Source organism: Rhizobium sp. AC27/96 (assembly GCF_001692325.1).
In the GTDB taxonomy this organism is placed as follows: domain Bacteria; phylum Pseudomonadota; class Alphaproteobacteria; order Rhizobiales; family Rhizobiaceae; genus Rhizobium.
In genome coordinates this window covers 228,305-285,130 of the sequence record NZ_LXKN01000066.1, presented here as the reverse complement: position 1 = coordinate 285,130, position 56,826 = coordinate 228,305, and the positions used below count along the sequence as shown (strand labels likewise).

The window sequence follows — 56,826 nt, the reverse complement described above, 5'->3', positions numbered from 1 at the left end:
GCGGCGCGCTCGCCGATGCCGTGACCTGCAACGCCGTCGTCAAGGCCTTTGGCGCCGAGGATCGGGAAGACAAGCGTCTCGCCCAAGTCATGCGCAAGTGGCGGGATCGCACCGCGCGCACCTGGACGCGGGGCACGGTGAACGGCACCTCGCAAAATGCGCTGCTCAGCCTGTTGCGTGGCTGCGTGCTGGGCCTTGCCCTTTGGCTCTGGGCCAACGGCAAGGCCAATGCGGGCGACATCACCTTCGTCCTGACTGCCTTTTTCATCCTCCAGGGATATCTGCGAGAAATCGGCATGCATATCCGCAACCTGCAGCGCTCGGTCAACGACATGGAAGAGCTCGTCTCCATCCATGCGCAGCCTCTGGGCGTCGAGGATGTGCCCGGCGCACCGGCACTCCATGTGAAGGCCGGCCTGATCGAGTTCGATCGTGTCACCTTTCATTACGGCAACCATCATGACCCGCTCTACAAGGACTTCTCGGTCACAATCAAGCCGGGCGAACGGGTCGGTCTCGTCGGCCATTCCGGCTCAGGAAAGACGACGTTCATCAAGCTGATTCAGCGTCTGCATGACGTCAATCACGGGACTGTCTCGATCGATGGGCAAGATATTTCGAAGGTGGCGCAGACCTCTCTTCGCCGCCAGATCGCGATCGTGCAGCAGGAGCCCATCCTGTTTCACCGCTCGCTGGCGGAGAATATCGCCTATGCGCGGCCAACGGCCACGCATGCGGAGATCAAGAGGGCTGCGCAGCTTGCCAGCGCCCACGACTTCATCGAGGCCCTGCCGAAGGGCTATGCGACGCTTGTCGGAGAACGTGGCATCAAGCTTTCCGGCGGCGAGCGGCAACGCATCGCCATCGCCCGCGCATTCCTGGCCGATGCACCGATCCTGATCCTCGACGAGGCAACTTCAAGCCTCGACTCCGAATCAGAAATGCTGATCCAGCAGGCCATGGAGCGGTTGATGGATGGACGCACGACGCTCGTCGTCGCCCACAGGCTGTCGACCGTGCGTGCGCTCGACCGGCTGCTGGTCTTCGAACATGGACATATCGCCGAGGAAGGCACCCATGCCAGCCTCATTCGTCGCAAGAGCGGGATCTATCGCGGGCTGTTCGAGCGCCAGGCACTGGAGCTGACGAAAGGTATCGCAAGCGAGGGGCTGATCGGCTGATCAGCCCCTCGCTTTAGAATCTGCCATGTCACGCCGATGGCGGCTTGCCGCTTCCTCGGCAATGCTGCGCAGCATTTGCAACCGGCCAGCAAATCGTTGCTTGCCGGTCGCTCTTGCTCCAACCGGCCCTGGATTAAACCCCGGCTATTCTTCTGAGATCGTCGATCGCGCCGGGCGCCGCGGCCAGGACAACAGATCCCTTCGTCAGCCGCTCTCCATCCGTTGGGAAAGGATGATACCAGCCACCTGCTTCCTGCACGAGGCAATAGCCGGCAAGGCAATCCCAGGCGTGCATATAGGGCTCGTAATAGCCGACCAGGCGACCGGCGGCGACATAGGCGAGCATCAGCGCGCCCGATCCATTGCGAACGAAGTTGCCTTCCGCCTCCAGGATCTGCTGAACCATATTGGCCACGAAAGCCGGTGATACATGATTGTTGGCCCCGATGCCGGTGAGGGCATTGCGGATGTTTCGCGTTGCATCGAGCTTGAGGGCCTTGCCGTTGAGAGTGGCACCCTTGCCGAGCGCCGCCACATAGAGCTCATCGTGGCAGGGCGCCGAGATGACGCCGATCACCGGGACGCCCTCGTGCAAGACCGCGATGGAGACGCACCAGTTGGGCATGCCATTGACGAACGGACTTGTGCCGTCGATGGGGTCGACGACCCAAACATAGCCGGAGGTGCCCGTTTCCAAGCCGTATTCCTCTCCGAGAATACCGTCGGCAGGATGGGCCTGGTGAATACGGTCGCGGATCAGGTTTTCGACCTCGCGATCGGCGATCGATACCACATCCTGTAGATCACGCTTGGTCTCGATCACCAGGGTCTCGCGACGCTTGAAATAGTCGAGCGCAAGCTTCCCCGCTTCGAGGGCCATGGTTTCCGCAAGAGCCAGGCGCACGTCGAGGTCGGCAAGCAACGGAGATGTCATGCAAATGTCCTTCATAATTCGATAAGTGAGCGGCATTCAGCCGCCGATGACGGCGATGCCGCGATCCTTGAATACGATCGTGACGTCGGTGTGGGGAGGTAGTGCCGCATCGACCGTCGTGTCGACGACGAAAAGCGAGCCCTGGCCGGTTTGCACTTCATATTCGACATGATCGCCGAGATAGGCGGAATGCGTTATCCGGCCAGTGAAGGGAGCGTCGCCTGTCCTGGGCGTCAGCGTAATGGCATTCGGCCGGACCGCCAGTTGCGCCGGGCCGCGCTTGACAGACCGGCCGGCAACCCGATGACGAAGGCCTTCGATGGCGATCGTCGCGCTATCGCCGTCGATCTCGACGACGTCGCATGGCATGACATTGGCTTCGCCCATGAAGTCGGCGATGAATGCCGATGCGGGAGTGTCGTAAAGCTCGCGTGGGGCCCCTTGCTGGGCGATGCCGCCGTCCTTCATGACGATGATGCGATCTGAAACGGCAAGCGCCTCATCCTGATCGTGGGTCACGTAGACGGCGGTGAAACCGAGACGCTGTTGCAGCTCGCGGATCTCGGTTCGCACACGCCGGCGCAGCCTGGCATCGAGATTGGAGAGCGGTTCGTCGAGAAGCAGGACCTGCGGTTCGACGACAAGCGCGCGGGCGACGGCAACGCGTTGCTGCTGACCACCGGACAATTCGGCAGGCAGGCGCGGGCCCATCCCCGCCAGGCCGACGAGGCTCAGCGCCTCCTCAGCCCTCTGGCGCGCTTCCTTACGCTTTATTCCGGAGGATTCGAGCCCATAGGCAACGTTGTCGAGCGCCGTCATATGCGGAAACAACGCGTAGCTTTGAAAGACCATGGAGACATCGCGCTCATTTGCCGGAAGCATGGTGACATCCTTACCGCCGATGAGGATGCGGCCGGCCGAGGGATGTTCCAGCCCGGCAAGCATGCGAAGCGTCGTCGTCTTGCCGCAGCCGGACGGCCCGAGCAATGTCACCAGCGTTCCCCGCTCGATGGTCAGCGACAGGTCCGGGATTGCGGTGAAGGCGCCAAAGGTCTTGCGGACATTTTCGAATACGACGGAACCGGGAGCTGTCAGGTTCATGCGGTTTTCTCCTGAGAGAGTGATGCGGATGCCGTCGTCGGTGTTGCGATACGGTTCGTGCGTCGCAACCGCCTCTCCCCGACCAGCAGCTGGAAGCCGGCAATGACAATGACCATGACGACGATGAGGGCCGAGGAATAGGCGATCGCGACACCGTATTCGCCATTCTCGACGAGACCGACGATATAGGCCGTAGACATGTTGTACTGGGCGCTGACGAGGAAGATGACTGCGCTGATCGAGGTAATGGCCCGCACGAAGGAATAGACCAGAGCGGCGGTAATGGCCGGACGCAGCAATGGCAAGATCACCTTGCGGATCGTCCGCAGACTGCCGGCACCCAATGTCAAGGAAGCCTCGTCCAGGCTCTTGTCAAGCTGGCTCATGGCCGCAACGCCGCCGCGAACGCCCACGGGCATGTTGCGGAACACGAAGCACGCCACGAGGATCAGGGCGGTTCCCGTCATTTCCAGTGGCGGCAGGTTGAAGGCCATGATGTAGCTGATGCCGATCACCGTGCCGGGGATTGCGAAGCTCATCATCAAAGCAAATTCGAACAGGCCACGGCCGACGAACTTCTGCCTTACGATCAGGTACGCCGTGAGCAAGCCGACGGCGGCGGTCAGCGGCGCTGAGATCAGAGCGATTTCCATCGTCGTCCAGAAGGAGTTCCAGGCAACGCCGCTCCAGGCCAAACTGCCGTCATCTCGAAAGCCGATCGAGAAGGCCTTGACGTAGTGCTCGACGGTCAGCGTGTTGTCGAGACCCCAGGTGCGCACGAAGCCACCGAAGAGGATCATCAGGTAGACGATGACAGTGAATATCATCCAGGGAATGACGAGCGCATGCACCGCGATCGAAAGGCCACGAGGTAGCGCGATATGAGCTCCAGAATCGCCCTTGCCGGTGACGGTCGCGAAACTCTTGCCTTGCAGCCAGAGGCGCTGTGCGAGGAAGGCGCTCAGGGTGAAGACAAGAAGAACCATGGCAAGAACGGCGGCGCGGGATGGATCATTCTGCGCACCGACGACGCTGAAGAAAATCTCGGTCGACAGTACGCCGTGGCTACCGCCCAGCACCATCGGATTGCCGAAATCGGCCATGCTTTCGATGAAGCCGATCAGGAATGCGTTTGCCAGGCCCGGCTTCATCAGCGGCAGCGACACGCGCCAGAAGGTTCGCCAGCGATTGGCGCGCAGCGTCTGCGACGCTTCTTCCATGGAGGGGCTGACGCCTTCGACAACGCCGATCAGAACGAGGAAGGAAATCGGCGTGAAGGAAAGCACCTGGGCAATCCAGATTCCGGTCAGTCCGTAGAGCCAGCGGCTCGGCTCCGTTCCGAAGAGAGAGGCCGCCGCCTCGGTGACGACGCCGGCTCGTCCGAAAAGTAAAGTGAGCGCGAGCCCGACCACGAAGGGCGGTGTAATGATCGGCAGGACCGTCAGGAGACGCAGCCCCTTCTTGAAGGGAAATTGCGTGCGGGTGGCGACGAGAGCGAAGCACAAGCCGAGCAACGTCGATCCACCGGCGGTCAGGATGGCAAGGAAAAGGGTGCGCCAGGCAAGGCCGCAGCGATCTCCGCCAACGACGCAGCTGAGACTCCAGAGCGAAGGGTCCTGGATATTGGCGATGAAGCCGTCGGGATTGAACGATCCGTCAAAGGACTGGAAGGCGCCGACGAACATACTGCCCACGGGATAGAAGACGAAGATCGCGACGAGGACGACCAGCATCGTGATAGCGCTGACGACGAAAGCATCCCCCTTCATCACGCCGCGTTCTGCAAGGCCGAAGGAAAATAGCAGCACGAACATGATGCCGAGCGTGATGACGCCGGCACCCATCGCCGGTTGACCGTCCGCAAGCATGCCGAACACGGCCTCGCTGATCGTCCAACTCCAGCCTGATGCGGTGATGGCAAGCCCCTGCAGCGCCAGGAAGAGAAAACCCAATGCGCCGGCGCACGCCATGAGCGCGCCGCGCTGCATGGGATTCCTGAGAAAGCGCGCGATGCCGCCGAACAGAAAAAGCCCGACGGCAATCGCGAGCCACCATCGGCCGTAGCTGGCAATTTCCAGTATTCCGGGCGCTGTGGAGGGGTCGCCCGGGAAACTGGATAGCCAGCCGAGACCGAAGAAGCCGCCCTCGATGCGATACCATGGGAGTAGTATCACGGCAGCGATACCGACGATAAGCGCGACATCCAGCCGGCGTTTGCTATTGGTCATGGTCGGATCCGCGTCCCGTTCAGCAGAGTTCGAGCAAGCCGCGAACCGGAAACCACAGGATCCCGGCCGCAGCATTGATCGACACAGATGATCAATTGGCCTTTGCGCCGATTTCCTTGTCCCAGCGGGCAAGCAAGGCCTTTCGGACCGTCGGATCACCATATTTCTTGAAGTCGTAGTCGATCAGCTTGATGTCCTCGAACTTCGGCGCTTCCTTCGGAACTGCAGCCGATTTGTTCGAAGGGAGCTGATAGGATTTCGCATCCTTCATGTGCGACTGGGCATCGGCGCTGAGGGCCCAGTCATACCATTTCTTGGCGTTCTCAAGGTTTCTCGCACCCTTGATAATAGACATGGAACCGATCTCGTAGCCGGTGCCCTCACAGGGAGCGACAGCCTTGATGGGAAAGCCTTCGACCGTCTGGGCGACGGCGTCATGCATGAAGACGATGCCGATCGTCGCCTCGCCGCGGGCAGCCGCCTTTACCGGGGCGGAGCCTGATTTGGTATATTGGGAGACATTGGCGTTCAGCTTCGACAGATAGTCGAAGGCCTTGTCCTCGCCCATGATCTGCACGAGCGTCGCAAGGGTATTGTAGGACGTTCCGGATGAATTCGGATTGGCGATCTGGATTTCGCCCTTATAGGACGTGTCGAGCAGGTCCGCCCAGCATTTGGGTTCCTTGAAGCCCTTTTTCTTCAGGATTTCCGTGTTGTAGCCCCAGCCGAGCGCGCCCGCATAAACACCGACGGTACGGAAGTTGGCGCTTTCCGCCTGCTTCTTGGCCCAATCCTGCAGCTGGTCGAACAGCGGAGACTTGTATTCGAGGGTCAGACCTTCAGCTGCCGCCTGCAGATGCGGGTCACCCGTCCCGGCCCACCAGATATCTGTCTTGGGGTTGCGCGCTTCGGCGCGGATCTTGGCATAGGTTTCACCGGCGGAAAGCCGGACCATGTTGACCTTGATGTCGCTCTGCTTCTCAAACAGCCCTTTCATCAGATCGCAAACCTCGGGATCTGCCGAGCAAATCACGTTGAGATCGCCAGCGGCATGTGCCGACCAGGCAACAAAAGACACTCCCGCGGCAAGGGCTGCCGCGGCCAAATTGACCAATCGCATGATGTCCTCCTGCTTTTGCGGCGCCTCCACGCCGAGCGCTTTTTGCAAGCGTGTGCAAATGCTGCATGGCCAATCCCGCCTTGTCAATCGGATTTGTCACAAAAAGTTCACAAATGCGTCTTGATACCCATATTGCACGCGTTTGCAAATTGTGCTGAATTCAATGCGAACAGTGGGAGGCAGCTTGTCGCAACGAGATTTTGTCAGCGCTGATGCGGTGGCGCGGCGAGCGGGCGTTTCGCGCTCGGCCGTCTCCCGCGTCTTCACGCCGGGCGCCAGCGTATCGGATGCCACTCGGCAAAAGGTTCTGCAGGCAGCGGAAGAGCTTGGCTATCAGGTCAATCATCTGGCACGCGGCCTGATGCGCAATGAGAGCGGCATTGTCTGCCTGATCGTTTCCGATGTTGCGACGCCTTATCGCTCGACTTTGTTGCGCGAACTGACCCTGCAGCTCCAGCTTGCCGGCAAGGTGGCAATGCTGATCAACACCGACCGCTCCGACGGCAGCGTCAACAGGGCGCTCGAACAGGCCATCCGATATCGGGCGGATGCATCGGTGATCCTCTCGGGATTGCCGGACAAGTCCATTGCACAGCTCTGTCTGCGAAGTGGGCAGAGGCTTGTCCTCATCAATCGCGACGAGGATCAGTCGGGGCCTCTTCACATCAACCTCGACGAACGGGAGGCTGCCGGACGCGTCGCGACGGCGTTCGTCCGGGCTGGCTGCACCAGGCTCGCCTTTGCGAATTCGGAAGCGGGAACGCCAAGTCTCATGGCGCGAGAGGAAGGCTTCATCGCCGCAGCAAAGGAACATGGGCTGGAGGTTGCCGTCGAGCGATATGGTTCGACCGGATACGAGGCAGGCCGGATCGTGGCGCAGCGCTTGCTGACCAGGAAAGAGCGCCCGGATGCTGTCTTCTGTGCGACGGATCTGTTGGCCTGCGGTCTCATGGACGAGGCTCGCCATCAGTTCCGGCTCTCCATTCCGCAGCAGCTTTGTGTCGTCGGTTTCGACGATATCGAACAGGCATCATGGTCTTCCTATCGGCTGACCACATTCAGCCAGCCGATTGTCGCAATCGCGCGTGAGGCGGTGACTTGGCTGTCGCAAAGTGGGGTCGCGGAGGGGCGCTCGCTGACGTTACAGGCCGATTTGATCTGGCGCGATTCCGTCAGAGGCGGATAGGTACTCTTTTGTGGCAATTAGCCGCGGCCTTTATCTTATTGTTATAAAACACGAAAGTTAGTTTTATGACAGTTTTGTGACAAATTGCCTTGCAAATAGCATGAAGTAGATGAAACATAGTCGGCTAATGAATTTTAGCTGATGATGATATGGCTGCCCGGCTCCATCCGCGCAGCGTAGGCATAGGGAGGATCGCCATGGCGGTTAATTCAAGCCCCGTCGCCCCGGTGGGTCACTCTGCCCGGTCGCGCTACGACACGAAGGGTTTCTTCACGGCTCACATTCACGTTGACAGCACATGCAGCCCTGACAGCAGATGACAAAGAAGACCTACCTCAGACAATTGGCAAGCGAAGCCGACAAGCTCTTCACAGGCCACACAATCGAGCAATATGCCGCAATCTGCTATCGATGGCGCCCGGGCAAGCAGGATGTGGAAGTGCTGCTGATCACATCACGCGAAAGCGGTCGATGGGTTATCCCGAAGGGATGGCCGATGGATCGGAAATTGCCGCACCAGGTCGCCGAGCGTGAAGCCTGGGAGGAGGCTGGCGTCAGTGGAAAAGCCCGCAAGAAAAGCTTCGGCTACTACACCTATCTGAAATCCCTCGACACCGGCGAAACCGTGCCATCCGTGGTGCAGGTTCATCTTCTCGAAGTTGCCGGAATGAGCGCACAATTTCCAGAACATGGCCAGCGTCAGCTAAAATGGCTTCAGCCCAATGAAGCAGCCGCCCTGGTGCGCGAGCCCGAGTTGAAGGGGCTTTTGCGCATGGTCGAGGCCGCAATTGCAAAAGACAGGAAGGCAAAGGATCCGACTGCGAAATAACGCCGCTGTCCAAGAATATAAAGTCTGTTTGCCACCATCGATGAGCCTCCCCTCGCAGAACAATGGCGGGGAAGGACGGAAAGGCGCCGATGCCGTCGTCTGCACGAACTCACAGTGCTCGGAGCAGGTTTTACGGCCGGTATCAGGATGATTTTACCCGGCCAAACCCTGCTCCTGACTGTAACGATGCATTCAATGCCCCATCGATGCCTTCTTGCCGAGCGTTACATTGCGCAGCGTAAGGGCCAGGGGGATAGCCGCGAGAGAAATCAGCGTCAGAACCCAGAAGGCGTCGACGTAGGAGAGAAGCGAGGCCTGGCTCTGCACTTGCTGGTTGATCCAGCCAATCGCCTGCTGTTGAGCCGCCACCAGCGAACTGCCCTGACCAACGAAGTAGTTCGTCACCTGGTTCAGCGTATCCTGATAGGCTCCATTCGAAGGAATGGCATGCTCCACCAATCGGCTTTGATGAAATTGCTCCCGATGGGTGATGATGTTTGAGATCAGCGACACGCCGATCGAACCACCCGTATTGCGCGCCGCATTCAGCAAGGCCGATGCCTGGTCGGTTTTGCTAGGAGGGATGCCGTCATAAGAGGCGGAGGTGATCGGCAGGAAGATGAAGGGCAGACCGATCCCCTGCAGCATGCGAGCCTCGGCAAGATACCAGAAGCCAATGCCGCTATAGACGCTGGTCACACGATACATAGAGAAGGCAACAAAGCCGGCTCCGATCGCAATCAGATATTTCGGCTGCACCTTCGACGACAGGATGCCGACGACAAACATCATGACCAAGGTCACGACACCGCCCGGCGACAGCATCATGCCGGCCCAGGTCGCCGTGTAGCCAAGATTTTGCTGAACCAGCTGCGGCAGATATTGGGTTGTCGCCAACAGCAGCGCGCCCGTCGCCATCATGACTATGAAGCAGGTTCCGAATTGCCGGCTGACCAGCATCCGGATATCGACGGCGGGATTCTTGTGTTTCAGCTCCCACGGGATCATCAGCACAAAGGCCAGGGCGCTGATTGAAGCCGCCATGATGATGAAGTTCGATCCGAACCAGTCGTCCTCAAGACCACGATCCAGCGTCAGCTCCAGCGCACCCAGGAAGGTCGCCACCAAGCCGAAGCCAATCCAGTCGAAACCAATCTTTTCCTTGCGCAGCCGGACGCGTTCCTCGGCGCTGCCTTCAGGCTCCTTGATCAGAATAGCGACGGCCGCAAGCGTCAGTATGCCGACAGGGCCGTTGATCAGGAAACACCAATGCCAGGAGAAATTATCGGAGAGCCAGCCGCCCAATGTCGGTCCGACGACAGGAGCAACAACGACGGCCACCCCGAACAGGGCGAAGCCCTGCCCGCGCTTTTCCGGTGGAAAACTGTCGGCCAGGATGGACTGCGCGACCGGGACCATGCCGCCGCCGCCGATGCCTTGCAATATCCGGGCGAGCAGCAGGAATTGCAGGTTGGGCGCAAAGCCGCACATCACCGAACTGATGGTAAACAATGCCAGGCAGGCAAGGAAAAAGGTCTTGCGCCCGAAAATGCGCACGAGATAGCTCGTCGCCGTCACGATCACCGCGTTGGAGACAAGATAGGTGGTCACCACCCACGACGCTTCATCCTGGCTGACGCCAAGACCGCCGGAAATGTAATTCAGGGCAACGTTTGCGATCGTCGTATCGAGCACTTCCATGAAACTGGCGAGTGCCACGACAATGGCGATGATCCAAGGGGTTGCCGAGGGTTTGGCAACAGCGCTCGTGCTCACAGCAGGTCCCTCAGGCTTTCCAATACGGAAGGGCTTGCATCGGTGCGCACGCTGGGCACGACAGACATGCCCGGGCCAAGCGCGACGTCGCTCGGCACGTCATCAAGCTCGATTTTCACGGGTACGCGCTGCACGATCTTCACGTAGTTGCCGGTGGCGTTTTCGGCTGGAAGCAGGGAGAAAGCCGTTCCCGATCCCGGCTGCACGCTTGCGACATGGCCATAGATCGTGCGTCCGCCATAGGCATCGATCGTCAGAGACACCGGCTGCCCAGGACGCATGTGATCGAGCTGTGTTTCCTTGAAGTTGGCCGTCACCCAGAGCTTGTCCGGCACGAACATGGCAAGGTTCGTTCCCGCCTGCACATACTGGCCATCGCCGGCCGAAAGCTGCACCACCCGACCAGGCTGAGCCGCCGAAATTTTCGTGTAGGAGAGATTGAGCTTGGCCTGATCCAGCTGCGCTTCATCCTGTTTCACGGTTGCCTCGGCGCTGGCGATCTGAGGGCCATAAGCATCGAGCTGGCGCTGCGCTGCGGTCAGCGACGCCTGGTCGGTGTTGAGCGCTGCCTCCTGCTGGTGCAGTTGCGACGTATATTGCTGCGCTTCCTGAAGCGTGCCGGAGCCGCTTTTCATCATCGTCTGGTAGCGACTATCCTGTTGCTGGGCAAAGACGAGATTGGCCTTGGCCTGCTCAATCTGGGCCTTGGCCTGTTCGACATTCGCCTGCTGCACCTGCTTCTGCGCCTGGGTATTTTGCAGATTGGCCTGTGCAGCGGCGACCTGCGCCTGCGCCTGTTCCAGGGAGGTACGGTAATCCCGGTCGTCGATCCGGGCGATCGCATCGCCTGCGGCCACATGCTGGTTATCGGTCACGGCGACCGAAGAAATATAACCTGATACCCTTGAGGTCACGGCATATTGACGGGCAGCGATAAAGGCGTCGTCCGTGTTTTCATAATGCGCGCCGTTATCCCAATATATATAGCCTGCAACCACCGCCACAGCCAGCGCGCTTCCGCCGATCAGAAGCATCCTCAGGCGGCGAGAGGGTTTGTCCGTGGCTTCTTCCGTCTCGGAAGCCTGCCCTGCGCGCCCGGCATCGTCACCGACGTGAGCCTGATCGCCGGTAAGTGGCGCCTCCGCTCGCTCCTGCCGAGCCGCGATGTCGTCTTGCTCAGTATTTGCCGCCGCACCGCCGGTCTTCGGCTCCAATACGATCAGCTTTCCAAAAGTCTCATCCTGATGCGCGCTCATGTTGAACCTCGTTCGTCGCGACACAATAAAAGAAACGAAACGTTTCATTTAATTATTGACGTAGATCCGATCGGAATGCTAGTCAAGAGCCTCGGAGGCAGTGACCCGCATTCACACCAATCAAAAATCGGTGAGGCCCGCTTTGGCGAGAGAAACGACCAAATCCAAGATCATGAAGCTGGAGCTAGACACGCCTCGGCGTGGTCGTCCGCCGCTGGAAAAGGCTGGGGAAGTCGAAGACCGGATCCTGCAGGCAGCACTTCAGGTCTTCATCGCTCGTGGCTACGAAGGCGCCAGCATTGACGAGATCGCCGAAGTTGCCAGAGCCGGGAAGCCGAGCATCTATAACCGCTTCACCAGCAAGGAGCTCCTGTTCAGAGAGGTGGTTTCGCGCTGGGTGCAGAAGTCCAGCGAGATGACGGCGTCCACGACGTCAGGCAGTATTCTGGAACGCTTTCAGACCGCGGGTATCCTGATCGTGCAGCGCGCCATCAAGGACGAGACCATCGGGCTCATGCGTAGCGTGATGGGCGAAGCGACGCGCCATCCGGAGCTGGCGACCACCATTCACTACGCCATGCGCGCGCATGGAACCGCAACGGTGATGAAGCTCGTCGCCGAACTGGCGGAAGCCGAAGAGATCAGATCTCTCCCGGCTTTTACACCGAACAATCTTGCGGAAACGACTCGCCGCTTCATCGATCTGGTGTTGCTGCCGATGATGATGTCCTCGCTTTTCCACGCAGACCTGACGCCGATCAAGACGCAGATGGAGCAGCATGCCCGCGACGCGGCATCCTTTTTCCTGTCCGGGTGCGGCTACAAACCCCTTGGCGCCTAGGGTTTTCGGGCCTGCAGTCTCTGCGGGACAGCCGCGAGCGAGCTGCGAATACGCCGGAGAGAGCCATCACGACAGATAATCTCGGCGAACTGCCTTACAGGCCTTGATCATCGATACACATACATCTAATAAGGCGCCACGATCTTTGGAGTTTAGAATGCAAGTTCTGGTACGTGATAACAATGTTGAGCAAGCACTCCGCTTCTTGAAGAAGAAGCTGCAGCGCGAAGGCGTTTTCCGCGAAGCACGGCTTCGGGAGCGTTTTGAGAAGCCTTCCGAAAAGCGCGCCCGTGAAAAGGCCGAGGGTATCCGGCGTGTCCGCAAGCTCGCTCGCAAGAAGCTTGAGCGGGAAAGCGGCATTTCGGCTCCCAAGAAGGCAAGAGCTTCGGGCCGCTAACGGCGATCGGGCGACGGATTTTCGTATCCCACGGATATGACTTCCTAGCGCCCGAGATAGCCTTTGCCTGCAGGACAGGGAACTGATCTCCATTGTCAAATGGGGAATTGCTCTGTTGCGTCTTGATGATGGCATCAGTGGCGGAGTTTGACTCCAAGCCTTTCGCCGCCCTCGCGATTCGGGCAGCGAAATTTGTTATGATGACCATCACGCGGCCCTCGACACGATAGAGAAGATTCGCGGTGCGCAACGGCCCAGCTTTTTGCTGAAAGAAATCTGACCGCTCTTGAAAAACCTATCGGGACACGCCGCCCTCCAAAGAACAAGCGATCGAATTTCTTCCGGACCACCTCGCCGTGATCCGCGAAAAGATAGGTTCGCTGCTCGGATTTCGGGATTGCATCTCCACTAAATCAAAGCGCTATCGACAGGAAATTGCGTCCGTTGACGCGGTACCAGAGCCTGTCGGCTGAGTTGCCCAAGTAAATTGCGAAGGCGCCGAATCATCTTGGCGCTCCTGCCATCGCAGGCCTTCTGTCAGCGATCGGCTTTGCGTGCCGGCCAGTAATACAGGGCAGTCGCGCCAAGAAGCCCTGAGCTTTTCCTGGAAGCCGCAACTTCCCTATCCCGGAACCAGAAGGAAAGCGACACGACCGGCGTTCCAGGCTTGAGCATACGATCAAGCAAGCCTGCCAGCTTCGGCATCGGCTTGATCATCAGGTAGCACGTCACCGCATGCGCGTCCGAGAGATCGAAGTTGTAGAAACTGCCCCTGTGCAGAAGCACATTGGGCAAGTTCCGGGTGCGAAACCGCGAGATCCAATAGGGAAGCGGCGATATCTCGATGCCCCGGATGTGAGCGCTCGGAAAAGCTCGCGCCAGCGCGATGACGAGCGAGCCCCAGCCGGAGCCAAGCTCATAAACGATCGACTGTTCCGGCAAATCAGCCTGCTTCAACAAGGCGACAACGTCCGCAGTTTCGGCAGCATTCGAGGATAGTGGCGGAACCCCCGTAGAAGCGTGAAATATCAATACCGACAAACAAAGCGCCAAAACGATCAGCAGGGAAATCGCGGAAAGAAGATCGTGTCCGGTCATGGGCAATTCGATATTTGTTATCATCTCGTCGCGGGCAGCTTAATCTGTGGGGAGAGACCCCAGTCAAGCGGAATTGCCAGATACCGTTCCACCAACTCCTGGGAATCGCCGGCATTCTGAGGACCCCGCCTGCCGGCATGAGAAAGCCGTCGTGAGGGTCTCGATAAGATTTTTTCTCATTCGATGGAATAAGCCGCCACCTCCGCTGTCTACTCCAATGCAACAACAAGGAAAGACAGATGACGATAAGGTTCCCCCGAAAACCCGTAGCCATCCTTGCCGCCGTCATCCTGGCAACAGCAGGAGCCTGCACGGCCTTGGCCCAGGATCCCTCCCCGACACCGGCGGACAGCCCTGAAGCGGCCTATCTCGCTGAAAACAATGCCGCGATGGACAAGATGATGGCGGACATGGAGGTCAAACCCAGCGGCGACGTCGACCACGATTTCGTCGCGATGATGACCCCTCATCATCAGGGCGCGATCGATATGGCCGTGGCCGTACTCAAATACGGCAAGAACGAGCAGTTGAAGCGCATCGCACAGGAAATCATCGTCGACCAGCAGCAGGAGATCGCAGCGATGAAGCTTGCGATCGGCGACGCCCTTCCGCCCTCCGCTCCTGCCCCAACACAAGTCTCCCCGAAAACCGCCCCCGCCGGATCCATGGATCCGAACATGAAGATGTGACGAAAGGCTTGCCCAATGATACGTAGATCCTTCGCAGCGCTGCTGCTCGCAGGCAGCATCCTCTCCCCATTGGCCGCCTTTGCAGGCCAGGCACCGGCCTCCTCTTCCGATCCTGATATTGCGATCAGCAGCAAGGACCGCGTGTATGCGGCCGAACAGTTTTCGAACACGGTTTCGGTGAGCGATCCCTCCACAAACAAGCTGCTCGGCGTCATCAAGCTCGGCGACCCACAGCCCGGCAATTTCAGCCCGCTATATAAAGGCCAGGTGCTGGTACACGGCATGGGCTTCTCGCCCGACCACAAGACATTGGCCGTCGTGTCCATCGGGTCGAACTCTGTCACCTTCATCGACACGGCGACCAATACCGTCAAGCACACGACTTATGTCGGGCGATCGCCGCATGAAGCGTTCTTTACACCCGATGGCAAGGAGGTCTGGGTCACGGTTCGCGGTGAGGACTATATCTCGGTCATCGACGCCGCCACCTTCCAGGAGAAGATGCAGATCAAGGTGCCGGCAGGTCCGGGGATGCAGATCTTCTCTCCTGACGGCAAGTACGGCTATATCTGCTCGTCATTCAATCCGGAGACTGTTGTGGTTTCCGTCGCCGATCATCAGATCGTTGGTCATGTAAAGCAGGAAAGCCCCTTCTGCCCGAACATCGCCGCCTCTCCCGACGGTAAGCAGGTCTGGTTCACCTTGAAGGACGTCGGCAAGACCCAGGTCTTCAACGCGCAAGCGCCCTTCGATCTGATCAAGACCATCGACACCGGTCCGATCACGAACCACGTCAATCTCGTTACCAACAAGAACGGCAACTTCGCCTATGTGACGGTCGGCGGCTTGAACGAGGTCAAGGTCTTCCGCACCGACACCTTCGAGCAGGTCGCAACAATACCGGTCGGCAATCTTCCGCATGGCATCTGGCCATCGGGTGACGGCACCCGCGTCTATGTCGGCCTGGAAAATGCCGATGCATTTGCGGTCATCGACACGCTCGCCAACAAGGTAATCGCCAATATTCCGATCGGCCAGGCACCGCAAGCCGTTGCCTATGTTCCGAACGCGGTTCCGGAAGGGGATGGAACACAGAACCTCGTGCCGCTCGGCAAGGCCGGCGAAGCGGCGCATCTGACACTCGCTCCGAAAGGCTCGAAAGACAAGGCTCCGACGAGTGTGTCCCTGTTCGACCAGGGCCTGACTCAGGTGCTGCAGGCCTCGGTTACGGGACTTGAACCGAAGAAGCCCTATGTCCTTGCTCTGTCCGACAAGGCTGACGGTAGCGGGCCACTGGAGGGACTTGCAAACTTCATGACCAATCCGGCGGGGTCGGCAATCGTCAATGCCGTCGGGCCGATCCGGCAGATTGTAGAGGCCAAGCACAAGGACGAGCGGCGATATCTGGTCGTCGCCGCCTCGGTCGATGGCAAGCCGGAGCGGGTGCTGCAGGTGCAGGCTGATTGATGCCGAAATGGACCTGCGTCCCGTGACGCAGGTCCAATGGAGATCGTTGACATGGACGATATGCTTGCACAGGTCGAACCGATGATCCCGGCGCTGAGACGCTATGCGCGCGGTCTCGTTCGCGATGTCGAGACCGCTGACGATATCGTTCAGGATTGCCTGGAGAAGATCGTCGCAAACTGGCACCGGCGCCGCAATGATGATCCTCGATCCTGGATGTTTGCGATCCTCCATAATCTGGCAGTCAACAAGATACGCCAGATACAACGGCGTGGAAAAAATGTTCCCATCGAGGACGTGCCGGCAACGAACGACACCGGTGCACCGACGCAAGAGCAGACGGTGTTCAGCCATGACGTGATCGCCGCCATAGAACGGCTACCCCATGATCAGCGCAGCATCCTGCTGTTGATTTCGGTCGAGGATCTGACCTACGCAGAGGCTGCGGAGGTTCTCGGCGTTCCAATAGGCACGGTGATGTCGCGGCTGTCACGGGCACGCGAACAGCTGCGGATACTTCTCGAGAGGCCACCCTCCAACACCTTGTCTGGAGTGACGCATATACGGAGGGTAAAATGACCAAGAGACCGATCACCGAGGACGATCTTCAGGCCTTCGTCGACAGCGCGCTCGATGTGGAGCGGCGGCAGGAGGTCGCCGAATATCTGCTGACGAATGAAGATGCCGCAGCCCGCGTTTCCGCCTATGAGAGGCACGCTTCCGCATTGAGAGCGGCCATGGATCCTGTCGCCCACGAACCCGTCCCGAGCAGGTTGAACCTTTCCAACATCGCCGCTGGACGTAAGAGGTCATTCTCCCGGCAATATCTGCATATGGCTGCGGCAGCGGTCGTGCTGATTGTCGTGGGCGCGGCCGGCGGCTGGACGATGAGAGGCTATTCTCTACCTCCGACCGAAGGCGTTGCGGCGCTCGCACAGGAGGCCTCGGCGAGCTACAGGGTGTTCGCCCCCGACAAGCTCCGCCCCGTGGAAGTGCGCGCCGACGGGACTGGCTCCATGGCGCAGCTCGTGTCTGCGACGCTCGGACCAAGCGCCATCGTTCCGGATCTCAGCAAGGCGGGATACCGTCTGATGGGTGCGCGCGTGGTGCCAACGACACATGGCCCGGGCGTGCTGTTCATGTATGACGACGACAAGGGCATGCGCCTGGTCATGCTTTCGCGTCGCATGCTGATCGACCAAAACAAGCCGATGGCCGAATATTCCGAAGGATCGATTGGAGGATGGAGCTGGGCTGACAATGGCATGGGTTTCAGCCTTGTCGGATCGGCCCCGGTCGACACTCTCCATCCGATCGCGGACGAGATAAGATCGCAGGCGACCTCCTCGCTATAGGCTTGGCTGCGTCTCCTCGGAACTCCGCGACGCATGGATATTCAGCCATGACAAATTTGGTGTCTGCCGGCGAGCCAGACCCATGGAACAAGCTGTCTCGCCTATTTTTGTGCGAACTCGGCAAGTGCCATTGTTCAACACAGGTTGAGCAATTTCTCTCTCTCCTGTATCCAAAAGGGGTTTCTGGGAGGAGAAATATGAAAAGAACCATCTCGATATTGGTATGCACCCTATTGGCATCGTGCCACGGACTGAAACCCGCCCCTGAGGCGCCGCCCTCATCCGAGCGTCCGTTGAGCCAAGAGGAAACCAACGCTGTACAAAACGGCTTTCAAAAGTCTCTCTCGCTGAAGCAAGTGGCAGTTAACGGCGGCAAAGCTCGGTCGGCGGCTGGCGGAGCGACATATGCCTGCGGTACGGCGAACCTCGGCAAGGACAATCCGAATGCTCTTTACATCGGAACGCTCGTCCAAAGTCAGTTTGGTGGCCAGAGCATCACCATCTTCAACCTGATGGCCTATGGGCAGACGGATCAATCGGCGGCAGATGTGCGAGATCGCTGCAAAGCCAACGGCATTGATATCTGAGCCAGACAGCGTCGAGAGCATAAGCTCGCTAAGCGTCTACCACTTGCCGAATGAGTTTCGTTCGGGGAGTAGCTGACGGTCTTGGCGACGCGGGGTCCGTCCAAACAAGGCGGATCGCATTGAGATCTCGTGTCCGGATGTGATCCTGCGGCCAAAGCTACCAGAAGCGGTTCCGCTCTCCTGATTTTGGCCAAGCGGCAGTCCGCCACATTGGTTACGCCTCAATAAACCAATGGATTGCTCAGAATCCGTGGACAGACACTACGCTATTTCTTGCCGAAACGAAGCATGGCGGCCATATAGGGCACCATGACGCTTGATTCGAAGATATTCGTTGGCCTCCGGTCGACTCGCAAGAAGCCCGCTGCGCAAAGTGAACCCACTGGTCCCAAATGCCAATGGGACGGTTGCGACAAGCATGGTGCGCACCGCGCCCCGGTCGGGCGGGATGCGGAAGGCCTTTACCTGCTCTTCTGTCTTGAGCACGTGAAGGAGTATAACAAGGGATACAATTTCTCCACCGACCTCTCCGACAAGGACGTTGCCCGCTATCAGAGGGAAGCGGCTGCCGGTGGCCGCCAGACCTGGGGGACCAGCGTCAATCAGGCTTCAGAGACTCCGCTCCCCGGCAATGTCCGTTCCGGTTCTGCCAAAGCATTGAATGCCCGCAAGACCGCGGCGCAACGCCAGGCGCAAAAAGCCGATCTGCAAATGCGCAAACTCAAAGTGCTGGAAGCCAAGGCATTTGAGACGCTGGGGCTCTCCCCCGACGCAACGCCGGAGGAAATCAGAAGCCGCTACAAGGAACGGCTCAAGATGCACCATCCGGACGCCAACCAAGGCGACCGCACGTCCGAAGATCAACTTCGGGCGTCGATCGAGGCGCATAAGATCCTTAAACTCAACGGATTTTGCTGACCGGATTTTGCTTGTTGCCTTTCCGTAACTCCGGACGGAAAGTCGCTTTGCACCTTACCTGCAATTGCTCTAGTCGGGCCACCTCAGCGCGCTCGCCGTGGATTTCACCGGTCGTGCCATGGCGCCCTCGGGACGTTCTTTCTGGTTCAGCAGCTTGGCAATCTGTTCCGCGACTATGTGCTCCTCACCCGGATGCAGGTTACAAGGATCGAGGAAGAAATGCCCGCGCTCGACCTCATGGTTGCGCACGATGATCGGAGGTGTACCTGCGGCCAGAGCTATTGCGAGGCCATTGGCGGAATAGCCGCTTTCCGGCAGCACCTTGATCTCGATCCGGTCGAGCGGATTATTCGTGGGATCGGGCACGATCCTGACCGCGAGACCCTTGAGGGTCGATAGTGAAGTGAGCCACAGATCAAGCGCAGACTGTTCGCGAGCACGAATGCCGTCGTGGTCACGCACCGCCCAGGCTTCGAGCGCGGCCATGACACCGGCGACGCTTTCCTTGCCAACCTTCATGCCGCGCCCGATACCGCGGTTCTGCAGATAGCCTGCCCGAACGAGATCCTTGCGCCCGGCGACGATACCGCTCGTCGGGCCTCCGAGGAACTTGTGTCCGCTATAGACCACCAGATCCGCGCCTTCCTCCAGAAAGCGGCGCAGATCGTATTCCGAAGCCGCATCGACGATGACAGGCACGCCTTTGGCGTGGCAGATCTCGACAAACTCGGGCAGAGAAAGCATGCCGTATTGCACGGTGTGATGGGCAACGACGTAGAGGCCGGCAGCCGTCTTCTCGTTAATCGCGTCGGCCACGTGATAGGCCTGCGCAACGCTCACCGTGCCCGCCAGAATAGCCTTGGCGCCGCATTGCCGGATCGACTGGTCGATGACGCCTCCGTAATTGACGACATGGCCGAGCTGGACGATCACCTCGTTTTTCAGGCGCTCCGTATCGTCAGGCAGGCGCTCGATTGCCAGGAGACCGGTGCCGGTCATCGTTGCTGCCACGGACATGGCGATGCCGCTTGCCGCCGATGCCGTGACGAAACCCGCTTCCCCGCCGGTCAATTTGGCTATGACAGCGCTCGCCTTGCGCTGGAGATCGTCCATTTCGACGAATTGCGGCGCGATTTCGGCCATTGCCTGGATGGCCTCGGGTACGATGATGGAGGCTCCAAGGGTCGTCATCGTTCCGGATACGTTGATGATCGGGCGCAGACCCAGTCTCTCGCGGATGGGCAGGTTGGAAAGCTGATGCGGTGTCGACGGCATGGCTGGAGACCTTTGCAAGTTAAGCATTCAACTCAAAGATGGCTTCGATTTCTACACTGATATTGTTTGGCAACGAGCCGACGCCAATCGCCGAGCGCGCATGATGGCCGGCATCGCCGAATATGCTGACGAAAAGATCCGAACAGCCGTTGATGACGGCGGGATGGTCGGTAAAATCACTGGCGGCGTTGACGAAGCCCAACAGCTTTACAATCTGCCTGACATTGTTCAGGCCGTTGGCCGCACCCGCCACCACGGAGAGCAGATTGAGGCCGGTGAGCCTTGCGTGCTGATACGCCTCTTCGACGCTGACGTCGGTTCCGACTTTACCCGTGTGCAATCGGCCGTCGGCTTCACGAGGCCCCTGCCCCGACAAGAAGACCAACGATCCGACCCTGACGAAATTTCGAAAATTGGCGATCGGCGACGGCGGCGGCAAAATCTCCAGGCCAAGCGATTGCAGGCGGTCGGTGAATGTCATTGATCTGTGTTCCTGATCGTCAATGGATATGCGATGCGGCGCTGAAGCGGGACAGAAAAGCCCGCAACCGCTCATTGTCTTCGACTTGCCGCATCAGTTCGGCAGGCGAACCCTGTGCGGATACCATCCCGTCGGCCATGAAGATGATGCGGTGGCTGGCATCGCGCGCGAACGCGATTTCATGTGTCACCATCAGCATGGTCATACCCTCGGCCGCCAACTGCTTGACGACGTCGAGCACTTCGTTGACGAGTTCGGGATCAAGGGCGGAGGTGATTTCGTCCAGCAGAAGGATTTTGGGCTCCATGGCCACGGCGCGTGCGATCCCGACGCGCTGCTGCTGCCCACCCGATAGTTCCGAGGGCAGGCTGTCAACCTTCTGAGAAAGCCCGACGCGCCCTAGCCAGTGCAGGGCGATCTCCCTTGCTTCCTTGAGGGGCTTGCGACGCACGCGGCGCAGGCCGAGCATGACGTTTTCTGCGGCCGTCAAATGCGGGAACAGATTGAAGCTCTGAAACACCATGCCGGTTTCCGCGCGCATCCGGGCAAGATCGACCTCGCTGCGCTTACGCCGTTCAGCGCCTTCACGGTAACCGACCTCACGACCGTCAATCCTGATCGAGCCGCCATTATAGACCTCGAGAAAATTGACGCAGCGCAACAACGTTGTTTTGCCGCTGCCCGAGGGGCCGATGATGGTGACGACTTCACCCTTGGCAACATGCAGATCGACCGATTTCAGCACCAGATTGGATGCAAAGGATTTGGCCAGCTTTTGTATTTCGAGAAGATGGGGTTCTGCCATGATCTTAATCCCGGATATAGGAGTAGCGGCGCTCCAGCATGCGGCTGAGGCTGGAGAGGCTGTAATTGATGGCGAAGTACATCAGCGCGCCTAGAATATAGAGCGGCATCGGCTCATAGGTCCGCCCGATGACCTGATTGATTGCCTGCATGAGGTCGACGACGCCCAGCAGCGAGACGAGCGCGCTGCCCTTTATGGCGTCCGTAACACCGTTGATCCACGGCGGCAGAAAGCGGCGCAGCGCCTGCGGAAAGATGACATAACGCAGCCGGTCGCGGAATATCAGGCCGATCGATATGCCGGCTTCCATCTGCCCGCGCGGAATGGAAACTACCGCGCCACGGAAATATTCGACCACCTGCGCCGTCTTGAAAAGTGAAAGCGCGACGATTGCCGCCCAGAATGCGCTCAGATCGAGCCCGAGTTGCGGAAACACATAGTAGACGAAGAAGATCAGAACGAGGATGGGGATCCCGCGGATGCAATCGCTGAAAAGCCGGACCAGGATAGCGATGGGCCGTGGTCCGTAGACCAGGCCTGCCCCCAGAACAACACCCAGGACGAGTGATACACAGATGACAATCGCCGATACCAGCAGGGTTATGTATAGACCATGCAGCAGAAAGGGGATGGCGTAGATAACTTGCTGCATCTAGCGCTCCACTCGAAAATAACGTTCCATCTGGCGCAGCCCAAACAGGATCACATAACCGGTGACGAGGTAGAGGACGGTTGTAATCAGATAGACTTCGATGATCCGAAATGTGCTGAAATTGATCCACTGCGCGCCATATGTAAGCTCTGGAACGGCAATAACCGAGGCGACAGAGGTATCCTTGAACAGGGAAATGAAGGTGTTCGACAATGCCGGCAAGGTGATGCGCGTCATCGTTGGCAGTCGCACATGGAGCAGTCGTTGCCACGGCGTCAGGCCGATTGCCTTCCCCGCATCGATCTGTCCGCGCGGTACGGCCTCCAGACCGGAGCGAAATACCTCCACGAGATAGGCACCGGCATAGAGCGACAGGGTAAGAATGAATGAGACTGTCGGACTATAGGCGATGTCGACTGCCGTTGGCAGGCCATAGAATACGAGATAGACGAGCAGTATCAGCGGAACGTTTCGGACGAACTCCACATAGGCAGCAATCAGCGCTCGAACCGCACGGCCTGCGGAGACATAGCAGATCGCAAGGATCAGGCCGATCAGCGCACCAATAGCGATCGAAATGATCGCCAGCTCGACACTCAAGAGCAGACCATTCGACAGTTTGTCGAAGTGGCGCCAGATCAGGTTGAAATTGAGGTGATACCCCATTCAGCGACGCATCCTTTGACGATTCTAGTGAGGAGAAGGCAGGACGCCGCGACGACGAGCGACGCCCTGCAACAATCGTCAGATCGTGGGGAAACCCGGCTTGCGAACCGGCGGCTCCAGCCCGAAGAAATCCTTGAAGCCGGCGTCGTAAAGTTCGTTCTCATGGCCGAACATGGCGATCGTGAAGCATGAATCGACAAACTGCAGCCAGTCGAGATCGCCCTGTTTCAGCGCCGCGCCGTAAAGCATGGCGTTCCAGGTCTTGCCGGCGTCGAAATAACGGTTCGGATCGCGCGACACCAGCCACCGGACTGTGGAAAGATCGACTGCGGCAGCATCGACGCGCTTTGCTTCCAGGGCCTGCAGCACATTGGCCTGTGTGTCGATCTGCATGACCTGCGCATCCGGGAGAACCTTATGGACACCGGATTCCGCGTCGACATTCTGGAGAATGGAGACGCGCGTCGCACTGCCGCCGGCCAGAAGTTTGTCGAAGGTCTTGTTGTCTGCATCAGGCCGGGTGAGAAGCGCCACGCCTTCGACGTAGTAGGGCCGCGAGAAGTTTACGAGCTGCGCGCGCTGCGATGACATCGTCATGAACTGGATCGAGATGTCGACCTTCCCAGTCACGACATTCGGCACACGCTGGGCAGCATCCTGCTTGACGAATTCAACCTTGGTCGCGTCATCGAACAGGCCCTTGGCGAGAATGCGGCCCATAGTGATATCCATGCCGACCAGTTCGCCGGCGTCATTTTCAAAGTGCCACGGCGCATTGGTGCTGCCGGTACCGACGATCAGATGACCGCGGTCGATGATCGTACGGAGCAGGCTGTCGCTGGCCGATTGTGCCGCGGCCTGCTTGCCGCTGACTGCGACCATGCTGGCAGCGGCGCCCGCGATTGCGATGCTGCCCATGCCCAATTTCAAGAAATCTCTGCGCTGCGAATTATCGCTCATGGCGACCTCCGATTTTTGCTAAAGTTCCCAAAGAGCTTTGCGCTCCTATTATTTTTGTCTGGTATATGGGACAATAGTCCCGTATTTAGGACGATATAACGAAGGCCAGTGATTGGCAACTGCGAAAGAAGAGCTGTGCGTAATGAATCTGAATCTTGATCAAGGGCTGGCCCAACCTGGTGACCAGAATGGCCGAGAGCGCGGCATCGACCGCATACTGAAGCTGTTTGCCTTCCTCGACGCGCATGGACATCCGGTTCGCGTGGCCGAATTGCCCAAGGCGCTCGGCGCACCGCGCTCGACGATCTACGAATTGGTGAGGGTGTTGACGGAATCCGGGATGCTCGAGGTCAGCGGCGATGACAACAAGGTCTTCTTCGGCAAGCTGATGTATCTCTACGGCACTAACTATATACGCGAGAACGATCTGGTGCGCCGTGGCACGGCGGAAGTCGATCGGTTGTCGCGCGCGACAGGCGAAACAGGTGAACTTTGCGTGCTCTACCGAAACAGGCAGGCGATTGTTCACACCCATGCCGGCTCTCGCCCGATGGGCATCAGCTCTGAAGTGGGAGCGCAAATTCCCATTCCGTGGACTGCATCCGGCCGGCTGCTTCTTGCTCACCTCACAGACGCGGAGATCAAGCAGCTGATCACTCTGGAAGATCTTATCCTTCCAGACGGACGCACGGTCGCGATCGACGACTTCATCGCCGATTGCCGAAACTCCGGCGGCCGGAAAATCGTTGTCACCACGGGTCTGATCAACAGCTTCAGTCAGTGCCTCGCGGCACCAATTGTCGGTGTTCGGGGAGTTGTCGAAGCGACAATATGCCTGGTGATCCCGATCGACATCGGAGCAGAAAGACGTATTGAGCTCGAGGAGCAATTGGCCAAGGCCGGGCAGCGTCTATCGGTCAGCGGCTAGCCAATATACCACATTGCCCTCGAATACAGCGAGTGTGATTTCGAGTACGGGGCACCGAGCACCGGAGGCTGACATCAATATCCCCTTCATAGATTGAATCACTATGAAGGGGGATGTGACCAACTATCAAGACCGATAGCAATGCATCCTATGCCAGAGGCAGGTGCCGACTAGATACGTTAGAAGCAAACCACCTTTCAGGAGCAGTTATATGGGCGCCTACTCCGCAAGCGTCGACTTGGCCACTGCAAGGATTTTCGAGAAGAGCTCGATGTCCTCTCTGGAGTCTGACGGCGGCGTACGGTTTGGTGCACCGTTTGCGATCGAGGCATGGAAGGCCTCGAGTTCGATCTGGAATGCGTCCTTGTGGAATGGCCCAAGAGTGCGCACGAGATTGCTGTCGGCGGTGCTTTCCTGCACTTCCAGTGTCATCGGCAGATTGCGCAGATACGGCGTGTTGTAGCGGAAATTCAGGCGCTTGTTCTTCGAGAACACTTCGATACCGGCATCGAAGCGCGCGATATCGTCGATGAGGCATTCGTAGATAGCGGTGAAACTGCCATAGTCGAACATGGCCGTCAGCTGTTCGCCATTCTGCGACAACTGCGCGCCGAGGACCCGCTTGGGCGAGCCGCCCAGGAGATCGCGCATGGCCGACAATGAGTGCGAGCAAAGCCCGGTCATGACTTCATAACCACGCCTGACGATCGCCGGCGCATCGGCGCCGCACATGGCGTCCATCATCGCCTTGCGAAGCGCCCGGCTTTCATCGATCAGCGCGGCTGGAATATCGCCGCTCGGCGTGACGACCTTGTCGGTCTGATTGAAGAACCATGGTCCTTCGCAGATCACGTCGCGGACGCGGACATAGGAAATCGGCCCAAAGCTCGCCAACTCCTGCTTGGCCGCCATGAAGGCCGGTGCGAAGCGGCGCATGTAACCAACCATGACGACACGATCGGATGCCACTTCGGCGGCGACGAGCGTTTCCAGATCAGCCGCCGTCAGGCAGGCCGGCTTTTCAATGAACACATGCTTGCCGGCAGCGATCGCCGCCCTTGCCTGCTCGCCGTGGTGCTGATCGGGGCTGAGGATCAGCACGGCGTCGATCTCAGAATCGGCAAACAGCGCCGCCGCCGTGTCATAGCGCTTGGCGATTTTCCAATGATCGGCCACCCGCGCCAGCACCGACGGCGAAACATCGTGGACGGCGGTAAGCTCGAACTGTTCCTGCAGCTTGTGAAGCGTCGGAATGTGCATCAGTTGCGCCACTTCCCCAAGCCCAACTAGGCCAACCCTCAATCGCATGTTCCGCTCCTATGCTGCGCTTTAAGCCGCGAATTAAATTCAGACTGCGCATTTAATTATCGAAAGCGTGAGGCTTCCTCAAGCGCAAAATGGAATGAATATTCGATCTTTTTCTCCAAAACGTCGGAATATTCCATTTACAGGCGCAAGCTTCTCGGTATTATGATCCATAATCTGGATTTAATAAAAGGGGAGTACGTCATGACCATCAGCAAGGTATTCGCATTCGGAATTGCAGCGCTCGGCTTCACCGCCGCCTATCCCGCCCTCTCGCAGGCCGCGACCATCAACATCTTCTGCTCGTCCTCCGGCATTGAACTGCAATTGTGCAAGGAAGGCACCGAAGCCTGGGCCAAGGAAAGCGGCAACGAGGTGAAGATCACCACGATGCCGGCAAACTGGGATGATGTGCTGTCGCTCTATCAGCAGCTGCTTTCAGCCCAATCGACCGATGTCGACGTGATGATCCTCGACGGCGTCTGGGTCGGCCCGCTGAAGAGCCACCTGCTTGATCTGAAGGACGCCCTGCCCGCCGGCAGCGTCGACAAATATTTCCCCTCGGCGGTCGCTGCCGGCACCGTCAATGGCAAATTCATTGCAATGCCTTGGTATATGGATACCGGCCTGCTCTTCTATCGCAAGGATCTGCTCGACAAATATGGCGCCAAAGTTCCGGAAACCTGGGCTGACATGACGACGACGGCGCAGCTTGTGCAGGATGGCGAACGCAAGGCCGGCAACGATAAGATGTGGGGCTATGTCTGGCAGGGCCGCGCCTATGAAGGCCTCGTCTGCAACGCCACCGAATGGTTCGCCAGCAGCGGCGCCGGCACCTTCATCGATGCGGACGGCAAGATCACCATCGGCTCGCCGGCAGCCAAGGAAATATTGAAGACTGCCGCCGGTTGGGCCGGAACCATCTCGCCCCAGGGGGTCCTCAACTACGACGAAGAAGGCTCGCGCGGCGTTTTCCAGAACGGCGATGCGGTCTTCATGCGCAATTGGGCCTATGCATGGTCGCTTGCCAATGGCACCGACAGCGCCATCAAGGACAAGGTTGGCGTGGCGCCGCTGCCGAAGGGCGCGAATGGCCAGCATGTCGGCATCGACGGCGCCGCCTATCTCGGCGTCTCGAAATACTCGACCCATCCGAAGGAGGCAGCCGCGCTGATCGCCTATCTCGCCGGGGAGAAGGAAGAAAAGCGTCGGGCATTGGCCGGCTCCTACATTCCGAGCATCTCGTCGCTGTTTTCCGACGCCGATGTGCTGAAGGCCATTCCGTTCCTGACGACCGCCAAGGCTGCGTTTGAGAATGTCGTAACCCGGCCGACCAGCGTGACCGGCAGCGATTACCCCCGCGTCTCGACGGAAATTTCCAACAGCCTCCACACGGCTCTCGCGGACCCTTCGGCGAGCGATGCGGCCATCGACGACCTGGCATCCAAGCTTGATGCGCTGAAGTCGCGCGGCGGCTGGTAATATTTCCCAACAATCACGGTCCGCGCCTGTGAAATGCGGCGCGGACCGCCCATTCCAAATTCTAGGTGACAGATAATGACGATCAAAGTGGCGACAGCGCCGGACTCCTGGGGCGTCTGGTATCCGAAAGACGAAAAGCAGGTCGGTTGGGAGCGCTATCTCGACGAAGTGCAGAAGGCTGGCTACGGCTGGACCGAACTCGGCCCGTGGGGCTATCTGCCGACCGATCCGGAAACCCTGCTTTCCGAACTTGGCCGCCGCGACATCAGGCTCTGCGGCACCGGCGTCGTCCATCCGCTCTCGCTTGCCGATTCCGCCGAAACGCTTGCTGCTCGCGTCGGGCCGATCTGCGCGCTCTTAAAGGCGGCGGGCGCCGAGTGGTTCGTGCTGATGGACGAATCCGAATCCTATGCCGCGCCTGGCGATCGCCTGCTCGACGATAGGGCCTGGGCCAAGATGATTGCCATCGTCAGCGCCACCGCGAAGCGCGTTGTCGAACAATACGGCATGCGGTTCGTCTTTCACCCGCATATCGGCACTTGCATCGAGACAGAAGCGGAAATCGAGCGGCTTCTGGCCGATACAAGGCCGGAGCATGTCGGGCTTTGCTTCGATCTCGGCCATCACATCTATACCGGCGCCGATCCGCTTGCCTTCATGGAGCGTCACGCCGACCGCATTCCGTACTATCACTTCAAGAACATGGATGGTGCGCTCCGCAAGCGCATCACCGATGAGAACATTCCCTTCATGGACGCCTTCCAGATGGGCGTCATGTGCGAGCTCGACAAAGGCGTCATCGATTTCGCCGAGGTGGTGAAATTCCTTGAGGCCAGGAACTATGAGGGTTTCGCCGTGGTCGAGCAGGACATGTATCCCTGCCCGCCGGAAAAGCCTTACCCGATCGCCAAGCACAATCGCGACTATCTGAAGACGCTCGGCCTTTAAGGCCAGGCAGCATGGCCGCCGGCCTTACTCGATCCGACCGGAGAATGAACTTGCCCGCCCATTCCGCAGAAATCCTGAACACACCGGCCGAGATCGGCGACGTGCTTGCCACCGACATTTTAGCCGGGATCACGGCCGCACGCGCCGACGGCAAGCAGTTTCTGCTGGGCTGCCCAAGCGGCCGGTCTCCGAAGCCAATCTATGATGCGATGGCCGACAAGGCCGCAGCCGGCAATCTCGATCTATCCAATCTCGTTCTGGTCATGATGGACGAATATCTTGGCGGCGGCGATGACGGTCTCGGCCTTTGCCCACCGGACGCCCATAATAGCTGCCGCCGCTTTGCCGAACACGATATCCGCCAGCGGCTCAACGCCAGGATCGACGCTGCCCATCAGGTTCCAAAGGAGCATGTCTGGTTTCCGGATGCCAAGGATGCGAGCGCCTATGATGCCCGCATCAAGGCGGCCGGCGGTGTCAACCTCTTCATTCTCGCCTCCGGCGCAACGGATGGCCACGTCGCCTTCAATCCGCCCGGCAGCCCGGCCGATGGGCCAAGCTGTATCGTCAAGCTCGCCGAGGAGACGCGCCGCGACAATCTCGGCACCTTCCCCGATTTCCCCTCGCTCGATGCCGTGCCGCGTCACGGCCTGACCGTCGGTCTCGGCACCATCGCCAATCTATCGAAGGCCGTAGCCATGGTCATTCACGGCACCCACAAGCAGAATGCCGCCAAGCGCCTGATGGAAAGCGATGGTTTCGATCCGCAATGGCCGGCCACCATCATCCATCACTGCAAACGGGTGCGGATTCTGCTCGATACCGCAGCAGCGGGGACAGCATGACAGCCGCTGGTTTCGAGGAAGCCAGAGTTTCCGCTCCCCAAGATAGAGGCTATCGCATCGGTATCGATCTCGGTGGCACCAAGATTGCTGCCGGTCTGGTCGATATCGAAACGGGCGCAGTGAAGCATTTTCGACGCAGGCCAACCCCCGTTGCCGAGGGTCCGGCCGCCATCATCCGCGATGTCGCCGATATCGCTGCCGATATCATCATGCTGGCGAACGCCGAGGGCAGAATACCCGCATCGGTCGGCATCGCCGTACCGGAGCTCGTGGATCTCGAAGGCCGCGTCTGCAGCGACTGGAATTTCTCGATCGAGACGATCCGCACCGAGATTGAAGCGCTACTCGGCATTCCAGCGATGGTCGATAGCGACGTGCGCGCGGCCGCTCATGCCGAAGCCCGCTTCGGCGCCGGTATCCCGCATCGCAGTTTCATCTATGTGTCGCTCGGCACCGGCATGAGCTACTCCCTCGTCATCAATGGACAGCCATGGGCGGGCGCCAATGGTTTCGCCATCCATTTCGCCAGCTCGTCGCTGGCGCTTCCGAAAGACGATGATACCGGCCTGACGGTGGCAAACGCCGAGGATTTTGCTTCCGGCAAGGGCATGCAGCTTTCCTTTGCCCGCCGCAGCGGACGCTCGCTTGACGACGGCGTTCGCACGCTGGAGACACTGAGCACCGAAGGCGATCCTTTAAGCATGCGCGTCATCGACGAGGCTGCGGAGGTGACCGGCCGGCTGGTCGCGCAGATGGTCAATATGATCGACCCCGAGGCTATCATTCTCGGCGGCGGTCTTGGCTGTTCAACGGGCCGCTATCGCGAGAAACTGGAACAACATATGCGCGACAATATCTGGGCGAAGCGCTGCCGGTCGATCCCGCTCCTTCTTGGCGCCCTCGGTGAAGGCGCCGGCGTCGTAGGCGCCGCGCTTGCAACCCCGTCAGGCAATTTCCGGCAAACAACCAGGGTTACGGCATGATGGCGCAGACGGCATCTCATTCCAGCTGGGCCAAGCGGATCGAACCGTGGCTGCTGCTTGCCCCGATGCTGATCGTGCTGGCAACGGTCACCGCATGGCCCCTTGCCCGCACGGCATATCTCTCCTTCATGCATGCCTCGCTCGACGCCGACGATCTGCCGCGATTCATCGGCCTCGGCAATTATCTGGCGCTGATGAAGGATGCAAACTGGTGGCATGCGGTGCGCAACACCGCTTTCTTCGCGGCAACGTCGGTGACACTCGAAACATTGGCTGGCGTCGGTATCGCCCTTCTGATCGACAGCCAGATCAAGGGGCGCGGCGCATTGCGGGCGGTCATGCTAATCCCCTGGGCGATCCCGACGGTGGTCTCCGCGCAGATGTGGCAATGGATGCTGCATGACCAGTATGGCGTCGTCAACGCGCTCCTGATCAAGCTTGGCTTCATCAACCATGGTATCGCATGGACCGCCGGAACCGGCACGGCCATGGCGGCGATCATTGCAGTCGATGTCTGGCAGACGACGCCCTTCATGGTGCTACTGATCCTTGCCGGCCTGCAGATCATTCCACGCGATCTCTACGAGGCCGCCAAGGTCGATGGCGCTCCCGGCTGGGCACAGTTTTTCTATATTACCCTGCCGCTGCTCTGGCCGACCCTTGCCGTCGCGATCTTGTTTCGCCTGCTGGATGCGGTGCGCATGTTCGACCTTGCCTACGTGCTCAGCTCCAAAAGCCGCGAAACCGCGACCATCTCGATCTACGCCCGCCAGCAGCTCGTCGACTTCCAGGATGTCGGTTATGGCTCGGCGGTGGCAATGTTGGTCTTCCTGATGATCTCCCTGGTCGCAGCGGTTTATATCCAGCTGACCAAGATCCGATTGATAAGCGAGTGAGGATGCCGATGAAACGCCTTGCCAAAACCATCGCGCTGACCCTCCTCAAGATCGTCGTCGTGTTCTATACGGTCTTCCCGTTCTACTGGGCGATCGTCTCGTCGTTCAAATCGGGTTCAGCCTTGTTCTCGGTCGACTTCTTCCCGGCGATCGACCTCACCAATTACCGCGACCTGCTGACCAACGGCAATTTCCTGCGCAACATCCTGAACTCCGCAATCGTCGCGGTGTCGGTCGTGACGCTGTCGCTGATCTTTGCGATCACCTCGGCCTATGCGCTCGGAAAGCTGAAGTTCCGCGGCCGCGGCGTCGTGCTTGCAGGGATACTCGGCGCCTCGATGTTTCCGCAGATCGTCGTGCTCTCGGGCCTGTTCGGAACGATCCGCTGGCTCGGGCTCTACAACAGCCTCGGCAGCCTCGTTCTCTCCTACATGATCTTCAGCCTGCCCTTCACCGTCTGGGTGATGACCAGCTTCATCCGTCAGATTCCGGCCGAACTGGAGGACGCCGCCCGGATGGACGGCTGCTCGACCTGGGCAATGATCTGGCAGATCTATTTCCCGCTGCTGGCACCGGCGCTGGCAAGCACCGGCCTGCTCGCCTTCATCGCCTCGTGGAATGAGTTCCTCTTTGCCCTCACCTTCACACTCAGCGATACGGTCCGCACTGTTCCTGTCGGCCTGGCGCTGATTTCCGGATCAAGCCGCTTCGAACTCCCCTTCGGCACGATCATGGCGGCGTCCGTCATCGTGACGGTACCCCTGATCCTGCTGGTGCTGATCTTCCAGCGCCGCATCGTCTCCGGCCTGACGGCGGGAGCCGTAAAATGATGCGCATTACTACCAAGGAAAGAAACATCGATGGCTAATCTGTCTCTCACCAATGTGCGCAAGGCGTTCGGCGCCCTGACAGTGCTGCATGGCATCGACCTTGCGATTGAAGACGGCGAGCTGGTCGTTTTTGTCGGCCCTTCCGGTTGCGGCAAGTCCACCCTGCTTCGAGCAATCGCCGGACTGGAGGAGATTAGCGGCGGCGATATCCGCATCGGCGGCCAGTTGGTCAACCACGTCGCCCCGGCGGAACGACAGATCGCCATGGTATTCCAATCCTATGCGCTCTATCCGCATATGGATGTCTACAAGAACATGGCCTTCGGCCTGAAATTCGCAAAAATCCCCAAGGATGAGATCGATCGGCGCGTCCGCAAGGCAGCATCGATCCTGAAGCTCGACGCGGTTCTCGACCGCAAGCCCGGCGCCCTTTCAGGCGGCCAGCGCCAGCGCGTCGCCATCGGCCGCGCCATTGTCCGGCAACCGAAAGTCTTTTTGTTCGATGAGCCGCTGTCGAACCTCGACGCAGCGCTCAGGGTCAATACCCGCATCGAGATCGCCAAGCTGCATCGCGAACTCGGCGCGACGATGATCTATGTGACGCACGATCAGGTCGAGGCGATGACATTGGCCGACAAGATCGTGGTGCTCAACAGCGGCCGTATCGAACAGGTGGGAACGCCGCTGGATCTCTACCACGCACCGGCAAACCTGTTCGTTGCTGGCTTCATCGGCTCCCCGGCGATGAACTTGATCGAAGCGCGGGTCGCATCCCTTGAGGATGGCAATCTGCAGCTTTCGATCGGTGACCAAAATATTGTGCTCCCCTACGCGGGGCCTGCTATCCCGTCCGGTACAAAGGTCACCGTCGGGATTCGACCCGAGCACTGGATCCCCGGCGACGGTCCCTCGGTGAAGATCGAAGGCATGGTTGACCTCGTTGAACATCTGGGCGAAACCAGCATCGTCTATCTCAGACTTGCCGATGGGCAGATGATCACCGTGCGCTATCCCGGCGATATTTTCTGTGTGGCCGGCGATCGGTTTGTGGCCGACGCACCGGCGGCTGCGGTGCATCTTTTCAACGAGGCTGGACAGGCTATGCTCGGGCGTCGCTCAAGCCCGGCCTATGGCATCCTCGGCCAGGAATTTCGGGCACGCTGATTGGAAATGGAATGACCGATACGCCAAGGAAAGGGTCAGGAGCGGCCAAGTTGACCAAGCTTGCCGGTGGACGGCAAAGGCTGCCTGACATCACCGGCACCAATCTCGAGCATACACGCATTTTCAACCGGCGCCTCATCTTCGAGGCGCTGCATCAGTCCGGCCCGCTCAGCCGGATCGACATCGCCAAGCGGGTTGGGCTGACGCCGCAGACCGTCTCCGGCATCACGAGGGAACTGCTCGACCAGCAGTTCATCATCGAGACCGGGCGCTCGCAAGGCCAGCGCGGGCAACCGCAAATCTATCTCGGCCCCAACCCGATTGCCGGCTTCTCCATCGGTATCCATCTCGATCGCAATCGCGTCGTCATGGTCGTCTGCAATCTGCTGCTTGAAGTCATCGGCCGCAAAATCTGGGCCGGCGACACCCGCGATCCCGATTCGACATTGAAACACATTGCCCGCCTTACCGATGATCTGATCGCCGAGGCAGCCGTGCCGCGCGACAAGATCTGGAGCATCGGCCTGGTGCTACCGACGCTGGATGAAGACATTTACGACTTTGCCACCAAGCAGCCTGGATGGGACGCCTGGGCCAACGTTCCGGTCGCCCAGCGCCTGAAAGACCTTTGCGGTCTGACGGTGCTCGTAGAGAACGACGCGACAGCGGCGGCGATTGGCGAGCACTTCGCTCGCAGCGACAGGGACAAACGCAATTTCGCCCATCTCTATATAGGTTATGGCGTCGGCGCCGGCGTGATCATCGACGGCATGCCCTTGAAAGGTGTCTGGGGCAATGCCGGTGAATTGGGGCTGCTGCCCTTTCAGCCAAAGCGAATGCGCGACAATGGCGAACCGCCGATCATCGATTCCGTCTTGTCGCTAAGCGGTATTGCGGCAGCGCTTGAATGGAGCATCGAGGAAGCCGATGCGGCCGTCGCCAACCTATCGATCCTTGCCGATCTTCACAGCCAGCGCGACCCTCGGCTTTCCAGCTGGATGGAAGAGGCGGGGCTTTGCCTACGCTTCCTCACCGCCATACTCGAAAGCACGACGGACCCCGAATTCATCACGGTTGGCGGATCGCTGCCGCCCTCGATCATCACGGCCCTGGTCGAGCGCGCCTATCCGCTGCATCGCTCGCTGAGCGAGCGCAAGGATAGGCTCTGGCCCCGGCTCCTGGTCGGCCAGCTGACCGATGATGCACCGGTTATCGGTGCGGCCAGCCTGCCTATCTTCGTCACGACCAATCCGAATTTCCGCCACCTCTACATCCGCCAGCTCGGTGACGAGCAACGCCCGTTCGAGCAACAGACGAGAGGTTAGCGGGGTATCAATCGGATTTTCCTGGTGCCAACGCCTGAGGACCGGAGGCATCAGGTGCCGGGAATTGGCTCCCATGTGAGATCACTGGTCTTGGAAAATTGCGGGATATGGGCAAGGCCTTGAACGAGGTCACAGTCAGATCCCAGCGTCTCCCGCCAATCGCTAGCTTCCGTGAGGATGACGCCGATACCGACAACTTCGGCGCCGGCCTTGCGCACCAGCTCCAGCGAGCCCTTGAGGCTCGATCCGGAAGCGACCACGTCGTCGACGACCAGCACGCGCTTGCCCTTGAGAAGAGGGATCGCGGCGCGGTCCAGCAACAGACGCTGTTCGCCCTTGGAGGTGATGGAAGAGATGCGCTGCTCCAATGCATTCGCCAGATGGATTTTTGGCGACTTCTGCAGGACGACGTAGTTGTTGAGGCCGAGCGCGCGGGTGACCTCGATGGCAACGGGAATGCCGAGCGTCGCGGTGCCCACCACGATGTCGGGCTTGAGCGACGCGAATTTTGCAGCAAGCTTGACGCCAACGTGCTCGCCGAATTTCACACCGAGATCGATGACCATCATGAGCGAAATGGCAAAATCCGGCTTGATCGCCACAATCGGCAGATCGACGGCATAGCCGGAAACATCGACGCTCCAGTTCTGCCCCGTTCTTGGCTCCATGGTTTCAGAGGTCATTGGCTCTATCCTTCATGCTGAGGCGCTGCTCGACCATCAGGCCGACCTCTCGCCAGGTTGTTCGCTTGTGTTTCAGATCATACCCATAGAGGGTGAGGGAAAACGAAATTGCATGCGCCATGCGGATCGCCTGAACAAGCAGCGGAATGCCGCGCGCCAGCGCGAAGCGCATCTTCGTGGGCAGACTGACGTCGTCTATCTCCATCCCGCGGGAACGCTGGGCATCCGCGATACGCTCGAAATCATCCCGCAACATCGGGATAACACCGAAGGTCAGCGAGAGAACAAGTGTGGCGATGGGCGGCAGCCGCGCAGCACTTGACGCGGCCAATATCGCGCCCGGAGAACTCGTCTCCATGACGAAGTAGAAGGCTGCGGTCGTCGTGACCAGCCTTGCCGCCATCGCGATGGCGACAGACAGGGCTTGAGGCGTCGAAAGGCCCTGTAGCCACAGATTGATCATCCAACTCGCTATGACCATGCCGGTGAGCAGAGCGGCGCCCTTGAGGTAGCCGCGAAGACCGGGAACCTTCAGCACCCACAAAAGAAACAGGCAGACAAGCGCAAGGGGCAGGCCGAAGCGCCAATCCGGAGCAAACCAGGCAGCCAGCATGATGATGAAGGCAATTCCCAGCTTGATGAAAAAATTGAGCTCGTGAAGCCGCGTCATGCCATGCTCCACGCGGTCATATCATAGGGCGCTTGCCATCCGAGAGAGCGGAAGGTGTCGCTTTGCCATCCGTCTTCTGAGGTTCCCTCGAATGCGATCTTGCCATTGTCGAGGATCATCAGGCGCGTGGCCAGATCATCGACCAGTTCCAGATCGTGCGAGATCAACATGACCGCACGTCCCGAGGACTGCATTGACGAGATGAAGAGCTCCAGCATCTGCCGACCCTTGATGTCCCTGCTCAACAGCGGCTCGTCGATGATGGCGACAAGCGCGCCGGTTGCATCGGCGCAAGCCAGCCCCAACAACGCTTGCTGACGGGCTGACAGTGCAAAGGGATTGGCCTCGGCGAGGTCGGAGAGCCCGTAGCGCGCGAGCGCAGCCTTGGCACGTTCGATCACCGCCGGATCGTTCGAGGAAGCGCTCGAAGCCGTGATGGCAAAGATCACTTCGCCGAGCACGCTCATGTTGAACAGAATGTGGCGCATGTTTTGCGGGATATAGGCTATCTTGCGGGCTCGTGCGGCGACGGACCATTCATTCGCATTCGTGCCGTCGAAGAGGATCGAGCCGGAAGTGGCTTTCAGAAGCCCGAGGATCGATTTGAACAGCGTCGTCTTTCCGGCGCCGTTGCGGCCGATGAGCGCAAGCACCTCTCCGGCACGGACATCGAAATTTACATCCTTCAGCACCGGGTTTCCGCGAGACCGGGCAAGCTGGCTGGTCAGCCCCGAAACAGTCAACAGCGGCCGGCCAGTCTCGCTGGTCTGTCGTTCAGGCCGGGCACGCATCGGTGGCAAAATACCGGCTTCGACCCAGGCTGCATCCTGTGTCAGAACGGTCTTTGGCGGCATGCTGGGAGAAACATTGCCCCCATGCAGCAAAGCGATGCTGTCGATCACGGAATAGAGTGCCAGAGGGTCCTGCTCCGAGATCAACAGGGTCGAAACGCTGCCGGACACCTTCTGCAGGATATTGGAAAGCCGCATGCGGGCGGCGGGATCAAGCCCGGTCGTGGGCTCGTCCAGCACCAGGATTTTCGGGTTCGAAGCCAGCGCTGCGGCAATGGTGACCATTCTCCGTTCGCCACCCGAAAGCGTCAGCACGCGACGGCCCAGAAGTTCCTCGAGTTCGAATTCCGCAATGAGCTCGGCAAGCCGGTTGCGGATTGCGCTTCGCTCGACGCCCCTGTTCTCCAAGGGAAAGGCGATGACATCCTCGACGCAGATGTCCCAAAGCTGGTCTTCGCTATTTTGCGACACGAAACCGATCGTGCCGAACAGCTCTTTCTTGGTAAAAGAGAGGAGCGGACGGCCCGCGAGCTCCACGCGGCCGGAGAATTCGGCAGCGTGGATGAGACGCGGGATCAGGCCGGCGGCAACGCCGAGCAGCGTCGACTTGCCGCTGCCGGCTTCGCCACAGACGAGAAGGCGCTGCCCCTCGTCAAGCGTACAATTGGCTTCGGCAAGCACCGGTACAGGACCGCCGAAACCGATCGTCAGATTTGCAATATTGAGCACTTGTTGATCCAGATCGGGTTCAGAAACGCTTGAAGCCGGCCGGATGCGCACTCTTCAGAATTTTCATTGCCGGGATGATCAGAAGCGGCGTGCCGATGACCATCGGGACGATGTCGGACAGGCCGAGATAACCAAAACCCCACCAGAACGGGAAAATCCCGAGATAGGCAAGGCTCGCGGACACAGCCACCACCATCACCAGACCGACAACAAGGCAAGCCACGGCGATCTTGATCAGTGCCAGACGATCAAAGACAGTCCTGGCGGGATCGAAGAGGAGCCCCGGCACAAGGCCGGTCAGGCCGACCATGATGCCGTCGACGATGAGCGAATGCGCAGGGATGAACGTGCCGGCCAGAAGCGACCAGACGATGGTGCCGAGATAGCCGCAGATGAAGCCGCTGCGCCAGCCGAGCAGGATGCCGATCACCGGCGGCAGAAACGCGAAAATGCGCCACTGGATGACGCCGGGCACGAGCTGGATTGGATTGGCATAAGCCCACAGCACGCCCGTGGCGGCAGCCGCCACGATCGAAAGCACGATGGGAAAGAGAGTATTGCCGTCAGTCTGAGACGCGGTCGCTTGCTGCATGTTTCTTGCCCCTTTGAAAGTAATTTCCGGAAATTCCTGAAAGTCGGCTGGAACGGCTCTCCGTGATGAGTCGGACGCATATTTGGTCCCGAAGTGACATCCTGGGAATTCCTCCTCTTGAGATGCCCCAGCTTTCTCGGGTTTCTTCAGTCATGGGAAGCGATTGGCAATCCAAAGAACGCGCTTTCCAGGACGTAAGCGACTTATAGGAAATGCAAATCACGAAAACCATTCCAGATTGTATTTAAAGTGTGATTTAGTCGGTTGAATTTCAGCGGACCAATCCAATGCAAATATACCCAGATTGGTCCATGACCATGACGGGATGATGCAGGCAAAACGTCGGCGCCATGCTTACATTCCCGCCACGCTTTTTGCGGCTGCAGAGCGTGCCCGCCGGGCTTGCGGCAAACCCCTGACGCTCGAAACCTGTTCACCAATCCAGGCATTTTTCTCGGTCGCGCTATCCGGTGTGGCCACGCCGTCGATAATGTCGAACTGAGGAATATGACCCAGGCTGGTCACCAATCTGGCGTCATCGCCGAGCAGGTCTCGCCATGTGTGGCCCTCGGTCAGGATGGCGCCAGCGCCAACTATGTGTCCTCCGGCTCGCCGCACGAGCCTGATTGCCGCTGCCATGCTGGAACCGGTGGCAATGACATCATCGACAACGAGAACGCGCCTGCCCTGCAGCAGGGCGATCGAACGGCGATCGAGCAGAAGACGCTGAGGCACTGCAGTCGTGATGGAACGCACATCCTCCACCAGCGCGTCGGCAAGATGAAATTTCGGCGACTTCTGCAATACGACATATTTGTCGATGCCAAGGCGCCGTGAGACCTCGATGGCGACCGGAACGCCCAAGGTGGCGCTGCCTACCACTATGTCCGGCTGCGTCTGCGCAAAATGCTGAGCAAGCGCATCGCCGACAATGTCGCCAAACCGGATTCCCATGTCGATGACCATCAGCAATGCAATGGCTCGCCGATCATTGAGCTGGATAATTGGCAGATTGAAGTTTTCGCCGGCAATCTTGATCTGATAGGTTTGCGGGGTCTCCAGATACATGATCGCGGCCTTCGTGCCATCGGTGTTTGCATTCAAATTACTGTCTTAGTAGACACTAGGTCACACAATTTTTACAAACAGAAAAATTCGTCCGGTGCGTTTCCTTTTCTTCAACGAGGCATACCTCCCGAATGAGCAGGCTCCTGTTTTCCCGCTTCGCACATTACCTCGATGAGATCGCCAATCGCGGCTCGATCCGGAAAGCCGCGGAGAAGCTGAATGTGTCGGCCTCGGCCATCAATAAACAGCTTATCGGCGCCGAAGAGGAGTTCGGCGTTCCCCTGTTCGAGCGCCTGCCGCGCGGGATGCGGTTGACTTCGGCGGGCGAATTGCTCGTCAACGGCTACCGAGAATGGAACAAGGATCTGTCCCGGATCAAATCCGAGATCGAGGAATTGAAAGGACTTCGCCGCGGCGAGGTCAAAATCGCCGCCTCCCAGGAAACAGCACCCGACTTTCTGCCTGCGGTAATCGCGCGCTTCATGAAGGATCATCCCCGCATCCGAAATTCAGTCACGGTGGTCGAATCAGACCGCGTGCGCCAACTGGTCAGGGAGGGAGGGGCAGACTTCGGGCTGACATTCAGCCCCCTGCCCCTGCCCGGGGTCATCGTCACGCGCTCGACTGACTTCCAGCTCGTGGCGATCCTGCCGAGCGCCGCGGGTGCGGAGCAGCCGGATCGCATATCCATGGACGAATTCTTCAAGAGACCGACGATCGTTCCCGATGCCAGCAGTCACCTGCGCGATGTTGTCGATATCGCCGCGGCGCGTATCAACACCAGATTTCAGCCCGTCCTGACGACCAATAGCCTGGCGCTGATGCGTTCCATGGTGCGTGAAGGCTGCGGTTTCGGTGTAACGGCCATAGCCTCGGGCACGCCCCTCGAACACGAGGGTGGATTGCACTATGCCCGCATAGATGATGCCGGTCTGCCGCCAATGGTGCTTTCGCTGATCGTCGATCCGCGGCGCAGCTTTTCGATGACATCGATCATCGCCCGCAGATACTTTGAAGAATATCTTGATGAGATCGCATTTCACGCAGGAAAGCCATCCGAAATCTCACGCGAATAATTGAGTTTTACAGGAATAAAAGTGAGCACTCGAAGTCCTGAAGACATCTACTGAAATGACAGTTGATATTTAGCTGACGGTGAGTTTCCACATTTTCTTTCATCCGGCCAGACGTTGCTATCTCCATCGACCAAATGCGGGCGCATCGATCTTTTGACGGCTTTTCGCATTCTCACAAACCGCGTCGATGTTGTTCGTGGAGACCGAAATATCGTCCATCATCCTATTCGGCTGCCGGCTCGTAAGCCTCTCCTTCTGTTGAGAAAAAGGAAACGCACCGCGCGAATATTGATGCTTGTAAAAGTTGTATGACGCCAGCCCTATAGAGGCAATATCTTCTAATGCTAATTCTCGAGGTAGCAGGGGAGTGGCTGTTGATTTTAGCCCATCCGAACCCGCCAAACCGGTTCGCGATCTAAATCTTGCATGGGATTTCGTCGCCAACCCTGCGTCGCCAATGGAGGTCGAAGGAATTCGGCCCGTTGCTGCTTGCGTCGGCAGGTGGCTCCGCCACATTTCCTCGGTTCGGCAGCCCGGTGAACCCATCGCGCTTGAGAAAAGACGCGGTTCACCAATTTCGCTGGAGGCGGGAACTTTGCACAGCGGACCGGCAAATTGGAACAATCCGTATGCCTAAGGCCAAATCATATCTCTTGAACACGGCGAGTGGAACGATCCGGACCGTGATGCTCCCCGCGCGCAACCGGACCAAACATATTCACGAACTGATCGGCTCCGATATGGTCGATGTCGTTCGCGTCAAGGACTCGCATCTTGTCTACGCCGATAACAATCGCCTGGCCGATGGGCTTCCAAGCGTAACGGACCTGAAGGGCCACCCCTCGCCGTTCGCCGGCAATCTGCTGATCGTCGGCAATGACGAAAGCAGCGAGACAGCAAGCGTCAGCGCCAGTATTGACGATGTCGCCTCGTGGTTCACCATAATTCGCCCGGTGTTCCTGCCCGTTTTCGAGACAGTACGCGAATCTCAAAGCGTCGAGGTCCGTGTCATTCGCCTGGATGTCCGCATCGAGCGGTCAGCACCGAGCGTCATCGGGTAGATACCAAAGAGCCGCACGCTATATCCCGGTAGAATTCTCTATTCTTTTCTATTAAAAAACAGATACTTACAACAAATTCGGCAATCTCTCCCACACGGATTCCGAATGCTGAGCCTCCGGTTCTCCGCTTCCTGATGCGAATGAAGATCGACAACGGCCCCAGGCGATTTCTCAAGGAAAACTGTGCGTCGGATGTGCCGAATGTGCACATTCGCTGTGCCCACTCATATTAAGGGGTAACTCAATCCGCCACAAGGATGCCGTGATCCTCCTGCGCCGGCTATACAACCATTGAATACATTAGCATGTACGTTATATGTGCGAATGATTTACGCAACGGTGGTGAGTAGTGGCACGATATTATTTCAAGGTTCGAGATGAATTTAAACGCGTTCTGGCAGAAAATGATATCGAGGAAGTTGATCACCTGACAGCCTGCCGATCTGTTGCAATGGCTCTGGCAGTTTTTACCTTCGACACCAGGGCACCTCCGAGTACTTCAGTCGAACTACAAGACGCTTCGGGAGCTCGTGTTGCCATTATTACGCTTTCGGTCGAAACCTGATGAGAGCTATTTCACGGGTTGGCGAGCAGCGATGAGCCACGCAAACGACAAGAGCGATCTCACGCCCTTGACTTGTTTCGCGGCAACTTGAGTAGGTCCTTTAACCAGACGGCGCTCTGTCGACTTGCACCAGGAAAGCTGCGACATCGCTGCGGTTGATCGTTACACTCCCGTGATCATGGAAACGATCTCGTTCTTGTCGGTCTCGGATGTCTTGCGGATGCCGATCTGCTTGCCACGGCGGAGCACGCAGATGCGGTCGGAAAGCTTGAACACCTGATCGAGGCTGTGGCTGATGATCAGCACGCCGATATTGCGGGATTTCAGCGATTGCACGATCGCCTCGACCTTGGCCGTTTCGGCGACACCAAGCGCTGCTGTGGGCTCGTCGAGCAGGATCAGCTTCTTTGCCCAGCGGGTGGCGCGGGCGATTGCCACGCCTTGTCGCTGGCCGCCGGAAAGATCCTTGATCGTCGCATGCGCCGAGGGGATGCGGACATCGAGCTCCTGAACCAGCTTCTCGGTTTCCGCGATCATCGTCTTGCGATCGAGCAAGCCAAGGCCATTGGTCAACTCGCGCCCGAGAAACATGTTCATGTAGACGGTCTGCTGATCGGCGAGCGCCAGATCCTGATAGACGACCTCGATGCCATGCGAACGCGCCATCGTCGCGCTCGACATGCTCACGGTATCGCCCTCGATGGTAATCGTCCCCGAAGACGGGGCGTAGACACCTGAGATGATCTTGATCAACGTCGACTTGCCGGCGCCATTGTCGCCGACCAGCGCCACGATCTCGCCGGGATGAATGTCGAGCGAGAAGTTCTCGATCGCCACGACGGCATCGAAGTTCTTCTTGATGTCCTTGAGCTCGAGGACGGGAGCGGAAGCATTCATCTCATATACCTCTAAACCGGCCAGGATTCGGCTTCGCCGAAACTGTTCTCGATGGTCTCGACCTTGGGCTGGCCCTTGGAAATGCCGGATACGCCGACGACATAGGCGCGGGTGACGAAGGCCTGACCGCGGAAACCGAACACGGCGGTGTCGCCCGGCTTCGGTGCCTTGGGCCCGGCGGCATCGATCATTGCGTAATAGTCGATCATCGATGGTGGCGGGATCTCGACACTGCGGAGCGCCGACGCCGCCACGGTCGGCTCGTCCGAGACGATGGCCTTGACGTCGTAATCGGGGAAGATCGGATCGATGTAGAAGCCGCCGCCGAAGCAATAGGCCTTACCATCAGACAGATGCGATACTTCGGTCAGATAGCAGACGGCAGGCAGTTCCGGCAGGTCTTCGACGGCATGCAGCGCCGTCGTGCCGTGCAACCCGTTGCCGGGTTCGCATTGGGTCGCCCCGGCATCGGCAAGCGCCGGCAACAGGACTGATGAGGTCGTGCCCGGCGCATTGACCTCGATATCTGTGCGACCGGCTTTCGCCAACGCCTCTGCCGCCTTGGTCAGCGTGGCGAGGTTATGGGTCGGGATGACCTTGCGCGTCTGGTGATCGAACAAAAGCGCCGGGAAAGTGGTGATGCCGGCAAACCGGCCGCCATCCAGCCTGTCGAAGCCATCGGCCATAGCAGCCACATCAGCGGCATCGAAGCCGCCCTCATGACCACGATAGAAGGTGTCACCTTCGGCCTTGATACGGGCGAGCAGGTTCTGCGTGTATCCCGCAGCCTTGGCACCGGCTGCTGCTTCGGCGGCCTTCTCGTCGTTGAATACGGTCCAGTAGTCTGGGTGGAAGTTTGCGGCGGCAGCCTTCGCCTCATGACGCGCCACCTGTTGGAGATGGCCGAGGTGGCCGACCTTGAGGCCGGCGCGATGCGTGGCGCGGGCGCAAGCCATGTCGACGGCGACAGAGCGGTCGATCCCGCCGCGCATGACGGCCTGCGCAAAAGAGCTGGAGCGGCCAACCTGCTTGGTCATCGCGAAGATCTTCAGGCCCAGCCGCTCGGCTTCGGTCTTCAGCACGCGAGCATTGGCCTCGACCGTATCGAGATCGAGCACATAGGAATTGGCGGGAATCCTGCCCTCACAATGCAGCGCGATGGCGGCCTCGATGAATTTGGGATTGCGGCGGCGGAGAACGTCGAGAAACATCGGAAAACCTTTCTTCAGCGCTGCTTTTCGCGCAGCGACACGGCCACCGCCGCAAGAATGATGAAGCCACGGACAATCATTTGGTCGGACACCGAAAGTCCCATCAAGATCAGGCCGTTGTTGAGCATGCCCATCATCAGTGAACCCACGAGCGCGCCGACGATCGAGCCCCTGCCGCCATTGAGCAGCGTGCCGCCGACGATGACGGCCGCGATAACAGTCATGAGATCGGTTTCACCGAGCGTATATTTGGCGGCCTGCAGCCGGCCGGCATAAAGCAGCCCCGCGAGCCCGGCGAGACCGCCGCTCAGCATCATCACCGCCAACCGGATACGCGGCACCTTGATGCCGGAGACGCCGGCCGCGCGGGCATTGTCGCCCACCGCCAACACATGCGCGCCGAAGCGGGTTTCGCGATAGATGACATGCCCGACGATGATGGCGAGGATGGTCCACCAGATCAACGACGGGATACCGAGAAGCGAACCCGAACCGAAGAAACCGGTGAACATTTCATCGGTCACGGGCACCGAGCGCAGATTGGTCAGCGACCGTGCCACGCCGGCAAACAGACCCATCGTCGCAAGGGTGACGAGGAAGGACGGCAGGCGCACGAAGGCAACCAGCACGCCGTTGGCAAAACCGATTGCCAGCCCCGCGCCCATTCCCGCAAGAATACCGGGCACCATGCCGTAGTTCTCGATGACCACGGCGGCACTCAGCGCCGACACCGCGACGATCGACCCGATGGAAAGGTCGATTTCGCCTGCCGACAGCACGAAAACCAGGCCGATGGCCATGATCGTCACTGGCGCGGTCTGCAGCACGATGTTGGAGAGGTTTCGCGCCGTCAGGAAGCCGCTATCCTTCAACACGATAGCGAAGAACAGGAAGATTGCGACGAAGCCGAAATAGACGACATATTGCTGGAGATTGATGCGGCTTTTCATGGTCATGACCGGCGCGCCTGTTTTGCTAGCGATAGACATATCGGTTCTTCCAAATGGGATAGAGCGGGAGGGAGCACCTCCCGCAATGCAGTTACTTCAGGGCGCTGGCGATGCTTGCCGGGACATCCCTGTGCAGCGACTTCTGCCAGCCTTCCCTCACGGTATCCTTGGTGACGGCGAGAGAATCGACCACCAGGAACGGAGCGGCCTGCTTGCCCACGAGTGATCCGGCCGTTGCGCGGGCCGCAGTGACGCCGATAGTGTAGGCCTCGTCGGCGACCAGCGCCGCCACATTGCCACCCTTGACCATATCGAGTGCCGCGGGTTCGTTGAGGTCGAGCGCGACGATCCTGGTATGGGTATTGCCGGCGGATCGCAGCGTCGAAAGCACGCTGAGCGCTGGCTCGGCCCAGGTGACGTAGATGCCGTCGAGATCGGGGTGCTGCGTTACCATCGCCTGGGCGATTTCCTCGGCGCGCGCCGGGTCGGCCATGCCCTGCTCGGCGACGACTTTCATTTCGGGATAATCCTGCTCGATGGTCTTCTTGAAGGCCTGGTCGCGCTGGTTGGTCACGTAGAAATCGGCATCGTGGAAGATGTAGCCGACCTTGCCCTTGCTTCCGAGGGCCGTTGCCATCGCGATGCCGGCCTTGTGGCCCATCTGGAACAGGTCGTCGGAAACGATAGTCACGTAATCCTTGCCCTGCACATAGCCAGCCGGAGAATTGTCGACGAAGCCGAGCTTGACGCCGGCCTTGAGCGCCGGATCGTAGACACTGGCCGCCGAGGCGGGATCGACCGGTAGCGACAGGATGATCGACGGCTTCTTGGCGAGCACGGTCTCGATATCGGACTTCTGGCGTGCCGCGTCGAAACCAGCATTGGTCTCGGCAATCACCTCGATGCCCAGGCGCTTGAACTCGTCGCGAGCACCGGCATTGACGGCTGTCGTATATTCGCTCATTTCGTGCCAGACGAGGGCGGCCGAGAACCTGCCGTCCTTGATCTTCTGCTCTTCCGCAGACGTCAGGGTATAGCTTGCAGCTGGCGTCGGCTTCTCGCCATGCGGGCCGGAGGTCTGGCCTTCCGCCGCAAAGGCGTGGCCCGAGACGACAGCAGCCGCAAGGCCGAGCGAAAGCATTGATAACATGCGCATCAGGTTTACTCCGAAAGAATATGCCGGGAAGCCGGCGGCGCATCTGGCCGCCGGCAATGCGCGATCACTTCGCGGCGTCTAGAACCGACTTCGGCGCATCGCGATTAAGCGATTCCTTCCAGCCCTCGGCGACATTGGCCTTGGTGACGGTCAGCGCGGGCGCGACGATGAAGGGCGGGGTCTTTTCGCCGATCAGCGACTTCATTCCGGTTGCCGCCATCGCCCGGCCAAGTTCATAGGCCTTGTCGGCGACGATCGCCGTGACATTGCCGCCCTTGACCATGTCGAGGCCAACAGGCTCGGAAAGGTCGAGCGTGACGACCTTGGTATGCTTGTTGCCGGCGCTGCGAAGTGCGGCCAGCACGCCATCGGCCGGTTCGGCCCAGGTCACGTAGATACCGTCGAGATCGGGATGCTGCAGCAGCATGGCGTTGGCCAGTTCCTCGGCGCGGGCCGGATCGGAGATCCCCTGCTCTGCGACGATCTTGATATCGGGATAATCCTTCTCGATCGTCGACTTGAACGCCTGGTCGCGCTGGTTGGTCACATAATAGGTCGCGTCGTGGAAAATATAACCGACCTTGCCCTTCTTGCCGATCGCCGTTGCGAGCGCGTCAGCCGCCTGCTTGCCCATCTGGAAGAGGTCGTCGGTGACGATAGCGGCATAGTCGGTGTTGTGCTTGTAGCCCGTCGGCAGGTTGGACAGGAACACGAGCTTCGTGCCGTCCTTGACCGCCTGCTTGAAGGCTTCGGCTGAGGTGGTCGGATCGAGCGGCAGCGCCAGGATGACGTTTGGCTTGGCCGCGAGCGCCGTCTCGATGTCGCTGCGCTGCTTGGCGGCATCGAAGCCGGCATCCGTGGTGACCACGACATCGACGCCCGCCTTGGCAAATTCATCCTTGGCGCCAGCCGAAACCGCATTGGTAAAATCCGATGACGTATGCCAGAGCAGTGCCGCCTTGTAGCCCTTGCCCTTGAGCTTGGCGAGATCGGCGTCGGAGAGTTTGACTTCGGCGCTTTTCGTGGCGGTTTCGCCCGACGGACCGGTGGTCTCCGCATGCGCGAGCAGCGGTGCCGCAATCAAGGCGCTGGCCAGCAGCGCTGCATTCAACATTTTCCTCATCAGCATTGTTGGGTTCCCTTTTTGATTTATTGATTTGCAGTCTCTATTCCGCCACGCCGCAGTAGCGCGCCATGAAGCTGGCAAACGCGACTATTCCGGCGAGGTATTCCTCTATCTCGACATGTTCCTCGAATGTGTGGCAGTTGCGGATATCGCCCGGCGCGCAATAAACAGCCGGAATGCCCAACCGATTGACGAAGAACGGTGATTCCGACCAGAATGGAGCGCCCTGGATCTCTCCGCGACCCGACATCGCTTCAGCCACGGAGGCGCAAAGCATCGACACGGCGGGCAAATCGGGGCCGATCTCCGCCGCAGAACCGCCGACCCTATGGTCGCGGCCCGCCGGATAGGAAATGTCCACCTTGATGTCGGGATCGGTGATCGCCCCGCGAATGACCGCTTCCATCTGGGTCGCCGCATCGTCGAGCGATTCGCCCGGCAGCAGCTTGCGGATCAGCGACAGCTTGCATTCCTCGGGCACGGCAATGAAGCCACCACCGGTAAGCGCGGTGATCAGCAGGAAGCCGCGCCCAATCAATGGGTGCTCGGCGCGCGCCGAGATTTCGTCGGAATGCTTCCACAGCGCCGACATGACGGCATGGCTGGCTTTCAGCGCATCCTTGCCCAGCTCCGGCACGCCGAAATAAGCGGACTTGCCGGTGATCGTAATGTCGGCGATGAAGAAACCGATTTGGGCGGAATAAACTGCAAGCTGGGTCGGCTCCGTATAGACGACGAAATCCGGCCTGGCGATTTCGCCGGCTTCAATGCGGGCAACGTAGTCCTTGACGCCGGCGGAAACTCCCGTGCCGGGCTGGCCGCTCTCCTCGTCGCCGACATAGGCGAAAGCGAGATCGCCCTTGAGCCTGATGCCAGCTTTATCGAGCAATGACAGGGCTGCAAGCGATGTGCAGATGCCGGCCTTGAGATCACCTGAACCCCGCCCCCAGATCTGCCCGTCGATCACAGGTGCTCCAAACGGATCTTCGCGCTCGGTGCCGGCCCAATGCTCCCGCCAGCCATGGACATGCACCGTGTCGGTATGGCCGATGAACTGCAGCCGCTTGCCGCCGCCAGCCCCCTTGCGCTCACCCCAGATATTCGGGCGGGCTGGAAGGAAATCAGCCGTTTGAATGCCCTCGATCCCGCGGGACCGCATTTCGGCCTGGAGCAGCGAGACGAAATTGGCTTCATTGCCGGTGATGCTCTCCCGGCCGATAGCGGCACGCAGCAGCGCAATCGCATCGTCTCTGTCGAGTGCCGCGGCGAGCCGTTCGGTGAGGCCATCGGCGATCATTGCACAGCCTCCTTGAAGGACACGGTCTCTGCCGGCGGTAGCGACATGCGGCCATCGGGTGCATCGGCGCCAAAAAGCGCGTTGTGCAGATGGCTGAGCCCGATCGCGGTCGCTCCGACGATTGCGGCACGCGCGCCGAGAAGGCTCGTCTCGATCTCCACCGGATAAGGGAAGCACTGCGGCAGGAACTTCCGCACCCGCTCAATCAACTCCTCGCGCAGGCCGATCGAACCACCGAGGATGACTTTCTGCGGATTGGCGATCGCGGCGATCGCGGCAATGCCTCGCGCCAGGAGCCTGGCCGTATCGTCGAGCACCGTCGCGGCATTGTTGTCGCCGGCCGCGGCCTTCTCGAAAATCTCCGGAACCGTCGCGGCGTGACCGGCCAGTTCCTGATAGCGCTCGATGATCCCGAATGAAGCGACGACCCGTTCATAAGCACCGGCCCTTGAGGATTCAGGATCGAACGGATCCGCGCCAAACGGCAGGAAACCAAGTTCGCCGGCAGCATTGCTGACGCCGCGCACCAGTTGCCCGTTGACCATCAGGCCGCCGCCAATGCCGGTGCCAACGGCAATATAGGCAAGATTGTCGATGCCCTGTCCCTGGCCGAGCCAGTTCTCGCCGATGACGCAGAGATTGACATCATTTTCCAGTGCCACAGCGAAGCCGAGCGCCTTTTCGAGGGCGGCCGCGACATTCATCTTGTCGATGCCCGGAATATTTGGCGCCAGAAGAATTCGGCCGGTCGACTGTTCCGGCGCACCGGGAGCACCCACCACGGCCATGCGAATCTTTTCCCGGGGAATATTCTGATGGGCCGCGGCCTGCCAGCACAGCGCGGCAATCTGGTCGACGACAAACTGTCCGCCCCGGCGATCGGTCGGAGCCACTTCTTCGGCAAAAACCTGGCAGGCGAGATCGGCGATCGCCAGGCGCACCTTCGTGCCGCCAAGGTCGACGGCGGCGATATAGGCTGCGTCCGGAATAAGCTCATAGGTGACCGCGGTCCGTCCGATATGGCCCGAGGTGCGACCGGTCTCCTGCACCCAGCCATCCAGTTCGAGCTGGCGGACGATTTCAGAGATTGTCTGCTTGGACAGATTGGTCTGCTTGGCAATCGATGCCCGGGAGATCGGCCCATTCTGGACGATCGCCTCCATGACGGCACGCTGCGAGAATTTTCGGGAGATGCGTTGGGTTTCGCTCACGGCGCCCTCAGTTAATTCGTTCTCTCACCGAACTAAATAGAACTTGCAAGCCTCCGTCAAGAGCGAGTCGTCTATGAAAGACTCGATTCAATTCTCTCCATCACTGAGCGTGCCGCTGTGTGAGCGAGGAAATCAGGTTTACCGTCGTGTTCGCCGATCGAGCCGCAGGAAAAACCCTGAGCAGTCTCAAGTGCGCAAGGGTCGAGACGCTAGGATCTCTGGAGGCGATAGGAAGCACCTGTGTGGCGATCCGGCAACCGATCGCCTTCGCCGAGGAGCTTTCGCCGGAGCGCCCCTTCCGCATAGGCTGTTTTATAGATACCGCGATCCTGTAGCGCGGGCACGACGATATCGATGAAGTCCTCGAAGCTTTCCGGCATGACTGTACGGGTGAGATTGAAGCCGTCGATTTCGCCCTCGTCCACCCAGGAAGCGAGCTCATCGGCAACGGTTGCTGCATCGCCGACGACAACAGGATAGCGCCCGCCGATGGCAAGCTCCTGCAGCAGCTGCCGCTTCGTCCAGCCACGCTGCTGCGCGATTTGCGTGGCCGACTGGCTGGCATTTGACGTGCCATAGGTAATGGTCTCGTCCAGATCATAACGCGAAAAATCAATGCCGGTGCTCGCCGAGAAATGCGCAAGCCCCGCCTCCGGATTGGCGTAGCGCAAATATTCCGCGTGCTTTTCCTTGGCAGCAGCGGTGGAGTGGTCGGCGACGACGGTCATGCCGAGGAATATCTTGACGTCATCGGGCTTTCGCCCAGCCGCAACGACCGCTTCACGCAGTGTACGGGATGTCGCCCGCGCTGCACTCTTGTCGGTCGCACCGATGAAAATGCATTCGGCGTGACGGCCAGCGAACTGGCGACCGCGACCTGAGGTGCCCGCCTGATAGAGCACCGGCGTGCGCTGCATCGAGGGCTCGGCGAGATGATAGCCCTGCGAGCGATAGAATTGCCCCTGGTGATCGATCGCATGAACCTTGCTCGGATCGGCATAGATGCGCCTCTCCTTGTCCACCAGGACGGCATCATCCTCCCAGCTGCCTTCCCAGAGCTTGTAGAGGACGCTCAGATAATCATCGGCGCGATCGTAGCGGCTATCATGCTCGAGCTGCGTGTCCAGACCCAGGCCCCGCGCCGCGCTATCGAGATAGCCTGTCACGATATTCCAGCCGATACGCCCGTTCGTCAGATGATCGAGCGTCGACATGCGCCTGGCAAAAATATAGGGCGCATCGGCGCTGGCATTGACGGTAACGCCGAAGCCGAGGTGCTCAGTCACAGCCGCCATGGCGGACACCAGCATCAAGGGATCGTTGACCGGCAACTGAATGGACTCGCGCAACGTCAGATCGACCGAGTTCTGATAGACATCGTAGACGCCGAGGATGTCAGCGAGAAAGATGCCGTCGAACAGGCCGCGCTCCAAAGTCGCGGCAAGCGAGGTCCAGTAGCTCAGCGTCTTGTAGCGATCGGACTGATCCCGTGGATGCGCCCATAGGCCGTGATTGATATGGCCCACGCAGTTCATGTTGAAGGCGTTGAGCAGGATCTGTTTCTTCTTGGTCATGATGGTGTCCGTCATTCCGGTCTAGATGGCGCGGCGTCTGCTTGCCGTTGAGATAGTAACTGCCGGCGGCCTGATATTTCCAGCCCACCGGGTCGTGAAGCGTATGTGTACGTGCATTGCGCCAATGGCGATCGAAACTGTCGCCCGCGAGCGTCGGGGAACCTCCCGATAATTCGATCAGCTTGCTTACGCCAAACAGGCTTGCCTTGGTCGGCGGAATAAGACTGCTACCCGTTACCAAAAGCGCTTTAACATCAGAAGTTTGTGCCGAGCCCGGAAAAGCTGATCCGCCCGGACGCGAAAATGAGGCCAAAATAATCTACAAATTTAGTAGAAAAAGAACAACTGGTCTTTCTCTCAGCAACCCGCCTCCTTACGCTATGGGCCATGATCTTCCCGTCCAGCAATGCAGGATCGTTTCATGACCAAACCATTTTCTTCACTTTCCCTTAGCCGGCGCCACCTTCTGATTGCCACCTCCGCACTCGCAACCGGCGCTCTCGTGACGGCGGCAGGGCTTGGCCCGGCTCTGAGTGCCGACAGCCCGCGCAACGGCGGTGACATCACCTTCCTCATCGATTCGCTGGGTGACACCTGGATCCCGAACAACAGCGCGATCTCCAGCTTTCAAGGCCACATCTGGGGCCACGTCACCGATAAGCTTGTTTACGTCGATGCAGACGGCAAGGTCAGCCCCTGGATTGCAGAGCGATGGGAGCAAAACGACAGCGCCACCGAATTCACGCTCCACCTGAAGAGCGGCGTGACCTTCTCCGACGGTACCCCGCTCGATGCAGCTGCTGTCGTCGCCAATCTCGATATCTGGTACGCCGGCCGCAAGAAGGAAGGCATCAACCCCATCGGGCTCTTCCCGAAGACCTACGACCGCGCCGAGGCGGTCGACGCAAGCACCGTAAAAGTCATCTTCAAGAAGCCGACGCTCGGCTTCATCCCGACACTCGGCTATCACGGCTCGATCCTGATTTCTCCGAAGACGATTGCCCTGCCCGCACCTCAGCAGGCTGACCTCAGCAAGACCTCCGGCAGCGGCCCTTATCTGGTCAGTTCCTGGAAGGAAGGCGACTTCGTAAAGCTGGTGAAGCGCAAGGATTACAATTGGGGTCCCCCGGCAGTCGGCCACACCGGCCCGGCCTATCTCGATTCAATCACCTACAAGCTGGTGTCCGAGCCGTCGCTGCGCGTCGCCTCTGTTCAGTCTGGCCAGGCGGACGTTGCCTACAATGCTTCGCCGCAGGAGCTGCAATCTCTCAAGGCCGACGGCTTCACCATCGCGACACCACGCTATCTCGGCTTCGTCAACGGCTGGGCGGTCAATACCAAGCTCGCTCCCTATGATGACGTAAAGGTGCGCCAGGCTCTGCAGGCCGGCATCAATCGCCAGGAAATCATCGACACCGTCTATACGCCCGACTGGAAGCTGGCGACATCCTTCATCCAGAGCAACGTGCCCGGCGCGACCGACCACAGCGATCTCTTGGCCTATAACCCGGATAAGGCCGAGAAACTCCTCGATGAGGCGGGCTGGATCAAGGGCGCTGGCGGCATCCGCGCGAAGGATGGCAAGCAACTGTCGCTGACAATCTACTCCAACCCCTATCTCGCAACCTCCAAGTCGATCGATGAGCTCATCGCCCAGCAACTCGGCAAGATCGGCTGGAAGGTCGACATCCGGGCCTATGACGTCGTGACGTTTGGCCAAAAGGTCGCGTTCGGCGGCCCCGCTGTAGCGGCCTATGAGGTGACACGCAGCTTCATCGACGCCGGCACCGTCGCCGGCATCCTCACCAACGCCAACAATGGCGAGAACTGGTTTGCCCTTGATGAAAGGGACCAGAGGATCAACGAGCTGCGCGACAAGATTGCCAGCGCCGGCTCTGCCGAAATCCGTGCGCCGCTTCTCGATGAGCTGCAAAAGTATGTCCTCGAACAGGGCTACTTCATCCCGCGCACGCAGATCGTCCAGCGGATCTACGTGCAGTCCCCGAAGCTCAAGGGCGAGACGTACAACGGCGTCGCCTATGCCAGCTACTACACGGCCACGATCACCGACTAACCCGCAGTGCAATCGAGCAACGGAAGGATGTGAGCGGCATGAAGAATGTCTACCTAAACTACGCCGCAAAGCGCTTCGTCCAGGCCCTGGTCGTCATCCTGCTGGCCTACGTCCTGACCTTTGTCGTCGTCAGCATCCTGCCGGGCGACCCCGTGACCAACGTTCTTCGTAACCCGCAGAACGGGTTCACCGAGGAAGAGATCCAGGAAATCATCGCCGCTCAGGGCTTGGACAAGCCGGTTCTAGTGCAGTTGTCGACATCCCTCTCGAACTTCCTGACTGGTGACCTCGGCCTGTCGATGCGAACCAATAGGCCCGTGACAACCCTGATCGGAGAGGTGCTGCCATCGACACTGATCCTCGCCTCTACGGGCCTTGTCGTGGCGCTGCTATTGGCAATGGTGATCGCCTACGGCACCCAGTTTCTGCCAAAGCGGCTTGGCCAGGGCCTGCTGCGCGGCTTTCCGTCCCTGTTCCTGTCCGTGCCCAATTTCGTCATCGGCCTGGTGCTGATCCACATCTTCGGTTTTCAGCTCGGTCTCTTCCGCGTCATCGAACCCGACAGCGTCTGGGCCACCCTCTTTGCGGCAATCGCGCTCGGCATCCCCATCTCGGCACAAATCGCCGAAGTGCTGATCGCCAACCTCGACCACGAGTCCCGGCAGGAATATGCCGCCGTCGCGCGCAGTCGCGGCCTCGGGCAGATGCGCCTTTTTGCCAAGCACCTGCTGAAGCCGTCCTCCCTCCCGGTCATCACGATCGTCGCGCTCACCATCGGTGAACTGCTCGGCGGCTCGCTGATCACGGAGGCAGTCTTTGGGCGCACCGGTGTCGGCAGCCTGGTGCAGCGTTCGGTCAGCACCCAGGACCTGCCCGTCCTGCAGGCGGTCGTCTCGCTGGCGGCGGTGGTCTTCGTGCTCGTAAACCTGATCGCAGACCTTGCCTATCCGTTGCTGGACCCGCGCGTGAAGCTGCTTGGCAATTCCGACCGGCGCCCTGTCACCGCTGACGACAATGCGGCGGGCATTTCCGAGGAGCTGGCATCTTGACCCTCGCCTCCGTCACCTCCACCACGCATACCAAGGCAAAGAGCCGGCAGGCAGCCTTTCGTATACCGCCGACCGTTGCGCTCGCCTTCGCCATCATCGCGCTGGTGATTGCCTGGTCGCTTGTGCCGGGCCTGTTCACCAGCCATGACCCGGCCATCGGTGTCCCCGCCCACAAACTGCTCGGCCCCGGTATCGCGCACTGGTTCGGCACCGACCAACTGGGCCGCGACGTCTATACTCGCGTCGTCTACGGCACGGCTTCGTCCGTGAGGAGCGCGCTCATCGCCGTCGTCATTGGCGTTGTCGCCGGCGGCTTCATCGGCCTGCTGGCCGGTTTCCTCGGTGGGTGGGTCGATATCCTGTTCGCCCGATTGGTCGACGTGCTGCTGGCGATTCCGAAATTCCTGCTTGCCGTCATCGTGGTGACCGCGATCGGCTTCGACACGACGAACGCCGCTATTGCCACAGGCGTCTCGGCAGTGGCCGTCTTCGCCCGCGTCATGCGCTCGGAGGTCATCAAGACCCGGCAGGCGACGTTCGTCGAGGCTTCATTTCTGCAGGGCGGCTCGCGCTGGCACATTCTGTGGCGCCATGTGCTGCCGAACGCGTCGCGCTCGGTACTTCCCCTTGCAGTGCTGCAGTTCGGCGACTCGATCCTGGTGATCGCCAGCCTCGCCTTCCTCGGCTACGGCGACCCACCCCCCGCCTCCGACTGGGGCCTGCTGATCTCGATCGGCAAGGACTACCTCAAATGGCCGTGGCTCGTATATGCGCCCGCCTTCATCACGATCGCGACCGTCCTCTCCGTGAACAGGATCAGCCGATGGCTACGCAAGACAGATTGACCCTCGCCCTTCATCACGCCGAAACAATCGAGCCTTCCACGCAGACGGCAAGCCCCTTGCTGCGGATCGACGGCCTGTCGGTCTCCTACGGGCCGCATGAGGTCGTTACCGACGTCGGGTTCGAGCTGGGTCGCGGCAAGAGCCTCGCCTTGATCGGAGAGTCCGGCTCCGGCAAGTCGACCATCGCCCGCGCGGTGCTGCGGCTGCTTCCGAATGGGGGGCGAGCCACCGGCCGCGTCGAGTTCGACGGTCACGAGGTGCTGGCATTGTCCGAGCGCCGTTTCAGGCCGCTGCGGGGAAAGGCCATCGGCTTCATCCCGCAGGACCCAGGCAACGCGCTCAATCCGGTGCGCACGATCGGCGCTCAAGCGATGGAGGCGGCCGCGCTTATCGGCGAGCGCGATGCTGTCATCCGCAAGGCACTTGTCCTCGAGACCTTCGCCCAGGTCGGGCTCGATAACACCCAGCGTGTCTATGACTCCTACCCGCACGAGCTATCCGGCGGCATGTTGCAGCGTGTGCTGATCGGCCTTGCGGTCCTTCCAAGACCTTCGCTTCTGGTCGCGGACGAGCCGACCTCCGCGCTCGATGTGACCATACAGAAACGCATTCTCGACCTGCTGTCGCGGTTGCAACAAGATCTGGATATCAGCCTGCTTCTCATCACTCATGATCTGGCGATCGCCGCCGAAAGGGCGGACTCGCTGGTGGTGCTGAAGGACGGCACCATCCAGGAAGCTGGTAGAACGCAAACCGTTTTCTCTTCACCGGCGTCTGCATATGCAAGAAAGCTGCATGCCGACGTCCCGGCCTTGAACCCCGACCGTTATGCCTCTTTGCGCAACCCCGGTTTTCGCCTCCTCTATACCGCCGCCGACAAGGCACCGAAGATCGAAGTCAACGCGGTCACGAAGACGTTCACGGTGGGCGGCAGGATACTGAAGGCTGTCGACGACGTGTCGTTCACAGTCCCGGCGGGTACCACGCATGCGCTGGTGGGCGAGTCCGGCTCGGGCAAGACGACGACAATCCGCTTGCTACTGGGGCTCGAACAACCCGATACCGGCAATATCTCGGTCGCCGGCGAACAGCTTGCCGGCCGCTCGCAGGAGTCGCTGCGCGACGTGTGGCGCCACCTTCAGTTCGTCTACCAGAACCCGTTCATCTCACTCGACCCGACCTGGAAAGTCGAGCAATTGGTGCGCGAGCCACTCGACCGGTTCAGGATCGGAACCCGAAATGAGCGGGCCGAACGAGTACGCGAAGCGATCGCCAATGTCGGGCTCGGCGAGCATCTGCTCGCTCGCAAGCCGCAAGCCTTGTCAGGCGGCCAGCGCCAGCGCGTGGCGATTGCCCGTTCACTCGTCCTCAAGCCTGATGTGATCGTTCTCGATGAGCCGACCTCCGCGCTCGATGTCAGCGTTCAGGCCGATATCGTCGAGGTGCTGCTTTCGCTGCAAGCCAACCTTGGCCTGACCTATGTGTTCGTCTCGCACGATCTGGCCCTTGTGCGCCAACTCGCCCACACCGTCTCGGTGATGCAACACGGGCGCATCGTCGAACATGGGACCGTGACGGATATCTTCGACAACCCACAGCAGCCCTACACCGTATCATTGCTGCAATCGATCCCGTCCGGTGCCGCCGGCATCGGTCGTGCGCCCCATCCGCAACTCCGCCGGATCATCAATCA

At 59.6% G+C, this 56,826-nt stretch carries 54 protein-coding genes (2 of these 54 only partly in view); 26 read left to right on the top strand and 28 right to left on the bottom strand.

All coding sequences use genetic code 11. The features are described 5' to 3' along the window. Positions 1-1,181, top strand: partial view of an ABC transporter ATP-binding protein gene (locus A6U86_RS30625; RefSeq protein ID WP_068399577.1) — the 3' portion only. The gene continues 640 nt to the left of window position 1, outside the view; the window shows 1,181 of its 1,821 coding nt (coding positions 641-1,821); its start codon lies off the left edge, out of view; its stop codon occupies positions 1,179-1,181. Between the two features lie 133 nt (positions 1,182-1,314). Here A6U86_RS30625 and A6U86_RS30620 read toward each other — a convergent pair whose 3' ends face one another. The 4 genes from A6U86_RS30620 to A6U86_RS30605 form a co-directional block, all read right to left on the bottom strand. Then, complete coding sequence (locus tag A6U86_RS30620; protein WP_068399735.1) at positions 1,315-2,115, bottom strand: inositol monophosphatase family protein; 801 nt, start codon at positions 2,113-2,115, stop codon at positions 1,315-1,317. Between the two features lie 36 nt (positions 2,116-2,151). After that, positions 2,152-3,216 (bottom strand): ABC transporter ATP-binding protein, encoded by a 1,065-nt coding sequence (locus A6U86_RS30615; protein ID WP_068399574.1) that lies wholly within the window; start codon positions 3,214-3,216, stop codon positions 2,152-2,154. Further along, complete coding sequence (locus tag A6U86_RS30610) at positions 3,213-5,444, bottom strand: iron ABC transporter permease (RefSeq protein WP_068399733.1); 2,232 nt, start codon at positions 5,442-5,444, stop codon at positions 3,213-3,215. Before A6U86_RS30610 ends, A6U86_RS30615 begins: the two co-directional genes overlap by 4 nt. Positions 5,445-5,535: 91 nt before the next feature. After that, positions 5,536-6,564 (bottom strand): ABC transporter substrate-binding protein, encoded by a 1,029-nt coding sequence (locus A6U86_RS30605; protein ID WP_068399730.1) that lies wholly within the window; start codon positions 6,562-6,564, stop codon positions 5,536-5,538. Between the two features lie 184 nt (positions 6,565-6,748). Between A6U86_RS30605 and A6U86_RS30600 the strand changes: the two genes are divergently transcribed. Then, a complete protein-coding gene (locus A6U86_RS30600) occupies positions 6,749-7,750 on the top strand; it encodes a LacI family DNA-binding transcriptional regulator (protein WP_068399571.1) in 1,002 nt (333 codons plus the stop codon). Positions 7,751-8,066: 316 nt separating this feature from the next. Beyond that, positions 8,067-8,579, top strand: a complete 513-nt coding sequence (locus A6U86_RS30595; RefSeq protein WP_068399568.1) for an NUDIX hydrolase — start codon at positions 8,067-8,069, stop codon at positions 8,577-8,579. Between the two features lie 192 nt (positions 8,580-8,771). Here the strand turns inward: A6U86_RS30595 and A6U86_RS30590 are convergent, their stop codons facing one another. Continuing rightward, a complete protein-coding gene (locus A6U86_RS30590) occupies positions 8,772-10,355 on the bottom strand; it encodes a DHA2 family efflux MFS transporter permease subunit (protein WP_068399565.1) in 1,584 nt (527 codons plus the stop codon). Further along, positions 10,352-11,611 (bottom strand): HlyD family secretion protein, encoded by a 1,260-nt coding sequence (locus A6U86_RS30585; protein ID WP_083197040.1) that lies wholly within the window; start codon positions 11,609-11,611, stop codon positions 10,352-10,354. Before A6U86_RS30585 ends, A6U86_RS30590 begins: the two co-directional genes overlap by 4 nt. A gap of 142 nt (positions 11,612-11,753) precedes the next feature. Here A6U86_RS30585 and A6U86_RS30580 point away from each other — a divergent pair, with 142 nt between their 5' ends. Both A6U86_RS30580 and rpsU read left to right on the top strand, forming a co-directional pair. Then, entirely contained in the window at positions 11,754-12,452 is a 699-nt protein-coding gene (locus A6U86_RS30580; RefSeq protein ID WP_083197039.1) for a TetR/AcrR family transcriptional regulator, read from the top strand. Between the two features lie 157 nt (positions 12,453-12,609). After that, entirely contained in the window at positions 12,610-12,849 is a 240-nt protein-coding gene (gene rpsU, locus A6U86_RS30575) for a 30S ribosomal protein S21 (RefSeq protein ID WP_003554884.1), read from the top strand. A gap of 537 nt (positions 12,850-13,386) precedes the next feature. On the opposite strand, the gene A6U86_RS30570 is transcribed toward rpsU, so the two are convergent. Then, complete coding sequence (locus A6U86_RS30570) at positions 13,387-13,947, bottom strand: class I SAM-dependent methyltransferase (RefSeq protein WP_141683850.1); 561 nt, start codon at positions 13,945-13,947, stop codon at positions 13,387-13,389. A gap of 239 nt (positions 13,948-14,186) precedes the next feature. Between A6U86_RS30570 and A6U86_RS30565 the strand changes: the two genes are divergently transcribed. The 6 genes from A6U86_RS30565 (at position 14,187) to A6U86_RS30540 (ending at position 18,963) form a co-directional block, all read left to right on the top strand. Continuing rightward, positions 14,187-14,636, top strand: a complete 450-nt coding sequence (locus A6U86_RS30565) for a DUF305 domain-containing protein (RefSeq protein ID WP_068399561.1) — start codon at positions 14,187-14,189, stop codon at positions 14,634-14,636. A gap of 15 nt (positions 14,637-14,651) precedes the next feature. Next, positions 14,652-16,103: a YncE family protein gene (locus A6U86_RS30560; protein WP_068399558.1), complete on the top strand. Its 1,452-nt coding sequence runs from the start codon at positions 14,652-14,654 to the stop codon at positions 16,101-16,103. Positions 16,104-16,154: 51 nt separating this feature from the next. Continuing rightward, positions 16,155-16,682 carry an RNA polymerase sigma factor gene (locus tag A6U86_RS30555; RefSeq protein WP_068399722.1) on the top strand — a complete coding sequence of 176 codons (528 nt, stop codon included), beginning with the start codon at positions 16,155-16,157 and terminating at the stop codon, positions 16,680-16,682. Next, positions 16,679-17,458 (top strand): anti-sigma factor, encoded by a 780-nt coding sequence (locus tag A6U86_RS30550; RefSeq protein ID WP_068399555.1) that lies wholly within the window; start codon positions 16,679-16,681, stop codon positions 17,456-17,458. The genes A6U86_RS30555 and A6U86_RS30550 overlap by 4 nt, the downstream gene beginning before the upstream one ends. Before the next feature lie 197 nt (positions 17,459-17,655). Further along, complete coding sequence (locus tag A6U86_RS35370) at positions 17,656-18,045, top strand: hypothetical protein (protein WP_141683849.1); 390 nt, start codon at positions 17,656-17,658, stop codon at positions 18,043-18,045. Positions 18,046-18,354: 309 nt separating this feature from the next. Then, the gene (locus tag A6U86_RS30540) at positions 18,355-18,963 is read left to right on the top strand and encodes a J domain-containing protein (protein WP_068399549.1); all 609 of its coding nucleotides are present in this window, start codon (positions 18,355-18,357) and stop codon (positions 18,961-18,963) included. A 69-nt stretch (positions 18,964-19,032) separates the two neighbouring features. Here the strand turns inward: A6U86_RS30540 and A6U86_RS30535 are convergent, their stop codons facing one another. The 6 genes from A6U86_RS30535 to A6U86_RS30510 all read right to left on the bottom strand — a co-directional run bounded on the left by A6U86_RS30535 (position 19,033) and on the right by A6U86_RS30510 (position 23,802). Beyond that, positions 19,033-20,238 carry an aminotransferase class V-fold PLP-dependent enzyme gene (locus A6U86_RS30535; protein WP_068399546.1) on the bottom strand — a complete coding sequence of 402 codons (1,206 nt, stop codon included), beginning with the start codon at positions 20,236-20,238 and terminating at the stop codon, positions 19,033-19,035. 19 nt (positions 20,239-20,257) lie between these two features. Further along, positions 20,258-20,719, bottom strand: coding sequence for a RidA family protein (locus tag A6U86_RS30530; protein ID WP_068399543.1), 462 nt, complete (start codon positions 20,717-20,719; stop codon positions 20,258-20,260). Between the two features lie 19 nt (positions 20,720-20,738). Then, positions 20,739-21,524: an amino acid ABC transporter ATP-binding protein gene (locus A6U86_RS30525; RefSeq protein WP_068399540.1), complete on the bottom strand. Its 786-nt coding sequence runs from the start codon at positions 21,522-21,524 to the stop codon at positions 20,739-20,741. A gap of 4 nt (positions 21,525-21,528) precedes the next feature. After that, positions 21,529-22,176: an amino acid ABC transporter permease gene (locus tag A6U86_RS30520; RefSeq protein ID WP_068399536.1), complete on the bottom strand. Its 648-nt coding sequence runs from the start codon at positions 22,174-22,176 to the stop codon at positions 21,529-21,531. Continuing rightward, positions 22,177-22,842: an amino acid ABC transporter permease gene (locus tag A6U86_RS30515; protein WP_068399533.1), complete on the bottom strand. Its 666-nt coding sequence runs from the start codon at positions 22,840-22,842 to the stop codon at positions 22,177-22,179. It abuts the gene before it with no gap. Between the two features lie 78 nt (positions 22,843-22,920). Next, positions 22,921-23,802, bottom strand: coding sequence for a transporter substrate-binding domain-containing protein (locus A6U86_RS30510; RefSeq protein ID WP_068399531.1), 882 nt, complete (start codon positions 23,800-23,802; stop codon positions 22,921-22,923). A gap of 142 nt (positions 23,803-23,944) precedes the next feature. Between A6U86_RS30510 and A6U86_RS30505 the strand changes: the two genes are divergently transcribed. Continuing rightward, positions 23,945-24,730, top strand: a complete 786-nt coding sequence (locus A6U86_RS30505; RefSeq protein WP_068399528.1) for an IclR family transcriptional regulator — start codon at positions 23,945-23,947, stop codon at positions 24,728-24,730. A gap of 219 nt (positions 24,731-24,949) precedes the next feature. On the opposite strand, the gene A6U86_RS30500 is transcribed toward A6U86_RS30505, so the two are convergent. Further along, positions 24,950-26,038 carry a Gfo/Idh/MocA family protein gene (locus tag A6U86_RS30500; protein ID WP_068399525.1) on the bottom strand — a complete coding sequence of 363 codons (1,089 nt, stop codon included), beginning with the start codon at positions 26,036-26,038 and terminating at the stop codon, positions 24,950-24,952. 201 nt (positions 26,039-26,239) lie between these two features. Here A6U86_RS30500 and A6U86_RS30495 point away from each other — a divergent pair, with 201 nt between their 5' ends. The 8 genes from A6U86_RS30495 (at position 26,240) to A6U86_RS30460 (ending at position 34,508) form a co-directional block, all read left to right on the top strand. Next, on the top strand, positions 26,240-27,517 hold the full coding sequence (locus tag A6U86_RS30495) for an ABC transporter substrate-binding protein (RefSeq protein ID WP_068399521.1): 1,278 nt from the start codon (positions 26,240-26,242) through the stop codon (positions 27,515-27,517). A gap of 75 nt (positions 27,518-27,592) precedes the next feature. Further along, complete coding sequence (locus tag A6U86_RS30490) at positions 27,593-28,465, top strand: sugar phosphate isomerase/epimerase (protein WP_068399518.1); 873 nt, start codon at positions 27,593-27,595, stop codon at positions 28,463-28,465. A gap of 50 nt (positions 28,466-28,515) precedes the next feature. Further along, complete coding sequence (locus A6U86_RS30485; RefSeq protein ID WP_068399718.1) at positions 28,516-29,310, top strand: 6-phosphogluconolactonase; 795 nt, start codon at positions 28,516-28,518, stop codon at positions 29,308-29,310. Continuing rightward, the gene (locus tag A6U86_RS30480) at positions 29,307-30,293 is read left to right on the top strand and encodes an ROK family protein (protein WP_068399516.1); all 987 of its coding nucleotides are present in this window, start codon (positions 29,307-29,309) and stop codon (positions 30,291-30,293) included. Before A6U86_RS30485 ends, A6U86_RS30480 begins: the two co-directional genes overlap by 4 nt. Further along, positions 30,290-31,189, top strand: a complete 900-nt coding sequence (locus A6U86_RS30475; RefSeq protein WP_234906317.1) for a carbohydrate ABC transporter permease — start codon at positions 30,290-30,292, stop codon at positions 31,187-31,189. Before A6U86_RS30480 ends, A6U86_RS30475 begins: the two co-directional genes overlap by 4 nt. Positions 31,190-31,197: 8 nt before the next feature. Then, positions 31,198-32,019, top strand: a complete 822-nt coding sequence (locus A6U86_RS30470) for a carbohydrate ABC transporter permease (protein ID WP_068399715.1) — start codon at positions 31,198-31,200, stop codon at positions 32,017-32,019. A 30-nt stretch (positions 32,020-32,049) separates the two neighbouring features. Then, complete coding sequence (locus tag A6U86_RS30465; RefSeq protein WP_068399510.1) at positions 32,050-33,183, top strand: ABC transporter ATP-binding protein; 1,134 nt, start codon at positions 32,050-32,052, stop codon at positions 33,181-33,183. Between the two features lie 11 nt (positions 33,184-33,194). Then, positions 33,195-34,508 (top strand): ROK family transcriptional regulator, encoded by a 1,314-nt coding sequence (locus tag A6U86_RS30460; RefSeq protein ID WP_083197038.1) that lies wholly within the window; start codon positions 33,195-33,197, stop codon positions 34,506-34,508. Between the two features lie 50 nt (positions 34,509-34,558). On the opposite strand, the gene A6U86_RS30455 is transcribed toward A6U86_RS30460, so the two are convergent. The 5 genes from A6U86_RS30455 to A6U86_RS30435 form a co-directional block, all read right to left on the bottom strand. Next, positions 34,559-35,191, bottom strand: a complete 633-nt coding sequence (locus A6U86_RS30455; RefSeq protein ID WP_068399507.1) for a phosphoribosyltransferase family protein — start codon at positions 35,189-35,191, stop codon at positions 34,559-34,561. Then, on the bottom strand, positions 35,181-35,861 hold the full coding sequence (locus A6U86_RS30450) for an energy-coupling factor transporter transmembrane protein EcfT (protein WP_068399504.1): 681 nt from the start codon (positions 35,859-35,861) through the stop codon (positions 35,181-35,183). Before A6U86_RS30450 ends, A6U86_RS30455 begins: the two co-directional genes overlap by 11 nt. Next, positions 35,858-37,381 carry an ABC transporter ATP-binding protein gene (locus A6U86_RS30445; protein ID WP_068399709.1) on the bottom strand — a complete coding sequence of 508 codons (1,524 nt, stop codon included), beginning with the start codon at positions 37,379-37,381 and terminating at the stop codon, positions 35,858-35,860. The genes A6U86_RS30450 and A6U86_RS30445 overlap by 4 nt, the downstream gene beginning before the upstream one ends. A gap of 19 nt (positions 37,382-37,400) precedes the next feature. After that, positions 37,401-37,973, bottom strand: coding sequence for an aminotriazole resistance protein (locus tag A6U86_RS30440; RefSeq protein ID WP_068399501.1), 573 nt, complete (start codon positions 37,971-37,973; stop codon positions 37,401-37,403). Positions 37,974-38,327: 354 nt separating this feature from the next. Beyond that, a complete protein-coding gene (locus A6U86_RS30435; protein WP_234906315.1) occupies positions 38,328-39,077 on the bottom strand; it encodes a phosphoribosyltransferase family protein in 750 nt (249 codons plus the stop codon). Between the two features lie 95 nt (positions 39,078-39,172). Here A6U86_RS30435 and A6U86_RS30430 point away from each other — a divergent pair, with 95 nt between their 5' ends. Continuing rightward, positions 39,173-40,117 carry a LysR family transcriptional regulator gene (locus tag A6U86_RS30430; RefSeq protein WP_068399498.1) on the top strand — a complete coding sequence of 315 codons (945 nt, stop codon included), beginning with the start codon at positions 39,173-39,175 and terminating at the stop codon, positions 40,115-40,117. Positions 40,118-40,234: 117 nt separating this feature from the next. Here the strand turns inward: A6U86_RS30430 and A6U86_RS35365 are convergent, their stop codons facing one another. After that, the gene (locus A6U86_RS35365; RefSeq protein ID WP_141683847.1) at positions 40,235-40,741 is read right to left on the bottom strand and encodes a hypothetical protein; all 507 of its coding nucleotides are present in this window, start codon (positions 40,739-40,741) and stop codon (positions 40,235-40,237) included. A 5-nt stretch (positions 40,742-40,746) separates the two neighbouring features. On the opposite strand from A6U86_RS35365, the gene A6U86_RS30425 reads away from it, so the two are divergent. Beyond that, positions 40,747-41,178: a hypothetical protein gene (locus tag A6U86_RS30425; protein WP_068399495.1), complete on the top strand. Its 432-nt coding sequence runs from the start codon at positions 40,747-40,749 to the stop codon at positions 41,176-41,178. Between the two features lie 727 nt (positions 41,179-41,905). Here the strand turns inward: A6U86_RS30425 and A6U86_RS30420 are convergent. The 8 genes from A6U86_RS30420 to A6U86_RS30385 all read right to left on the bottom strand — a co-directional run bounded on the left by A6U86_RS30420 (position 41,906) and on the right by A6U86_RS30385 (position 51,165). Continuing rightward, positions 41,906-42,640 carry an ATP-binding cassette domain-containing protein gene (locus tag A6U86_RS30420; RefSeq protein ID WP_068399492.1) on the bottom strand — a complete coding sequence of 245 codons (735 nt, stop codon included), beginning with the start codon at positions 42,638-42,640 and terminating at the stop codon, positions 41,906-41,908. 11 nt (positions 42,641-42,651) lie between these two features. After that, positions 42,652-43,851 carry an alanine racemase gene (locus A6U86_RS30415; protein ID WP_068399489.1) on the bottom strand — a complete coding sequence of 400 codons (1,200 nt, stop codon included), beginning with the start codon at positions 43,849-43,851 and terminating at the stop codon, positions 42,652-42,654. Positions 43,852-43,865: 14 nt separating this feature from the next. Further along, positions 43,866-44,840 (bottom strand): ABC transporter permease, encoded by a 975-nt coding sequence (locus A6U86_RS30410; protein ID WP_068399486.1) that lies wholly within the window; start codon positions 44,838-44,840, stop codon positions 43,866-43,868. A gap of 52 nt (positions 44,841-44,892) precedes the next feature. Beyond that, entirely contained in the window at positions 44,893-45,957 is a 1,065-nt protein-coding gene (locus A6U86_RS30405) for a substrate-binding domain-containing protein (RefSeq protein ID WP_068399483.1), read from the bottom strand. Positions 45,958-46,021: 64 nt separating this feature from the next. Beyond that, positions 46,022-47,086 carry a substrate-binding domain-containing protein gene (locus A6U86_RS30400; protein ID WP_068399481.1) on the bottom strand — a complete coding sequence of 355 codons (1,065 nt, stop codon included), beginning with the start codon at positions 47,084-47,086 and terminating at the stop codon, positions 46,022-46,024. A gap of 37 nt (positions 47,087-47,123) precedes the next feature. Further along, complete coding sequence (locus tag A6U86_RS30395) at positions 47,124-48,380, bottom strand: M20 family metallopeptidase (protein ID WP_068399478.1); 1,257 nt, start codon at positions 48,378-48,380, stop codon at positions 47,124-47,126. Next, on the bottom strand, positions 48,377-49,591 hold the full coding sequence (locus A6U86_RS30390; protein ID WP_068399475.1) for an ROK family transcriptional regulator: 1,215 nt from the start codon (positions 49,589-49,591) through the stop codon (positions 48,377-48,379). Before A6U86_RS30390 ends, A6U86_RS30395 begins: the two co-directional genes overlap by 4 nt. A gap of 209 nt (positions 49,592-49,800) precedes the next feature. Then, positions 49,801-51,165 carry an LLM class flavin-dependent oxidoreductase gene (locus A6U86_RS30385; protein ID WP_068399702.1) on the bottom strand — a complete coding sequence of 455 codons (1,365 nt, stop codon included), beginning with the start codon at positions 51,163-51,165 and terminating at the stop codon, positions 49,801-49,803. A gap of 421 nt (positions 51,166-51,586) precedes the next feature. Between A6U86_RS30385 and A6U86_RS30380 the strand changes: the two genes are divergently transcribed. The 4 genes in view from A6U86_RS30380 to A6U86_RS30365 are tightly spaced (at most 38 nt apart) and all read left to right on the top strand, a layout consistent with a single transcriptional unit that may run on beyond the window. Beyond that, positions 51,587-53,239, top strand: a complete 1,653-nt coding sequence (locus tag A6U86_RS30380) for an ABC transporter substrate-binding protein (RefSeq protein ID WP_068399699.1) — start codon at positions 51,587-51,589, stop codon at positions 53,237-53,239. Positions 53,240-53,277: 38 nt separating this feature from the next. Continuing rightward, the gene (locus tag A6U86_RS30375) at positions 53,278-54,288 is read left to right on the top strand and encodes an ABC transporter permease (protein ID WP_068399472.1); all 1,011 of its coding nucleotides are present in this window, start codon (positions 53,278-53,280) and stop codon (positions 54,286-54,288) included. Further along, positions 54,285-55,133, top strand: coding sequence for an ABC transporter permease (locus tag A6U86_RS30370; RefSeq protein WP_068399470.1), 849 nt, complete (start codon positions 54,285-54,287; stop codon positions 55,131-55,133). The genes A6U86_RS30375 and A6U86_RS30370 overlap by 4 nt, the downstream gene beginning before the upstream one ends. Then, on the top strand, positions 55,112-56,826 hold the 5' portion of the coding sequence (locus A6U86_RS30365; RefSeq protein ID WP_068399467.1) for an ABC transporter ATP-binding protein. Its footprint extends 16 nt past the window's final position; only the first 1,715 of its 1,731 coding nucleotides appear in the window; it begins with the start codon at positions 55,112-55,114; its stop codon lies beyond the right edge, outside the window. Before A6U86_RS30370 ends, A6U86_RS30365 begins: the two co-directional genes overlap by 22 nt.

What these genes read in the sequence shown, in the direction of transcription:
- A6U86_RS30620 (WP_068399735.1), bottom strand. Translation starts at nt 2,115, where the DNA reads ATGACATCTCCGTTGCTTGCCGACCTCGACGTGCGCCTGGCTCTTGCG.
- A6U86_RS30615 (WP_068399574.1), bottom strand. Translation starts at nt 3,216, where the DNA reads ATGAACCTGACAGCTCCCGGTTCCGTCGTATTCGAAAATGTCCGCAAG.
- A6U86_RS30610 (WP_068399733.1), bottom strand. Translation starts at nt 5,444, where the DNA reads ATGACCAATAGCAAACGCCGGCTGGATGTCGCGCTTATCGTCGGTATC.
- A6U86_RS30605 (WP_068399730.1), bottom strand. Translation starts at nt 6,564, where the DNA reads ATGCGATTGGTCAATTTGGCCGCGGCAGCCCTTGCCGCGGGAGTGTCT.
- A6U86_RS30595 (WP_068399568.1), top strand. Translation starts at nt 8,067, where the DNA reads ATGACAAAGAAGACCTACCTCAGACAATTGGCAAGCGAAGCCGACAAG.
- A6U86_RS30585 (WP_083197040.1), bottom strand. Translation starts at nt 11,611, where the DNA reads ATGAGCGCGCATCAGGATGAGACTTTTGGAAAGCTGATCGTATTGGAG.
- rpsU (WP_003554884.1), top strand. Translation starts at nt 12,610, where the DNA reads ATGCAAGTTCTGGTACGTGATAACAATGTTGAGCAAGCACTCCGCTTC.
- A6U86_RS30570 (WP_141683850.1), bottom strand. Translation starts at nt 13,947, where the DNA reads ATGACCGGACACGATCTTCTTTCCGCGATTTCCCTGCTGATCGTTTTG.
- A6U86_RS30565 (WP_068399561.1), top strand. Translation starts at nt 14,187, where the DNA reads ATGACGATAAGGTTCCCCCGAAAACCCGTAGCCATCCTTGCCGCCGTC.
- A6U86_RS30560 (WP_068399558.1), top strand. Translation starts at nt 14,652, where the DNA reads ATGATACGTAGATCCTTCGCAGCGCTGCTGCTCGCAGGCAGCATCCTC.
- A6U86_RS30555 (WP_068399722.1), top strand. Translation starts at nt 16,155, where the DNA reads ATGGACGATATGCTTGCACAGGTCGAACCGATGATCCCGGCGCTGAGA.
- A6U86_RS30550 (WP_068399555.1), top strand. Translation starts at nt 16,679, where the DNA reads ATGACCAAGAGACCGATCACCGAGGACGATCTTCAGGCCTTCGTCGAC.
- A6U86_RS35370 (WP_141683849.1), top strand. Translation starts at nt 17,656, where the DNA reads ATGAAAAGAACCATCTCGATATTGGTATGCACCCTATTGGCATCGTGC.
- A6U86_RS30540 (WP_068399549.1), top strand. Translation starts at nt 18,355, where the DNA reads ATGACGCTTGATTCGAAGATATTCGTTGGCCTCCGGTCGACTCGCAAG.
- A6U86_RS30535 (WP_068399546.1), bottom strand. Translation starts at nt 20,238, where the DNA reads ATGCCGTCGACACCGCATCAGCTTTCCAACCTGCCCATCCGCGAGAGA.
- A6U86_RS30530 (WP_068399543.1), bottom strand. Translation starts at nt 20,719, where the DNA reads ATGACATTCACCGACCGCCTGCAATCGCTTGGCCTGGAGATTTTGCCG.
- A6U86_RS30525 (WP_068399540.1), bottom strand. Translation starts at nt 21,524, where the DNA reads ATGGCAGAACCCCATCTTCTCGAAATACAAAAGCTGGCCAAATCCTTT.
- A6U86_RS30520 (WP_068399536.1), bottom strand. Translation starts at nt 22,176, where the DNA reads ATGCAGCAAGTTATCTACGCCATCCCCTTTCTGCTGCATGGTCTATAC.
- A6U86_RS30515 (WP_068399533.1), bottom strand. Translation starts at nt 22,842, where the DNA reads ATGGGGTATCACCTCAATTTCAACCTGATCTGGCGCCACTTCGACAAA.
- A6U86_RS30510 (WP_068399531.1), bottom strand. Translation starts at nt 23,802, where the DNA reads ATGAGCGATAATTCGCAGCGCAGAGATTTCTTGAAATTGGGCATGGGC.
- A6U86_RS30505 (WP_068399528.1), top strand. Translation starts at nt 23,945, where the DNA reads ATGAATCTGAATCTTGATCAAGGGCTGGCCCAACCTGGTGACCAGAAT.
- A6U86_RS30500 (WP_068399525.1), bottom strand. Translation starts at nt 26,038, where the DNA reads ATGCGATTGAGGGTTGGCCTAGTTGGGCTTGGGGAAGTGGCGCAACTG.
- A6U86_RS30495 (WP_068399521.1), top strand. Translation starts at nt 26,240, where the DNA reads ATGACCATCAGCAAGGTATTCGCATTCGGAATTGCAGCGCTCGGCTTC.
- A6U86_RS30490 (WP_068399518.1), top strand. Translation starts at nt 27,593, where the DNA reads ATGACGATCAAAGTGGCGACAGCGCCGGACTCCTGGGGCGTCTGGTAT.
- A6U86_RS30480 (WP_068399516.1), top strand. Translation starts at nt 29,307, where the DNA reads ATGACAGCCGCTGGTTTCGAGGAAGCCAGAGTTTCCGCTCCCCAAGAT.
- A6U86_RS30475 (WP_234906317.1), top strand. Translation starts at nt 30,290, where the DNA reads ATGATGGCGCAGACGGCATCTCATTCCAGCTGGGCCAAGCGGATCGAA.
- A6U86_RS30470 (WP_068399715.1), top strand. Translation starts at nt 31,198, where the DNA reads ATGAAACGCCTTGCCAAAACCATCGCGCTGACCCTCCTCAAGATCGTC.
- A6U86_RS30465 (WP_068399510.1), top strand. Translation starts at nt 32,050, where the DNA reads ATGGCTAATCTGTCTCTCACCAATGTGCGCAAGGCGTTCGGCGCCCTG.
- A6U86_RS30460 (WP_083197038.1), top strand. Translation starts at nt 33,195, where the DNA reads ATGACCGATACGCCAAGGAAAGGGTCAGGAGCGGCCAAGTTGACCAAG.
- A6U86_RS30455 (WP_068399507.1), bottom strand. Translation starts at nt 35,191, where the DNA reads ATGACCTCTGAAACCATGGAGCCAAGAACGGGGCAGAACTGGAGCGTC.
- A6U86_RS30450 (WP_068399504.1), bottom strand. Translation starts at nt 35,861, where the DNA reads ATGACGCGGCTTCACGAGCTCAATTTTTTCATCAAGCTGGGAATTGCC.
- A6U86_RS30440 (WP_068399501.1), bottom strand. Translation starts at nt 37,973, where the DNA reads ATGCAGCAAGCGACCGCGTCTCAGACTGACGGCAATACTCTCTTTCCC.
- A6U86_RS30430 (WP_068399498.1), top strand. Translation starts at nt 39,173, where the DNA reads ATGAGCAGGCTCCTGTTTTCCCGCTTCGCACATTACCTCGATGAGATC.
- A6U86_RS30425 (WP_068399495.1), top strand. Translation starts at nt 40,747, where the DNA reads ATGCCTAAGGCCAAATCATATCTCTTGAACACGGCGAGTGGAACGATC.
- A6U86_RS30420 (WP_068399492.1), bottom strand. Translation starts at nt 42,640, where the DNA reads ATGAATGCTTCCGCTCCCGTCCTCGAGCTCAAGGACATCAAGAAGAAC.
- A6U86_RS30415 (WP_068399489.1), bottom strand. Translation starts at nt 43,851, where the DNA reads ATGTTTCTCGACGTTCTCCGCCGCCGCAATCCCAAATTCATCGAGGCC.
- A6U86_RS30410 (WP_068399486.1), bottom strand. Translation starts at nt 44,840, where the DNA reads ATGTCTATCGCTAGCAAAACAGGCGCGCCGGTCATGACCATGAAAAGC.
- A6U86_RS30405 (WP_068399483.1), bottom strand. Translation starts at nt 45,957, where the DNA reads ATGCGCATGTTATCAATGCTTTCGCTCGGCCTTGCGGCTGCTGTCGTC.
- A6U86_RS30400 (WP_068399481.1), bottom strand. Translation starts at nt 47,086, where the DNA reads ATGCTGATGAGGAAAATGTTGAATGCAGCGCTGCTGGCCAGCGCCTTG.
- A6U86_RS30395 (WP_068399478.1), bottom strand. Translation starts at nt 48,380, where the DNA reads ATGATCGCCGATGGCCTCACCGAACGGCTCGCCGCGGCACTCGACAGA.
- A6U86_RS30385 (WP_068399702.1), bottom strand. Translation starts at nt 51,165, where the DNA reads ATGACCAAGAAGAAACAGATCCTGCTCAACGCCTTCAACATGAACTGC.
- A6U86_RS30380 (WP_068399699.1), top strand. Translation starts at nt 51,587, where the DNA reads ATGACCAAACCATTTTCTTCACTTTCCCTTAGCCGGCGCCACCTTCTG.
- A6U86_RS30375 (WP_068399472.1), top strand. Translation starts at nt 53,278, where the DNA reads ATGAAGAATGTCTACCTAAACTACGCCGCAAAGCGCTTCGTCCAGGCC.